Source organism: Streptomyces sp. NPDC033165 (assembly GCF_055577965.1).
In genome coordinates, this window is sequence record NZ_JBVIPK010000011.1 from 73315 (window position 1) to 130985 (window position 57671).

At 70.9% G+C, this 57671-nt stretch carries 45 protein-coding genes and 2 tRNA genes (1 of these 47 running past the window's edge); 9 read left to right on the forward strand and 38 right to left on the reverse strand.

The window, feature by feature from the left end:
• Positions 1-113: 113 nt before the first annotated feature.
• The 10 genes from ACZ5WC_RS24235 to ACZ5WC_RS24280 form a co-directional block, all read right to left on the reverse strand.
• Positions 114-186: transfer RNA gene (locus tag ACZ5WC_RS24235), tRNA-Ala, on the reverse strand.
• Between the two features lie 191 nt (positions 187-377).
• On the reverse strand, positions 378-611 hold the full coding sequence (locus ACZ5WC_RS24240; RefSeq protein ID WP_096623355.1) for a hypothetical protein: 234 nt from the start codon (positions 609-611) through the stop codon (positions 378-380).
• 3 nt (positions 612-614) lie between these two features.
• The gene (locus ACZ5WC_RS24245; RefSeq protein ID WP_096623357.1) at positions 615-803 is read right to left on the reverse strand and encodes a hypothetical protein; all 189 of its coding nucleotides are present in this window, start codon (positions 801-803) and stop codon (positions 615-617) included.
• A 132-nt stretch (positions 804-935) separates the two neighbouring features.
• Positions 936-1008 (reverse strand) — tRNA-Ala (locus ACZ5WC_RS24250).
• 147 nt (positions 1009-1155) lie between these two features.
• On the reverse strand, positions 1156-1809 hold the full coding sequence (locus ACZ5WC_RS24255) for a histidine phosphatase family protein (RefSeq protein WP_468542881.1): 654 nt from the start codon (positions 1807-1809) through the stop codon (positions 1156-1158).
• Entirely contained in the window at positions 1806-2237 is a 432-nt protein-coding gene (rsfS, locus tag ACZ5WC_RS24260; protein ID WP_010062919.1) for a ribosome silencing factor, read from the reverse strand. The genes ACZ5WC_RS24255 and rsfS overlap by 4 nt, the downstream gene beginning before the upstream one ends.
• A 149-nt stretch (positions 2238-2386) precedes the next feature.
• Positions 2387-4177, reverse strand: coding sequence for an LCP family protein (locus ACZ5WC_RS24265; RefSeq protein WP_468542770.1), 1791 nt, complete (start codon positions 4175-4177; stop codon positions 2387-2389).
• A gap of 19 nt (positions 4178-4196) precedes the next feature.
• A complete protein-coding gene (gene nadD / locus ACZ5WC_RS24270; RefSeq protein WP_047176562.1) occupies positions 4197-4814 on the reverse strand; it encodes a nicotinate-nucleotide adenylyltransferase in 618 nt (205 codons plus the stop codon).
• Between the two features lie 53 nt (positions 4815-4867).
• Positions 4868-5032 (reverse strand): hypothetical protein, encoded by a 165-nt coding sequence (locus ACZ5WC_RS24275; RefSeq protein ID WP_179499922.1) that lies wholly within the window; start codon positions 5030-5032, stop codon positions 4868-4870.
• 84 nt (positions 5033-5116) lie between these two features.
• The gene (locus tag ACZ5WC_RS24280) at positions 5117-5269 is read right to left on the reverse strand and encodes a hypothetical protein (protein ID WP_468542771.1); all 153 of its coding nucleotides are present in this window, start codon (positions 5267-5269) and stop codon (positions 5117-5119) included.
• A 111-nt stretch (positions 5270-5380) separates the two neighbouring features.
• Between ACZ5WC_RS24280 and ACZ5WC_RS24285 the strand changes: the two genes are divergently transcribed.
• Positions 5381-6499, forward strand: a complete 1119-nt coding sequence (locus tag ACZ5WC_RS24285) for a M48 family metallopeptidase (protein WP_468542772.1) — start codon at positions 5381-5383, stop codon at positions 6497-6499.
• 22 nt (positions 6500-6521) lie between these two features.
• Here ACZ5WC_RS24285 and ACZ5WC_RS24290 read toward each other — a convergent pair whose 3' ends face one another.
• The 12 genes from ACZ5WC_RS24290 to rplU form a co-directional block, all read right to left on the reverse strand.
• A complete protein-coding gene (locus tag ACZ5WC_RS24290) occupies positions 6522-7673 on the reverse strand; it encodes an SCO2583 family membrane protein (protein WP_468542773.1) in 1152 nt (383 codons plus the stop codon).
• A 338-nt stretch (positions 7674-8011) separates the two neighbouring features.
• Positions 8012-8611: an SCO2584 family spore wall biosynthesis protein gene (locus ACZ5WC_RS24295; protein WP_468542774.1), complete on the reverse strand. Its 600-nt coding sequence runs from the start codon at positions 8609-8611 to the stop codon at positions 8012-8014.
• Between the two features lie 156 nt (positions 8612-8767).
• The gene (locus ACZ5WC_RS24300) at positions 8768-10051 is read right to left on the reverse strand and encodes a glutamate-5-semialdehyde dehydrogenase (protein WP_468542775.1); all 1284 of its coding nucleotides are present in this window, start codon (positions 10049-10051) and stop codon (positions 8768-8770) included.
• Between the two features lie 99 nt (positions 10052-10150).
• Complete coding sequence (locus ACZ5WC_RS24305) at positions 10151-10642, reverse strand: hypothetical protein (protein ID WP_468542776.1); 492 nt, start codon at positions 10640-10642, stop codon at positions 10151-10153.
• Positions 10643-10770: 128 nt separating this feature from the next.
• Positions 10771-11889: a glutamate 5-kinase gene (gene proB / locus ACZ5WC_RS24310; RefSeq protein ID WP_468542882.1), complete on the reverse strand. Its 1119-nt coding sequence runs from the start codon at positions 11887-11889 to the stop codon at positions 10771-10773.
• A 235-nt stretch (positions 11890-12124) separates the two neighbouring features.
• Positions 12125-14893 carry a CDP-glycerol glycerophosphotransferase family protein gene (locus ACZ5WC_RS24315; RefSeq protein WP_468542777.1) on the reverse strand — a complete coding sequence of 923 codons (2769 nt, stop codon included), beginning with the start codon at positions 14891-14893 and terminating at the stop codon, positions 12125-12127.
• 185 nt (positions 14894-15078) lie between these two features.
• Positions 15079-16311, reverse strand: a complete 1233-nt coding sequence (locus ACZ5WC_RS24320; protein WP_468542778.1) for a glycosyltransferase family 2 protein — start codon at positions 16309-16311, stop codon at positions 15079-15081.
• A gap of 181 nt (positions 16312-16492) precedes the next feature.
• Positions 16493-18610 carry a hypothetical protein gene (locus ACZ5WC_RS24325; RefSeq protein WP_468542779.1) on the reverse strand — a complete coding sequence of 706 codons (2118 nt, stop codon included), beginning with the start codon at positions 18608-18610 and terminating at the stop codon, positions 16493-16495.
• A gap of 225 nt (positions 18611-18835) precedes the next feature.
• Positions 18836-20335 carry an SDR family NAD(P)-dependent oxidoreductase gene (locus ACZ5WC_RS24330; RefSeq protein WP_468542780.1) on the reverse strand — a complete coding sequence of 500 codons (1500 nt, stop codon included), beginning with the start codon at positions 20333-20335 and terminating at the stop codon, positions 18836-18838.
• A 532-nt stretch (positions 20336-20867) separates the two neighbouring features.
• Positions 20868-22304 (reverse strand): GTPase ObgE, encoded by a 1437-nt coding sequence (gene obgE / locus ACZ5WC_RS24335; RefSeq protein WP_096623383.1) that lies wholly within the window; start codon positions 22302-22304, stop codon positions 20868-20870.
• Between the two features lie 145 nt (positions 22305-22449).
• Positions 22450-22707 (reverse strand): 50S ribosomal protein L27, encoded by a 258-nt coding sequence (gene rpmA, locus ACZ5WC_RS24340; RefSeq protein WP_006124388.1) that lies wholly within the window; start codon positions 22705-22707, stop codon positions 22450-22452.
• A 14-nt stretch (positions 22708-22721) separates the two neighbouring features.
• Positions 22722-23042: a 50S ribosomal protein L21 gene (gene rplU / locus ACZ5WC_RS24345; RefSeq protein WP_008738952.1), complete on the reverse strand. Its 321-nt coding sequence runs from the start codon at positions 23040-23042 to the stop codon at positions 22722-22724.
• Between the two features lie 598 nt (positions 23043-23640).
• Between rplU and ACZ5WC_RS24350 the strand changes: the two genes are divergently transcribed.
• The 8 genes from ACZ5WC_RS24350 (at position 23641) to ACZ5WC_RS24385 (ending at position 33089) form a co-directional block, all read left to right on the forward strand.
• Positions 23641-23802: a peptidase inhibitor family I36 protein gene (locus ACZ5WC_RS24350; protein WP_468542883.1), complete on the forward strand. Its 162-nt coding sequence runs from the start codon at positions 23641-23643 to the stop codon at positions 23800-23802.
• Positions 23803-24167: 365 nt separating this feature from the next.
• Positions 24168-25211, forward strand: coding sequence for a hypothetical protein (locus tag ACZ5WC_RS24355; protein ID WP_468542781.1), 1044 nt, complete (start codon positions 24168-24170; stop codon positions 25209-25211).
• 261 nt (positions 25212-25472) lie between these two features.
• Positions 25473-28841: an ALF repeat-containing protein gene (locus ACZ5WC_RS24360; protein ID WP_468542782.1), complete on the forward strand. Its 3369-nt coding sequence runs from the start codon at positions 25473-25475 to the stop codon at positions 28839-28841.
• A gap of 15 nt (positions 28842-28856) precedes the next feature.
• Positions 28857-29234 (forward strand): hypothetical protein, encoded by a 378-nt coding sequence (locus tag ACZ5WC_RS24365; RefSeq protein WP_468542783.1) that lies wholly within the window; start codon positions 28857-28859, stop codon positions 29232-29234.
• A gap of 88 nt (positions 29235-29322) precedes the next feature.
• Positions 29323-29802, forward strand: coding sequence for a hypothetical protein (locus ACZ5WC_RS24370; protein ID WP_468542784.1), 480 nt, complete (start codon positions 29323-29325; stop codon positions 29800-29802).
• A 119-nt stretch (positions 29803-29921) separates the two neighbouring features.
• Positions 29922-30425 carry a hypothetical protein gene (locus ACZ5WC_RS24375; protein ID WP_468542785.1) on the forward strand — a complete coding sequence of 168 codons (504 nt, stop codon included), beginning with the start codon at positions 29922-29924 and terminating at the stop codon, positions 30423-30425.
• 134 nt (positions 30426-30559) lie between these two features.
• Positions 30560-32413: an FG-GAP-like repeat-containing protein gene (locus tag ACZ5WC_RS24380; protein ID WP_468542786.1), complete on the forward strand. Its 1854-nt coding sequence runs from the start codon at positions 30560-30562 to the stop codon at positions 32411-32413.
• A gap of 79 nt (positions 32414-32492) precedes the next feature.
• Positions 32493-33089, forward strand: a complete 597-nt coding sequence (locus tag ACZ5WC_RS24385) for an acyltransferase (protein WP_468542787.1) — start codon at positions 32493-32495, stop codon at positions 33087-33089.
• A gap of 114 nt (positions 33090-33203) precedes the next feature.
• Here ACZ5WC_RS24385 and ACZ5WC_RS24390 read toward each other — a convergent pair whose 3' ends face one another.
• The 16 genes from ACZ5WC_RS24390 to mreC form a co-directional block, all read right to left on the reverse strand.
• Positions 33204-35318, reverse strand: a complete 2115-nt coding sequence (locus ACZ5WC_RS24390) for a glycosyltransferase (RefSeq protein WP_468542788.1) — start codon at positions 35316-35318, stop codon at positions 33204-33206.
• Positions 35315-36694 carry a glycosyltransferase gene (locus ACZ5WC_RS24395; protein ID WP_468542789.1) on the reverse strand — a complete coding sequence of 460 codons (1380 nt, stop codon included), beginning with the start codon at positions 36692-36694 and terminating at the stop codon, positions 35315-35317. The genes ACZ5WC_RS24390 and ACZ5WC_RS24395 overlap by 4 nt, the downstream gene beginning before the upstream one ends.
• 73 nt (positions 36695-36767) lie before the next feature.
• Complete coding sequence (gene galE / locus ACZ5WC_RS24400) at positions 36768-37748, reverse strand: UDP-glucose 4-epimerase GalE (protein WP_468542790.1); 981 nt, start codon at positions 37746-37748, stop codon at positions 36768-36770.
• A 2-nt stretch (positions 37749-37750) separates the two neighbouring features.
• Entirely contained in the window at positions 37751-39034 is a 1284-nt protein-coding gene (locus tag ACZ5WC_RS24405) for a nucleotide sugar dehydrogenase (RefSeq protein ID WP_468542791.1), read from the reverse strand.
• 4 nt (positions 39035-39038) lie between these two features.
• A complete protein-coding gene (locus ACZ5WC_RS24410; protein WP_468542792.1) occupies positions 39039-40691 on the reverse strand; it encodes a glycosyltransferase family 2 protein in 1653 nt (550 codons plus the stop codon).
• Complete coding sequence (locus tag ACZ5WC_RS24415; protein ID WP_468542793.1) at positions 40692-41711, reverse strand: Gfo/Idh/MocA family protein; 1020 nt, start codon at positions 41709-41711, stop codon at positions 40692-40694. It abuts the gene before it with no gap.
• Entirely contained in the window at positions 41708-42826 is a 1119-nt protein-coding gene (locus ACZ5WC_RS24420) for a DegT/DnrJ/EryC1/StrS family aminotransferase (protein ID WP_468542794.1), read from the reverse strand. Before ACZ5WC_RS24420 ends, ACZ5WC_RS24415 begins: the two co-directional genes overlap by 4 nt.
• Before the next feature lie 334 nt (positions 42827-43160).
• A complete protein-coding gene (locus ACZ5WC_RS24425) occupies positions 43161-47405 on the reverse strand; it encodes an Rne/Rng family ribonuclease (protein ID WP_468542795.1) in 4245 nt (1414 codons plus the stop codon).
• 228 nt (positions 47406-47633) lie between these two features.
• Positions 47634-48416 carry a TIGR03936 family radical SAM-associated protein gene (locus ACZ5WC_RS24430; protein WP_311119512.1) on the reverse strand — a complete coding sequence of 261 codons (783 nt, stop codon included), beginning with the start codon at positions 48414-48416 and terminating at the stop codon, positions 47634-47636.
• Between the two features lie 125 nt (positions 48417-48541).
• Positions 48542-49702: a hypothetical protein gene (locus ACZ5WC_RS24435; RefSeq protein WP_468542796.1), complete on the reverse strand. Its 1161-nt coding sequence runs from the start codon at positions 49700-49702 to the stop codon at positions 48542-48544.
• A 68-nt stretch (positions 49703-49770) separates the two neighbouring features.
• Positions 49771-51699 carry a TIGR03960 family B12-binding radical SAM protein gene (locus tag ACZ5WC_RS24440; protein ID WP_096631755.1) on the reverse strand — a complete coding sequence of 643 codons (1929 nt, stop codon included), beginning with the start codon at positions 51697-51699 and terminating at the stop codon, positions 49771-49773.
• Positions 51700-51748: 49 nt separating this feature from the next.
• A complete protein-coding gene (locus ACZ5WC_RS24445) occupies positions 51749-53278 on the reverse strand; it encodes a CYTH and CHAD domain-containing protein (RefSeq protein WP_468542797.1) in 1530 nt (509 codons plus the stop codon).
• A 30-nt stretch (positions 53279-53308) separates the two neighbouring features.
• A complete protein-coding gene (rodA, locus tag ACZ5WC_RS24450; protein ID WP_096631752.1) occupies positions 53309-54502 on the reverse strand; it encodes a rod shape-determining protein RodA in 1194 nt (397 codons plus the stop codon).
• Positions 54502-56724 (reverse strand): penicillin-binding protein 2, encoded by a 2223-nt coding sequence (mrdA, locus tag ACZ5WC_RS24455; protein WP_468542798.1) that lies wholly within the window; start codon positions 56722-56724, stop codon positions 54502-54504. Before mrdA ends, rodA begins: the two co-directional genes overlap by 1 nt.
• Before the next feature lie 100 nt (positions 56725-56824).
• Positions 56825-57490: a rod shape-determining protein MreD gene (gene mreD, locus ACZ5WC_RS24460; protein WP_468542799.1), complete on the reverse strand. Its 666-nt coding sequence runs from the start codon at positions 57488-57490 to the stop codon at positions 56825-56827.
• 11 nt (positions 57491-57501) lie between these two features.
• A protein-coding gene (gene mreC / locus ACZ5WC_RS24465) for a rod shape-determining protein MreC (protein WP_468542800.1) crosses the window boundary here: on the reverse strand, positions 57502-57671 show its 3' end. 865 nt of this gene lie beyond the right edge of the window; the window shows 170 of its 1035 coding nt (coding positions 866-1035); its start codon lies off the right edge, out of view; the stop codon is at positions 57502-57504.

Here is a 57671-nt window from a genome sequence, read left to right on the forward strand (position 1 = left end):
AGGGGGGGGGGGAGAGGGGGGGGGAGAAAAGGAAAGAGAAAAGAGGGGGAGAAAAAAAAAAAAAAAAAAAACCCCCCCCCCCCCCCCCCCCCCCCCCCCCCGCTACTTCACTGTGGAGCTAAGGAGAATTGAACTCCTGACCTCCTGCATGCCATGCAGGCGCTCTACCAACTGAGCTATAGCCCCTTGCTGTTTGCCGCCCGGTTTCCCTTGGCGACATCGAGAACATTACACGCTCCCCCCGGTGCTTCACCAAATCGTTTCCGGTCCGTACCGAAATGACCGATTCATCCCAGGTGAGTGATCGACCGACCGCAGGTCAGACGGTCGCGGTCAGGCGCTCAGGCAGTCCCGGTCAGGCAGGCGGGCGGTCACGGTCAGGCAGTCGCGAACGAGTAGAAGCGCTTGAGGGTGCAGTGCTCCTCCAGGAGCCGCCCGTAGATCGGCTCCCCCTCCAGCTCCCGATAGGTCTCGATGGGGTCGCCTTTTATGATCAGCGCCCGCGCGCATTCCTCGCACCAGTACTGGTACTCCGCGTTGACCGGGTCCATGTCCCTGACAATGGGCGTACCGCTGTCGCACCAGTCGCACTTACGCCTGTGTGCACCCATCAGTCAGCTCCAGCTGTGGCCGCAGGCCGTGCACACGTAGGAGACCCCTCCGTTGTCACCCAGAACCTGGGCGACATGGGACGAACCGCAGGACGGACAGCCGAGCCGGGATCGATCTTCGGACGTTGGAGAGCCGGAGCGCAGAGCGGCGACAAGCGGCAGGTCGGGGACGTGTTCGCGAGTCGCAGGCATCGCGCTCCCTCCCGATCGGTCCGTCGCCCCCTCCGGCGTTCCGATTCTGCCATGACCCCGCAAGAGGGTCAGCCCGCCGGGCGTCCTCCACGCAGAAGATCCCGCCCCCTGGTGGGGACGGGATCCTGATTGTGGAGCTAAGGAGAATTGAACTCCTGACCTCCTGCATGCCATGCAGGCGCTCTACCAACTGAGCTATAGCCCCGCTGTTCGCTGTGTTTCCCTGCGTTTCCGCGCTGCGAACAAGAAGAACTTTAGCCTGTGACCTGCCGGAAAGTGAAATCCGGCCCGGTGCCGCCCGTGGACGGCCGGGAACGGCACCCGGTCCGCGGCCCGATCCGAACGACAGGTCCTAGTCGTCGTCGCCGAGCACCGGCTCGGGCAGCGTTCCGGCGTTGTGCTCCAGCAGCCGCCAGCCACGCGCTCCCTCACCGAGAACGGACCAGCAGCAGTTGGACAGCCCGCCGAGCCCTTCCCAGTGATGCGACTCCAGGCCCAGCAGGCGGCCGATCGTCGTCCTGATCGTGCCGCCGTGGCTGACCACGACGAGCGTGCCGTTGGCGGGGAGCTTCTCGGCGTGCTCCAGGACGACCGGAGCGGCCCGGTCGGCGACCTCGGTCTCCAGCTCGCCGCCGCCCCGGCGCACGGGCTCGCCGCGCTTCCACGCGGCGTACTGCTCCCCGTAGCGCTCGACGATCTCGTGGTGCGTCAGCCCCTGCCAGGCGCCTGCGTACGTCTCGCGAAGAGCCGCGTCATGAGCGACGGTCAGGCCGCTGACGGCGGCCAGCTCGGCGGCCGTGGCCGCCGCCCGCCGGAGGTCGGACGCCACGATGGCGTCCGGCCTCAGCGAGGCGAGCAGCCGGGCGGCCCGGCGGGCCTGCCCGAGGCCGGCCTCGGTGAGCTCGATGTCCGTGGAGCCCTGGAAGCGACGCTCCAGGTTCCATGCCGTCTGGCCGTGCCGCCAGAGGACGATCCTGCGGCCTCTGCCGCTGCTGCTGCCGTTCAGCTCTGGTCACCTTCCGTGCCGCCGTTGAGCTGCGCGTGCTCCTCGGCCTTACCACGGGTTTTGATCGCGTCCTCGGGGAGGGCGATCTCCGGGCAGTCCTTCCACAGGCGCTCCAGCGCGTAGAAAACGCGCTCCTCGCTGTGCTGGACGTGGATGACGATGTCGACGTAGTCGAGGAGGATCCAGCGGGCGTCGCGGTCGCCCTCGCGGCGCACCGGCTTGGCGCCGAGCTCCTTCTGAAGCCGCTCCTCGATCTCGTCGACGATCGACTTGACCTGGCGGTCGTTGGGGGCCGAGGCCAGCAGGAAGGCGTCGGTGATCGACAGCACATCGCTGACGTCGTAGGCGATGATGTCGTGCGCGAGCCGGTCGGCGGCCGCCTGAGCGGCGGCGTTGATGAGCTCGATGGAGCGGTCCGTGGCGGTCACATGCAGGCTTTCGTCGGCGGTCGGATGCAACCTCTAGGGTCTCACGGACCGCCGACAGAGCTTCACTGCGTTTCACCCGGAGCTTGGCTGCGTCTCACCGGCCGACGTCCGAGGCCTCGGAGGAACGTCGGCCGGTGAACCCGTAGCGGCTACTTGATCTTGTAGTCCTGGCCGAGGACGGCGGACACATCGGCGTTCGCGGCCGGCTCGCCCTTCTTCACGTCGTCGTCGGACAGCCCCAGGGTCTTGGCCACCTCGACGGCCTTCTCCTTGTCCTCGGCGGACCGGTAGAACACGACGGAAGAGGACTCGGCCTCGTCCTTGCCGCTGTCCACGAAGGCGTAGCCGCCGTTGACCAGCTGGACCCGGGCCGCCTCTGCGGCCTTGTCGTCACCCGTGGCGTTGCGCACGGCGACCCGGAGGGGCGCACCCTCTTCGGGGGCCTTCACCGCACCGCCGAGGATGTCCTTGACGACGCTGCGGGTGGCCTCCTCGGTGAGCGTGCCGTCCTCCTGGACCGGCAGGAGGGCCGTCTTGTAGTCGCCGACCTTGGCATGCGCGGCGAGCTTGGCGAGCGAGGCCCCGAGGTCCTTCTCGGGCAGCGACGGGTCGAGCACCTGGAGCAGCGTCTCGATGGTGATGGTCGCGGCCTTGGGATCCTCGGAGATCTTGCGCAGCGTGGCCCGCATGACCTCGCCGAACCGCATCAGCTGCTTGGCCTCGGGCTCGCCCGGTGCGCGGTACGTGGCGTACGCGACGGCCATCGGGCCGCTGAGCGTCTGCGCCTCGCCCTTGTTCACCAGGGGCGAGGCGCCCTTCTTGGTGTCGGGCACCTCGGTGTCGGTGTCGACCTCGATGTTGCCGACCAGCTCGACGAGGTTCTCCAGGTAGGGGGTGTCCAGCCGCCAGGTGCCGGTGATCCGGGTGCCCAGGAGGGTGTCGATCGCCTCCCGGGTGCCGGTCCTGCCGTCGTCGTCGACGGACTTGCCGAGCGTGGTGGTGGTCCCGTCATCGCCCGCGACGGCGAGGGAGTTGGGCAGCAGAACGGTGGTGCCCTGCTTGGTGGTGGTGTTGTCGACAAGGAGCGCCGTGGAGGTGGCGCCCTTCTTGGTGTCGTGCAGGTGCACCACGATCATGTCGCGCTGCTGGGCTCCGGCGGCGACGGCCTTCTTGTCGTCCGGACCGGAGAGGCCGGGGATCATGTCGGCGGACCAGAGGTATCCGACTCCGCCGACGACCACGAGAACGGCGACGACGATCAGGGCGACCATCCGGTTGCGGCCCTTGCGGCGCGCTTCCTCGCGCCGCTCGCTGCGGCTCTCGGTGAACTTCAGCCAGTCGATGACGTCTTCGGAGTCCTCGTCGGGTTCCTCGATGAACGAGAACTGCTCGGTTCGGTAGTCGGGGGCGGGCTTGCGCTGCCCCGGAACGGCCGCGTCGGCTTCCGCTTCGGCTTCCGCGGCTTCCGCCGTGTGCGCCTGCGGGGCCTGTTCCGGCGCGGGGGCGGAACCCTGCTGCGGGACGCTCCAGTGCTGACCGGTGTCGACCGCGGCGGGCTGCTGCCCGGTGGCGTAGCCGTAGTCGGTGTAGGAGCCGTACCCGTAACCCTGGTCGGCGCCCTGGCCCTGCTGAGTCTGGCCCTGGTACGTCTGCCCCGGAGGCTGGCCCTGGTACTGGCCTGCGTAGGGGTCGTGCGGGGGCTGCGGCTGCTGCTGGGGGTTGCCGTACGCGTCGTAGCCGTACCCCGCCTCGGGGGCCTGGTGCGCGTGCCCCTGCCCCTGGCCCTGGCCCTGGTGCGCGGCGTAGGGGTCGTACTGCTGCCCCTGCTGGTCGTACGGCTGCTGCGCCTGCTGCTGGTACACCGGCTGCCCGTAAGCGTCGTAGCCGATGACCTGCGGCTCCTGGTAATACGGGTCGTACGGGTTCTGTCGGTCGTTCACCGGTGCCCCTCTCCGTGGCTCATTCGCCGCGGTACAGCTGGCGCTTGTCGATGTAGCGGACCACGCCGTCCGGCACCAGGTACCAGACCGGTTCCCCCTGCGCGACCCTCTCACGGCAGTCCGTGGACGAAATCGCCAGCGCGGGTACCTCCACGAGGGAGACACCGCCCTCGGGCAGCCCGTCGTCCGTGAGCACGTGACCCGGGCGGGTCACACCGATGAAGTGCGAGAGCGAGAACAGCTCCTCCGCGTCGCGCCAGGTCAGGATCTGGGAGAGCGCGTCGGCGCCGGTGATGAAGAAGAGGTCCGCGTCGCCGTGGACCTCGCGCAGGTCCCGCAGCGTATCGATGGTGTACGTCGGTCCGCCACGGTCGATGTCACTGCGGCTGACGGAGAACTGCGGGTTGGACGCGGTGGCGATGACCGTCATCAGATAGCGGTCCTCGGCCGGGGAGACCTTCTTGTGGCTCTTCTGCCACGGCTGCCCGGTCGGAACGAAGACGACCTCGTCCAGATGGAACTGGGCGGCCACTTCACTGGCCGCCACCAGGTGTCCATGATGGATCGGGTCGAATGTCCCGCCCATGACGCCGAGCCGGCGCTTGCCGGGGCCGGTAGGCACTTCCTGCTCTCCCATGCGTGCAGAGCCTACTGGCACAGCTGTACGCCTCTGACTCAGCGGTTTCTGGCTCAGCGGTCGCGGTTGAAGCGGGTGGTGACCCACAGCAGGAACATCAGCGCGAGGAAGGCGCCGGCGCCGATGAGGTAGGGGTTGAGGCTTTCGTGGTTGCCGCCGCCCTCGCCGCCCCCGGAGGCGATGGTGACCAGCTGGTGTGCGGTGCTCGTGAGGCTCATCTTCGGCAGGACCTATCGATCGTGAATCGGAAGGAAGACGTCGGGCACATCGTATGCGGGGCCCCCGGGCACGCTCACGCCGACTCAGTCGTTGTTGTCATCGTTGCGGTATCCGCGCAGCAGGAACCAGGCCAGCAGCACCGCTCCGAGGATCGCGGCGAGCAGCACGATCCTCAGGGTGCTGCCCGGTCCCTGCTCCTCGGACGCGGCGGCGAGCAGTACGGCGGTGTGCGGCATTTCGGGCGCTCCTCAAAGTTATCCACAGCCCCCCGCACACCGTAGCGCCAGCGCATAGGCTGGTTTTTGTCCGGGGGACGAGCAACGTCTCGTACGAACAGGGGGCCATCCATGACCGACAACAGTCACGAGAACGTGCCGAGCAGGCAGCGCAGGCGGTTCGCCGGGATCTCCTCCCGGGCCTACGAGCACCCCGCCGACCGCTCGGCCCTGGTGGCCCTGCGCAAGCTGACCGGGTTCGACACCGTGTTCAAGGCGCTCAGCGGGCTGCTCCCGGAGCGCAGCCTGCGGCTGCTGTTCCTCTCCGACTCCGTCCGGGTGAGCGAAGCGCAGTTCACCCACCTCAACGACATGCTGCGGGACGCCTGTTACATCCTGGACCTGGAGAAGGTCCCGCCGATGTACGTCAAGCAGGACCCTCAGCCCAACGCCATGTGTATCGGTCTTGACGAACCGATCATCGTGGTCACCACCGGCCTGGTCGAGCTGCTCGACGAGGAGGAGATGCGGGCGGTGGTGGGCCACGAGGTGGGCCACGCGCTCTCCGGTCACTCGGTGTACCGGACGATACTGCTCTTCCTCACCAACCTGGCCGTGAAGGTCGCCTGGATCCCGCTGGGCAATGTCGCGATCATGGCGATAGTGACGGCGCTGCGCGAGTGGTTCCGCAAGTCGGAGCTGTCCGCGGACCGGGCCGGGCTCCTGGTGGGCCAGGACACCAAGGCATCGATGCGCGGCCTGATGAAGATCGCCGGCGGCAATCACCTCCACGAGATGAACGTGGACGCCTTCCTCGCCCAGGCCGACGAGTACGAGAAGGCCGGAGACCTGCGCGACTCCGTCCTCAAGATCCTCAATGTGCTGCCCCGGACGCACCCGTTCACCGCGGTACGGGCCGCCGAGCTGAAGAAGTGGTCGGAGAGCCGCGACTTCCAGCGGATCATGGACGGCCACTACCCGCGCCGCGAGGAGGACAAGGACGCCTCGGTGACGGACTCGTTCCGGGAGTCCGCCTCGCACTACGCCGACACGGTGCGCACCAGCAAGGACCCGCTGATGAAGCTGGTCGGCGACATCGCCGGAGGCGCCGGGGACCTGGGCGGCAAGCTGCGCGACAAGTTCACCGGCGCCGCGGGCGGGGGCACCAAGGGCGGGGCGCAGGGCCCGGCCGGGGGCTCCGCCACGGGCGAGAAGGGCACATCCGGCCGGCCTCAGGACCCGGAGGACTGAGGGCCTGAGGGCCAGGGCCTGACTACTGCGAGGGGCTGCTCGGGGAGCTCCGGCCGGCCGCCGAGTCCGTCGGGGTCGTCGTGGCTGCCGCCGAGGCCGTCGGGGAGCTGACGGCCGCCAGGGTCCCGCACAGCGCCGCCGTGGGTCTGCCCGTGGCGTACGGGTCGGTGGCGGCGGGCCCGCGGTCGTCCGCCCGCTCCCCGGCGAGAAGCGGGCGGAGCCTCCCTGCCGCATCGGCCGAGCACGAGTGCGGCCCGGCCTGGACGTAGGCGGTGCGCAGCTCCAGCCGGTGCAGCCGCAAGTCCTCCCGGTCGAAGCGGAAGTGCAGCTCGCGCCGCACGGTGAACAGGGAGGCGCCGCCCTTCCCGTGGGGTCCGTCGGCCGGGCGCACGGCGTAGGTGAACGTGTGGTCCGAGACGACCCCCAGGGTGCCCGCTCCCTCCTCCTCGTAGCGGAGCGTGCCCTGGACCCGGACGTGCGGGTCCGCGAGTTCCACGTGGGCCGGGTCGAAGCGCACCAGCCAGCCGGTGGCGGCGTGCCGCCCGTCGTCCGCCGGGGTGCTCAGGCTCTGTTCGAACTGGGCCCGCTGGTCGGGGTCGAGGAGGTGCTCGACGGGCCTGCGGACATCGCCGGTGAGGACGTCGGGGTTCAGCGAGGACTCCACCAGGTAGTCCTTGACCGTGGCGAGAGCGGCGGTGATCTGGCTGTCGGAGAAGTTCTGCGTACGTCGCACGGCGGGGAAGTTGATCCCTTCCGCGCCGGTGGGGAGACCGGCGACCGGCCCGGACTCGTACAGCCGCTCGGGGGAGCCGCCGGGGACGGTCCCCGGCGGGGCGAGGGGGACGACGGTGGTCCTCAGGGGTTCAGCCCGTCGGGTGGGGGGCTGGGGGTAGGGGCTGCGGAAGCCTATGTAGACGGCGAGGGCGAAGGCCAGGGCGATCAGGACGATCAGCGCTATGGCGGTCCGGGAGCCGCCTCCGCTGCGGAGGGCGGCCGGTGGCTCGGGCAGGGCGCGTACCGCGCGGGCGTGCTCGCCCATCCGCTCCTGGGCCGAGAACTCCTGCATCCGGGCAGCCTGGACGAACGATTCGTCGAAGACGAGGGAGCGGTATTCGTCCTCGCCGCCCGCGGGGTTCTCGGGCGGGCCGTCCGGCGGTTCTGAGCGGCCTGTCATGACTTCTCTCCCGATCTCCACACCGGTCGGTTCGGTGCGCAACGGTCGGCTTCGGACGAGCGGTGTCCGGCAGCGAGAAGCCCCCCTGGGAACGAGGGGTCACATCTTGAGGGTAGGTCGATTGCCGCGTGCGTAAACGCGGAGAGCGGGGGGAGCTGCCGGTGCGGGCACCGGCGAACGGGTGACGGAAGGGTCGGGCGAGGATCTGGAGCGGGGCCGTGGCACACGGGGGAAGGAGGGACGAAGTGGACAGCTGCCGATACCGGCGTACGGGGGTTACGACAGCCGGGCGAACGGCTGCCGGAACGCTCCGGCGCGAGGGCCCGGCTCCCGGGCGGTCAGGGGAGGCCTGGTTCGGCCGAGACCGCTGGCCGGGAGTGGCCGGCGGAGGCCGAGGGGGCGGCTCCGGGCTTGTCGACGCCGCTGGTGACGGGGGGCGGCACCTGGTCCTGGCGATTGGCCGACGCGCCCCGGTAGACGGCGCTGAAGGCGAGGGCGACCATGCCGATGCCCATCATCAGCGCCAGCAGCCAGGCGACGGGGCGGTGCCAGCGGGCGGAGTTGCGGTAGGGGCGCAGGGAGCCGCCGTGGCGGCCGTAGGGGCCCGGGGCGGTGGCGTCGTGCCCGTCGCCGTGGTCCGGGTCGTAGTCGAGGTCCTGCGGGTCGTGGTAGCCGCGGGGGCGGCCGTAAGGGCCGTGCTCGTCGTAACGGCCGTCGTCGTCGGGGCGGCGGCTGCGGCGGGCGCGGGCCGCATCGGCCTCGGCGCGGGCCTCGGCGGCGGCGAGCAGGCGCTCCACGGCGGTGGGCTCGTGGACGGCCGCGGCCCGGACGAAGTCCTCGTCGAACACCACGGTGGCGAAATCCTCGTCCGCGCCCCCGCGGTCGTCGTCAGGCTCCCAGCCGTCCGGGAACGGCTTGCCCCCCACGTCGTCCGGCACGGATTCAGCGTAGCCCTGTCGGGACCTTTTCGGCAGGGACCCCGCAAACTCCCCCGGCCGGGGGGAGGGGAACGTGCGGCCGGGCTCAGCATCCGCGCCCTCTCCGGTCGGAGCGGGAGGGGCGCCCGCGAGCCCGGCATGGTCCGACGACAGGACCTAGCGGACGTGGCCGTCGCCGGTGACGATGTACTTGGTCGAGGTCAGCTCCGGCAGGCCCATCGGGCCCCGGGCGTGCAGCTTCTGCGTGGAGATGCCGATCTCTGCGCCGAAGCCGAACTGCCCGCCGTCCGTGAAGCGCGTGGAGGCGTTCACCGCGACCGTCGTCGAATCGACCAGTCGGGTGAACCGGCGGGCGGCCGCCTGAGAGGTCGTGACGATCGCCTCGGTGTGGCCGGAGGACCAGAGGCGGATGTGCGCGACCGCCGCGTCCAGGGAGTCGACGACCGCCGCCGCGATGTCGTAGGAGAGGTATTCGGTCTCCCAGTCCTCCGTCGTCGCCGCGACCACGGTGGCCTTGGTGCCCTCCGCCCGGGCGAGGACGTGCTCGTCGCCGTGGACGGTGACCCCGGCCTCGGCCAGCGCGTCCAGGGCGAGCGGCAGGAAGGTGTCGGCGATGTCCTTGTGGACGAGCAGGGTCTCGGCCGCGTTGCAGACGCTGGGGCGCTGCGCCTTGGAGTTGATCAGGATGTCGACGGCCATGGCGAGGTCCGTCTGCGCGTCGACGTAGACGTGGCAGTTGCCGGTTCCGGTCTCGATGACGGGGACGGTGGACTCCTCGACGACCGTGCGGATCAGCGAGGCGCCGCCGCGCGGGATGAGGACGTCGACCAGACCGCGGGCCCGCATCAGTTCGCGTACGGAGTCACGGCTCTCGCCCGGGACGAGCTGGACCGCGTCGGCGGGGAGGCCCGAGCCGCCCACCGCGTCGCGCAGGACCCGGACGAGGGCGGTGTTGGAGGCGTAGGCGGAGGAGGAGCCGCGCAGCAGGACCGCGTTGCCGGACTTCAGGCAGAGGGCGGCGGCGTCGACGGTGACGTTGGGACGGGCCTCGTAGATGATGCCGACCACGCCGAGCGGGACCCGCACCTGGCGCAGGTCGATGCCGTTGGGCAGGGTCGAGCCGCGCACCACTTCGCCGACCGGGTCGGGCAGGGCCGCAACGTCCCGGACGTCCGCGGCGATGGCGCGGATGCGTTCCGGGGTGAGGGTGAGGCGGTCGATGATGCCTTCGCTCGTCCCGGCCTCGCGGGCGCGTTCGACGTCCTTCGCGTTGGCCTCGACGATCTCGCTCGTCCGCACTTCGAGGGCGTCGGCGATGGCCAGCAGGGCGTCGTCCTTGGCCGCACGCGGCAGTGGCGCGATGTCGGCGGCGGCCGCGCGGGCCCGGTAGGCGGTCTGCGCGACCGGGGAGAGGTTGTCGTAGGGCGAGAGCGTGGTCATGCCCGCAGAGTAATGCGCGCTCTGCGGGCATCCACCACGTATCCCGTGATGCGAGACGGCCGACCCGAGGGGCGGACGCCCCCTGGAGCACCCCGGGGGTCAGTACGGGTGCACGCCCACCGGAGCGGCGGGCGGCGGGCCGTAGCCCTCGGCGATGCGCAGGTGGTAGGTCTCGCGGTCGATCACTTCGAGGCCGACGATCTCCCAGGGCGGGAGCTGGGCGCTGGAGCGGTGCTCCCCCCACAGCCGCAGGGCGACCGCGGCCGCGTCGTGCAGATCGCGGGCCTCTTCCCAGTAGCGGATCTCCGCGTGGTCGTTGGCATAGCGGCTGGTCAGCAGGAAGGGATGGTCGTGCGCGAGCTGTTCCAGGCCGCGTCTGACCTCTCCCAGCGGAGTCTCGGTGCCCGAGACGCTGAGGGTGATGTGCCAGAGCTTCGACTGCGGGGACTCCTCCTTCGCCGTCGTGACCGGCTCCTGCGCGGCGGTGTCGGCCGGGAGTGGATTCCGGTCGAGATCCGCCCCCGTTCCGACACTCGTCAGGGCGCGGCTGGCCGTGCCTCGGGGCGGCGCCCCCGGGCGCGCTCGTCTCACCGGCGGCCTCCTGTGATGTGTTGCTGTGCGATACCCCTGTTTCCCCGCTACAAAGTGGACCAGTCCACAGCCGCGAGTGGGGCCGTTTTGGTAAAGGTCACTGCTGGAGGGCGGGACTTTCAGCCGTTTCAGGGGGTGAGGCGAGGCGTGAGAATGACCAGATCGTCCCTGTGTACGATCTCGCGCTCGTAGGCGGGCCCCAGCTCACGGGCCAGATCCCGGGTGGAGCGGCCGAGCAGCTGGGGGATCTCCTTCGCGTCGAAGTTGACGAGCCCGCGGGCGACGGGGGCGCCGCGCAGATCGCGCAGTTCCACCGGGTCGCCGGCGCTGAACTCGCCCTCGACGGCGGAGATTCCGGCGGGCAGCAGCGAGGTGCGCCGCTCCACCACGGCCCGTACGGCGCCGTCGTCGAGGGTGAGCGCGCCCTGCGGGGTGGAGGCGTGGGCCAGCCACAGGAGGCGGTCGGCGGAGCGGCGGCCGGTCCGGTGGAAGTACGTGCCGGTGTCGCGGCCCGCGAGCGCGTCGGCGGCCCGGCTGGCGGAGGTGAGGACGACGGGGACTCCGGCGGCGGTGGCGATACGGGCGGCCTCGACCTTGGTGACCATGCCGCCGGTGCCCACGCCCGCCTTTCCGGCGCTGCCGATGGTGACGCCGGTCAGGTCGTCGGGGCCGGTGACCTCGGCGATGCGGGAGGCGCCGGGGGTGCCGGGCGGGCCGTCGTAGAGGCCGTCGACATCGGAGAGCAGGACGAGGAGGTCGGCGTGGACGAGATGGGCGACGAGGGCGGCGAGCCGGTCGTTGTCGCCGAAGCGGATCTCGTCCGTGGCGACGGTGTCGTTCTCGTTGACGACGGGGACGGCGCCCATCTCCAGGAGCTTGTCCAGGGTGCTGTAGGCGTTGCGGTAGTGGCCGCGGCGGCTGGTGTCGTCGGCGGTGAGGAGCACCTGGCCGACGCGGACGCCGTAACGGGCGAACGAGGCGGTGTAGCGGGCCACCAGGAGACCCTGGCCGACGCTGGCGGCGGCCTGCTGGCGGGCCAGGTCCTTGGGCCTGCGGACCAGGCCGAGCGGGGCGAGTCCGGCGGCGATGGCCCCGCTGGAGACGAGGACGACCTCGCGTTCGCCGCCGTCCCTGACCTTGGCCAGGACGTCGACGAGGGCGTCGACCCGGTCGGCGTCGAGGCCGCCGGAGGCCGTGGTGAGCGAGGAGGAGCCGACCTTGACGACGATCCGCCGGGCGCCGGTCACTCCGGTGCGGCGCTCCGACGGCCCGCGCTCCGACGGCCTGTGCTCCGACGGCCTGTGCTCTGACACGTGCTTCCTCGCTCTGCTTCGCCCCGGTGGTTCGGTGGGGGACGTGGAGCCGCACCCACTGCCGTCGCGACCGCCCCCGGCACGTCACAGTACGCGAGCGGCCGCCCCCGCCGCCCGCCCTTTCCGTCCGGTGGACAGTCCGGGCGAGCGGTTCGGCGTACCGGTGTGCTCAGCCCTGCTGCTCGTCCTTGATCGCGAGCATCCGGTCCACGACCCGGGCGGCGGCGCGGCCGTCGGACGGTTCGCAGAAGTCGACCCGGAACTGGGCGTACTTCTCCTTGTACTCCTCGCTCACCGCGTCGATGTTCCGGATCGCGGCGACCAGGTCCTCGGAGGTCTTGATCAGCGGGCCGGGGGCGCGGGAGGTGAAGTCGAAGTAGAAGCCGCGCAGGGTGTCGCGGTAGTGCTCCAGGTCGTACGTGAAGAAGAGCATCGGCCGGCCGGAGTGGGCGAAGTCGAACAGCACCGAGGAGTAGTCCGTGATCAGCACGTCGGCGATCAGGTAGAGGTCGGCGATGTCCGGGTAGTACGTGACGTCGTAGACGAAGCCCTGGCCGGCGCCGGGGATGGAGTCGAGGACCTTGTGGTGCTTGCGGTAGAGCAGCACGTGGTCCTCGCCGAGCTCGCGCTGGGCGGCCTCGACGTCGATCTGGTTGTCCAGCTTGAACCGGCGGCCGCCGTAGCGCTGGTCGTCGCGCCAGGTGGGGGCGTACAGCACGACCTTCTTGCCCGCGGGGATGCCGAGCTTCTCGCGTACGGCCGCGGCGCGCTTGACGCGGTCGGGGGCGTGGAAGACGTCGTTGCGCGGGTAGCCCGCCTCCAGGACCTCGCACTGGAGGCGGAAGGAGTTGGTCATGATCGGGGTGGTGAAGGCGTTCGGCGTGATGAACAGGCTGTACTGGCGCGAGCGCTGCGGGAGGCTCGCGATGTAGGCCAGGTTCGCCTTGGGGGTGCCGAGGAGGTCGGCGCCGATGCGCTTGAGCGGGGTGCCGTGCCAGGTCTGGACGACGACCTGGCCCTCGCGGCGGACGAACCACTCGCGGATGCCGCCGTTGGTCACGACGTACCGGCTGCGGGCCAGTGCCTCGTACCACTCCTTGCTGCCCCACTCGACGCCCCGGACGCCGGGCGGCAGCACGACCTGCTGGTCGTGGACCATCGCGATGTGCTCGACCTCGGTGCCGCGCCGCTTGAGCTCCTCGTAGACCGCGCGGGGCGAGTCGGAGAACTGCTTGCCGCCGAAGCTGTTGTAGAGCACGGCCTCGCGCAGCGGCAGCTCGCGCTGCTCGGGGGTGTAGACGTCACGCATGAGGCGCTGGCGGTAGGCGCCGCGCAGCTCCGGGTCGAGGACCGGGCCCGACTCCACGAAGATCCGGTCGAAGTCGACCCGCTCGACGGTGTACGTGCGGTGCTCGCCGCGGTGGACCAGCGGGAGTGTGCCGACGAGGTCGGGGCGGATGGTGACGGGGAGGTCGCGGGTGTGGTCCCACTCGGTGCGCAGGCGCAGCCGGGGCATCCAGCGCCCGGCGCGCAGCGGCACGGTGCCCTCGTAGGTGGGCATGGTGTCCGGGCGCAGGCGGGCGGTGAAGCGGCCGTCGGCGAACTCGACGGGCAGCGGGCGGTCCTCGTTGCGGCCGGTGTGGCGCAGGACCATCTTCATCTGCTCGGCCGGGCCGGTGTAGGCGCCGGACAGCACCAGTTCGCCGTCGGCGCTCCACTCGGCGCTGTCGACGACCGGCTGGACCGTGCGGACCTGCGGGGTGAAGTTCCCGGCGCCGTCGGTGAGGATCGCGAACTCGCGTCCGCCGGGCAGCGGGTGGACGCCGGTGACGGGCCCGGTGCCGTTGGTGGCGCGGCGGGTGGTGCCATCGGCGAAGACGATCAGTGCGCGGTACTTGACGGCCTTGCCGGGCTGTACGTCGTCGACGGGCAGGTCGGCGAAGTCGAGGCGGGCGGTGTGGCGGAGCCAGCCGTCGGGGCCGGTCTCGCCCTGCTGGAGGGGGAGGTCGGTGGCGAAGCCGCTGGGCTCGTGGTCGATGCGCAGGGCGGTGGGGTGCTTGCCCGCGGGGGTGGTGGCGCGGGAGCGCAGGGTGACGGTGAGGGTGTCGCCGTCGGCTTCCTGGGCGATGATCTCGGCGGGGACGACGTCCACGGAGAGCTTGAGCCGGTTGCGGTCGAAGCCGGCGACGAGGCGGACGCCGTCGTCCAGGACGCGGGTGCAGCTGTGTCCGGCCGCGCCCGCGTTGTTCTTGGTGATGCTGCCCACCGACATGCCGCCGGGGCGCGGGATGCCGATGCCGAGCCGCCAGGTGCCGGGCTGCCACTGGCCGCGTACGCGGAGCCGGGACGGGTCGATGCCGATCTCGAAGCCGGACCAGTCGTAGTTGTGCAGGGCGCCCTTGGCCTCGGCGGTGGCGAGGGGTTCCAGGACCGTGCGCAGCCGCAGCGGGAGGGTGGAGCGGCTGCCCTGGCGGCGGAGCACGGCGACGCGCAGCGAGCGCTTGCCGGTGGCCGAGGGAACGTTGGGGATGTAGGCGTAGCCCTTGACGAGGAGCTTGCCGTCCTCCCAGGCGAGGTCGAGGAGCTTGCCGCGTACGGGCAGCTCGCTGCGGTTGAAGTTGCGCACCGAGGAGGGGAGGGAGGAGCTCTCGACGCCGGGCAGCTCGATGCGGGCGCGCCGCAGGCCACGGACGGAGAAGGCTCCCGGGTTCTCGCGCTCGTAGTGCAGCAGGTCCACCAGCTCGTCGCCGCGTCCGCTGGCCGCCAGGTGCCACTTGACCCGGGCCATCGGGGAGAACTTGCGGACGAGCTTGGGGGCGGCCCGGTCCAGGAAGTCCTTGGCCGCGCTGTGGAAGGCGGGGCGCTCCTCGACCGGAGTCTCCGGGAAGTACTTCATGAGCCGGCTGAGCTCGTCGGGAATCGCTTCGAGGGACGCCACGGGTGAGGGCCTTTCCGGGGGGACGTGCAGATGGTGAACCCCAGGAGGACGGGGCGTTAATGAGACCTCTCCAACGGTCTCACGGTTGCCCAACAGTATGACGCGACACCGCCCACGGGAACGACCCGCCCCGGTCGCTGTCCGGGGCGGGTGTGTGCGGCTGCCGGGCTTCCCGGCCTGGGCTGTCAGACCCGGTGGGCCTTGGGGGTACGCAGGGCGCTGAGCACCGTACGGCGGGCCTTGCGGACCAGGCGCCGGGCGAAGGAGGCCCGGGGTTTCGCCCTCGGCACCTCGATCCGCCGGCCGCCGATCCACTCGGTGACGGTCACCTCGAAGGCCCGGTCGGGGAGCGCGGAGCTCTCGCCGAAGTGCGGGTAGGCCAGCATGAGGCGGTCGCCCCGGCGGACGACTGCGGGCTCCTTCTTGTCGCGCAGGAAGGCCGCGATGTCCAGGAGCAGGTCGAGCCGCCCCTCGGCGAGGCACATCAGCCGCAGCCGTTCGTTGACCTTGAGGTTGCGGCCGACCTCCGGGGTCCAGTAGGCCTTCATCAGGGGGGCGGCGAGCGCCGCCTTCCGCTCGCGGACCTCGGCCTTCTGCTTCACCAGTCCGGGGCCGAACTGCGGCAGCAGCGTGATGACGAAGGGGCGCACCATCAGGAAGTCGCGCCGGGGCCCCGGGGGGACGTGCTCGGCGATGAGCCCCATGAGGGCGCGGGCCGAGTCGAAGCGGCGCGTGTAGCTGCCCTTCTTGGTCATCTGGTTGCGGTCCTCGCGGCCCACCAGGTAGTAGCAGGTGTAGTCGGCGACGACGGAGATTCCGCTGCCGCGCAGGTACGCCTCCATGGTGAACAGGGCGTCCTCGCCGGTCTTCAGCTTCTCGTCGAAGCTCATGCCGAGGCGTACGAGAAGGTCGCGCCGGAACAGTTTCTGTGCGCTGAGGGTGAATTTGATGTTGGAGGAATACAGGTCGGCGCGTTCGACGGTCTCTTTCCACATCGACTTCGCGGCACCGCGATTGACGCCGACGATCTTTCCGAGCACCACGTCCGTGCCCGCCCGGTCCCCCATGGCTACCATGCGCTCCAGGGCTTCCTCGCCGAAATAGTCGTCGGCGTCGAGAAAGAAGACGTACCGGCCGCGGGCGAGACCGAGTCCGCGATTGCGCGGGCCGCTGGGTCCGCCGGAATTCTCCTGCCGGACGACCCTCATGGGAACGGCGGTCCGGGCGGCGAACTTCTCCAGATACTCGCCGGTGCCGTCGGTGGAACCGTCGTCGATCGCGACGATCTCCATGCGGTCCGCGCCGATGGTCTGCGCCTCGACGGACTCCAGGCAACGGACCAGGTAGGGCATGGCGTCATAAGCGCCGATGATCACACTGACATCGGGCTCGTGGTTCTTCCTGGGCATGTCGGCCATGTGCACCTGTCGATTGGATCACGAAAGAGGGCAGATTGCCCGACTCTGCACCCTTTGTGCATCGACATGCCGAACGACCCGTACGTCCCTCCCGAGGGGGAGACGTACGGGTCGCCATCAGGGTTGCCTGATTTTCGGCCATTTCGATCAGCTGTACGTCGGCCAGCCGGATGTGCGCCGGTCAGCGCACGGACGAGGTCCCCTCGGTGACGGCGGCCTCCGCCTGGACCTCCGCCTCGGCGCCGGGCACGGCCGGAGCGTCCGGGTCCGCGGCGGCGTCGGCCTCGGCGGCCGCCTGCGGGTCCTCGGCGCCGGCGCCGCTGGTCGCGGCCTCCGCGTCCGGGACCGCCACGGCCTGCCCACCGACCCGCTGGGCGACGCCCTGGTTACGGGCCTCGGCCTTGGCGGCCAGAGCCCGTACGGCAGCGTTGAACTGCTCCATGGACGTCGGCTCGTCCGGCCCCAGGAGGTAGGTCTTCAGCTCACGGCGGGCCTGGGCATGCGTGTCCGCCGCCGGGTCGGCCACCGCGGCCAGCAGCTCGTCGAGCTCCTCGGCACTGTTGGACAGGATGACCGCGGCCCGTACGGCGGTGTTCTGCCGCTTGAACTCCTCGGGGCCGAGGGCGGCGGAGTCGGTGACCGCGTACGGCTTGCCGCTCGCGATGAAGTCGGAGACCACGCTGGAAATGTCCGAAACCATGGCGTCGGACTCGTTGAAACAGTCGTACAGCCTGGGCTGCGGCCCCGTCACCGTACGGTGCTCCCACCAGCCGAAGGAGCGCCAGTAGGCGTCGTTCCACTCGGCCCGCAGCCGCGCGGTCTCCGCCTCGCGGGCGGGGTCGGCGAGCGAGACCCGCGACTCCTCCGCCTCGTCGCCGCCGGAGCGGCCGGTGGCCGCCAGCTCCGCGAGCCGTGCCTCGATCCGGGCCAGCTCGGCCTTGGCCGCGCTCTGCTCGGCGGCGGCCGACGCGGCCTCCTTCGCCCAGCGGGGCTCGGCGGCGCGCTCGGCGGCCGCCTTGTCCAGCATCGCCCGGATCCGGGCGTTGACGGCCTTGGCCTTGGCGCTGCGGATGCCGGTGAAGGGGTGCGGCTTGTAGATGATCCGGACCGGGTCGGAGGCGTTCAGCAGCCGCCGCACGATGTTCTCGCCCGCCAGCAGCAGCGAGGTGTTGCCCGGGTTGTCGTCCCAGCCCTCCCAGGTGGGCGCGTACAGCACGGTCGGGATGGGGTTCTTGACGGTGCCCGTCCAGCTCTTGATGGGCTCCAGCTGCGGACGCCCGACCTCGACGATGTCCTCGTCGCGGACGCCCACGTCGGCCAGCGCGTAGCGGTCCCGCCCGGCCCGGCCCGCGGTCCACACCTCGTCGTAGACCTTGGAGTACGGGTTGACGCTGGCGAGCTTGTCGCTGTCGCCGTGGCCGATGAAGACGTGCTTCATGGTCGGGACGCGCAGGCTGTGGATGTTCTTGCCGACGTTGGCCGGATACAGACAGACCCGGACGGTGGAGAGGTCCAGGTTCATCAGGTGGGTGCCCGCGGGCACGCAGATGACCGGGACGGACGTCTCGGCCAGCTGCGGAACGAGGCCGCGCTCGCGCATGATGATCAGCGGCCGTCCGTCGACCCGGGCCATGGTCTCCAGCCACATGTTGCCCTGGTAGGCCGACTCGTTGGAGCCGGAGAAGTAGAGCACCACCGTCGGCTGGTACTCGCGCAGCCAGTTGTCGACGGCCTTGAGCACGGCGGAGGCCGGGGGCGCCAGACGGCTGCGGCGCACGTACGGGAGGAGCACCCCGATGGAGAGCAGGGCGAGCAGCAGCGTGAGGGCGGCGCCCGCGTAGCCGATGGCGTCCACGCCGGTCTCGGCGGCGATCAGGATGCCGGCCACCGCCGGGATGTCCAGGTGCAGCATCTTCTCGGCCGAGCGCCGCAGCAGCACGCCCGGCGGGGCGTCGGGGATGCGGACGGCGTGCAGGTCCACGTTGCGGGTGACGACCGGCATGGTGCGGCGGATCCGGATCAGGGTCACCAGGGCGCCGTGCGGTGCCTGGAGGCCGTAGAAGAGCAGGAAGCAGGCGGCCGCCGTGTAGAAGAGCGGCTCCTCCGCGAGGTCCAGCCGGGCCAGCAGCAGGATGAGCATCAGCTGGCGCAGCAGGAAGCGGATCGGCAGCCCGGCCCGCACCTTGCTGAGCCGGTTGATCAGATAGCTCCCCCGCTGGTGCAGATACCAGTCCGCGACATACGTGACAGCGGCGGCCGCCGCGAAGAACCAGATGTGGGGAACGAGCGCGGCGATCATGACGCAGGGATATCCCAGCCCCATCAACAACGCTGCCGCCAGTTCCGACCTGCTGCCCACACGGGCCAGGCGAATGGCTGTCGAGATCACGAAGAACCTGCTCCAGGGGGTGCCGGTTAATTCACCTATTGGGGGAAATGTGAAGGTGCGGCTTCACGTATTCGGGCCCCTGTGCTCGCTCTTAGCGATAACAGAGGCCCGAATAAGCACTTTTGTCAAGAATTATTACACATCTTCCTGACGGTCCAGCACCGAGGCCAGCGCCTGCTCGAACCCGGAGGACTCGGAGGCACCCGCGGTCGGGTCCTGCTGCCGTACGTCGATGACGTGACCGGTCAGCGCGGAGAGCAGGACGTCCAGCGAGGTGCGCGCCACGGCCTCCGAGGAGAGCAGCGACCCCTCGGGCTCCTGGCCGAACGCCTTGGTGCGCATGGGGGTCGCGGTGCGCTCCGGGTTCACGCAGTTGACCCGGATGCCCTCGCCCGCCCACTCGTCGGCGAGCGCCTGGGTGAGGTTGACCATGGCGGCCTTGGTCGAGGAGTACAGGCTGTACTCGGCGCGGCCGCGGGTGTAGCTGCTGGAGGTGTAGAGCAGCAACTGGCCCTGGGTCTCGGCCAGATACTTGTACGAGGCGCGGGCGATCTGGACGGGCGCCAGGTAGTTGACGTTCAGCGCCTCCTGGATCGTCGTGTTGTCGGTCTCGGCCAGCCTGCCGATCCGCAGCACGCCCGCGGTGTTGATGACGTAGTCGATACGTCCGGTCTCGCCGTACGCCTTGGAGAGCGCGTCGTCCACGTGCTCCGGGTTCTCCACGTGCGTACCGGTGGTGGAACGGCCCAGGGCGTAGACCTTCGCGCCGTAGCTCTCGGCCAGGGCCGCGATGTCGGCGCCGATGCCGTACGAGCCGCCGAAGACGACGAGGGTCTTGCCGGTGAGGAGCTCCCGGTAGGCGGCCTCGTCGGCCTGGCGCGGGGCGGCGGTGGAGGCCAGCTGGAAGAGCTTGTCCGTGATGAAGACGTCGACCGGCTGGGTCACCTTCATGTTGTACTCGTCGCCCGCGACCACGTAGATCGGCACGTCGGGAAGGTATTTGAGGACCACCGAGCAGTCATCGGTGGCCTGGAAGTTGGGGTCCCCCGCCGCAACCTCGTACGCCTTGCGGATGGTCGAGAGCTTGAAGGCCTGCGGCGTCTGGCCGCGGCGCAGCCGGGAGCGGTCGGGCACGTCGGTGATGAACTCGCCGTCCTCACCGTGCGTACGGGTCACGATGATCGTGTCCGCGGACGGGATGGCGACGTCGACGGCCTGGTAGCGCTCCAGCGCGTCGACGCAGTCCTTGATCACACGCTGTGACAGCAGGGGGCGAACCGCGTCATGGAAGAGGACGTTGCGGTCCTCGCCCTCGACGAGGCCCTCGCCGAGGGCCGCGATGGCGCGCTCGGTGGTCTCGTTGCGAGTCGTGCCGCCCTCGATGATCCGGGTGACCTTGGACAGTCCGGCCTTGGCGACGATCTTCTCGACGTCGGACACGAATCCGGGCGCCATCAGCACGATGACGTCGTCGATGTCCTCGGCGTTCTCGAAGATCGTCAGCGTGTGCTCGATGACGGCCTTGCCGGCGATCTTCAGCAGCTGCTTGGGGATCGACAGGCCCACGCGCTGTCCGGTACCACCGGCGAGCACGACCGCTGTGGTCCGGGGCTTGGCTTCGTGCGGCACAGACACAGACGACCTACCTTGCTATGACGGGGGAACAGTGTGATGTTCGCACTCTCCGTGACCGTCTCGCAAGGTGGACGTCGTCCGCCGCTCGGCCTGCGGAAACCCGCAGTTCACCATCTGGCCAGGGATGTTGGGCGCCGCCGGGTCGGCACGCGGGGTGACCGAATCCACAGACTTGTTGCGTAATCCGCACATCTGCAGCACGTACACCCGGCGTGACCGGCGGGAACCGTCCGGCACCCGGGCCCGAGGCTACCGGACGGCCCGCCTCCGCAAGGACGGGTCGCCTCCGCAACGACACCGTGGGGTGGTGCTGCCGACGGGGGCGGGTCCGGGAGCCGGGGAGCCGGGGGCTGGGGAACCGGGGGCCGGGGAACCGGGATGCTTTACGGCAGAGGGCTCTTCGGCGGGCGGGCCCGGAACGCCCTCCGGCCGGAGGGCCGGGAAGGCCCTCCGGCCAGCAAGCCCGGAAGGTCTTCCCCGGGTGGGCCCTCAAGGCCCTCCGGAAGGCCCTCCGGCGCGCGGGCCTACGGGCTTAGAAGGGGTCGAACTCGTCGTATTCCTTCTGCGCGTCGTCGCGCTCGGCCTCCCGGTCCCGGCGGCGCTGCGCCGCCGGGCGCGGGGCCTCCAGCCGGTGGTCCTCGCCGCGGCGGCCCAGCATCTCGGCACCGGCCATCACCGTCGGCTCCCAGTCGAAGACGACCGCGTTCTCCTCGGGGCCGATGGCGACGCCGTCGCCCGCCCGGGCGCCCGCCTTCATCAGGGCCTCCTCGACCCCGAGGCGGTTGAGCCGGTCCGCGAGGTAGCCGACGGCCTCGTCGTTGTTGAAGTCGGTCTGCCGCACCCAGCGCTCGGGCTTCTCACCGCGCACCCGGTAGAGGTCCTGGTCCTCCGCGGTGACCGTGAAGCCGGTGTCGTCGACGGCCTTGGGCCGGATGACGATGCGGGTCGCCTCCTCCTTCGGCTTGGCGGCACGCGCCTCGGCGATGATCCCGGCGAGCGCGTAGCTGAGCTCGTTGAGGCCCTTGTGCGCGATGGCGGAGACCTCGAAGACGCGGTAGCCGCGGGCCTCCAGGTCGGGGCGGATCATGTCGGCGAGGTCCTGGCCGTCGGGGATGTCGACCTTGTTGAGGGCGACGATGCGGGGCCGGTTCTCCAGGCCGCCGTACAGCCGCAGCTCCTCCTCGATCATGTCGAGGTCGGAGACGGGGTCGCGGTCGGACTCCAGGGTCGCGGTGTCCAGGACGTGCACGAGCACCGAGCAGCGCTCGACGTGGCGCAGGAACTCCAGGCCGAGGCCCTTGCCCTGGCTGGCGCCGGGGATGAGCCCGGGGACGTCGGCGATGGTGTAGACGGTCGAGCCCGCGGTGACGACACCGAGGTTCGGTACGAGGGTGGTGAAGGGGTAGTCCGCGATCTTCGGCTTGGCCGCGGAGAGCACCGAGATCAGCGAGGACTTGCCCGCGCTCGGGTAGCCGACGAGGGCCACGTCGGCGACGGTCTTGAGCTCCAGGACGATATCCCGGCTCTCCCCGGGCTCACCGAGCAGCGCGAAGCCGGGGGCCTTGCGGCGGGCGGAGGCCAGCGCCGCGTTGCCGAGGCCGCCGCGGCCGCCCTGACCGGCGACGAAGGTGGTGCCCTGGCCGACGAGGTCGGCGAGCACGTTCCCGGCCTTGTCGAGAACCACGGTGCCGTCGGGCACGGGCAGGACGAGGTCCTGGCCGTCCTTGCCGGAACGGTTGTCGCCGGCGCCGGGCTGGCCGTTGGTGGCCTTGCGGTGGGGGCTGTGGTGGTAGTCCAGCAGCGTGGTCACGGACTGCTCGACGACGAGGATCACATCGCCGCCGCGTCCGCCGTTGCCCCCGTCGGGGCCGCCCAGCGGCTTGAACTTCTCACGGTGTACGGAGGCGCAGCCGTGGCCTCCGTTACCCGCGGCGGCATGCAGCTCGACGCGGTCCACGAAGGTGGTCATGGTTGGTGCCTCCAGGTACAGCAGGAAAATACGGAATTGTCTCTGTCGTAACACGCCGAGGGCGGACCCGCTTCCCCGTTTGCCGGGAAAGCTGAGATCCGCCCTCGGAAGGTGCTGTGTGTCGTTCTGCGCGCGTCGAGAGAACTCAGACGGCGAGCGGAACGATGTTCACGACCTTGCGGCCACGGTGCGTGCCGAACTCCACCGCACCGGCGGTCAGCGCGAACAGCGTGTCGTCGCCGCCACGGCCGACGCCCGCGCCGGGGTGGAAGTGGGTGCCGCGCTGGCGGACCAGGATCTCACCGGCGTTGACGGCCTGACCGCCGAAGCGCTTCACGCCGAGCCGCTGAGCATTGGAATCGCGCCCGTTCCGAGTGGACGATGCGCCCTTCTTGTGTGCCATGTGTTCTCAGTCCCTTACTTCGCAGCCGCGGGGATACCGGTGACCTTGATCGCCGTGTACTGCTGGCGGTGACCCTGGCGACGGCGGTAGCCGGTCTTGTTCTTGTAGCGAAGGATGTCGATCTTCGCGCCCTTGTGGTGGTCCACGATCTCGGCCTGGACCTTGATCCCGGCCAGCACCCACGGGTCGCTGGTCACGGCGTCGCCGTCGACAACGAGCAGGGTCGAGAGCTCGACCGTGTCGCCAACCTTGGCAGTGGAAATCTTGTCAACCTCAACGATGTCGCCGACAGCAACCTTGTGCTGGCGACCACCGCTGCGCACGATGGCGTACACGCGGATCTCTCTCTCGCTCGGAACGGATCCCCTGATGCCAGCCGCTCGCACGGGCCGGGGCCCGCGTCGATCCGGAAGGATGAGCGGCCTCTCCTGGCGGACGGCGCGAACACCGACCATTACCGGGAGGGATGTGCTCAGGGGTAGGTGCGTACGGAAACACACCGAGGGTCAAGGTTACGGGGCGGGGTGACGGGGGTCAAACCGAGGCGGAGCCGCCGGGTGGGGTGACGCGCCCATCGCCCGATCCCTGCGGACGGAAAGACGGCTCCCACAGAAGCACATTCTCCGTCGGCAACCTTCAAACCGAAGAAGCAGGCTGATTCTCATCATGCCTGGCTTGTTCCACCCCTACTTCTCCTGCAATGCAACAAAGTGAGGGATGCAGAAGCCTCACACCCAAGGGAAATATCGCCGCCGGGACGAACGCACCACACAGCCCCAGGAAGTTCATTGAGGTCAGCCAGAGATTCAGGCCAGAGTTCATAGAGCTGACCAGAATCACTCGCTCCCACATCACGAGCGGTCCCACATGACCTGGAAGAAGAAATCCGCAACTGTTCTTTCCGCTCTCGCCGTCGCGGGAAGCGGAATGATCATGCCGGCAACGCCCGCCTCAGCCGCAGGGGACTGCCCGACCGCCCGGCTGTGCGTATATGACGGCACCGGGTTCAGCGGGGACCGCATCACCAGCGCCAGTACCAACGCCTGCTTCACCCCCTGGAAAACTGTCCTTTCGGCAGCATCAGGTCGTACGTGAGCAATTCCCCCGTCACGGCAAAGGTCTGGCAGAAGAACAGCGGCAGCGGCTACACAGCAGTTCGCACCATGCCTGCAGGTGGCTTCAGCAGCGACATCGGAACGCCCGTAGGGGGAGGTCGCTACGACAAGGTTTGCCTGGGATCCGCAACCCCCTGAGTCGCGAGCCACCGACACGCCACGCATTCACCGAATTCCAGGATCGCGGCGAACAGATGATCAGTAGCGCGATCGTGTGAGAGCTTCAGTTCACCGTCCGGCCCCGAGCGCCTCGCCACTTCGGCCATCGGGGCCGGGTTCGCCTGCGCCCCTGTCGGCCCGACACGGCTGCGCCGACAGACAGGAAGCGATATCCGTATGCCTCTCATGGCACGGCTCGTCCGCACAGTGCTCATCAGCGTCCTTGCGGCGGCGCTGGTACCCCTCTGGCCCTCCCCGGCCGCAGCCGGCCCCGGCAGTGTCACCCGTCTCACACTGGCCACCGACACCGATATCCCCCGAGGCGTCACAGTCGACCTGCTGCGGCGGACCATGACCTTGGCCGCCGGGGAGAAGCGTCACCTGCGCGGTCGGCTGGAAGCCACGAGCACCACGACCGGCATCGTCGGCCTGACTCAGCGCATCCGGTGTGTGGACGCGTCCGGGGCCACGGTGCCCGTCGTCGCCGCTTCGGCCCGCAATCACGAGGGCAGCGACACTTCTACCTACGCGCTACCGGGCCACCTCCCGCTCTACGCAGATCTGCTCTTCACCGCACCCGCTTCGGGCGTCTACACCTGCCTACTCCAGGGCACCGCCTATTCAACGCTTCCTGGCAGCTACCACCTGACCGCCGTGGCGAACCGCACATGGCTGGAGGCAGACGGCGCGGACCAGCGCGGTGCGCACTGGTGGCAGAACGGCGCCTGCCAGAGTGCCGACACCGCGGGTGACTGCACCTATGTCGGCGACGGGGCCGCCGAGCGGGACGCATGGGTCTTCTACAGCGACGGAACGCCGGTCCATAAGTGGCAGGCTCATCCGGACGCGGTCACGGTGTCGGCCCAGGCCAATGTCGAACTGACGACGTGCTATCGAGGCACCGCGTCCTGTGCGAGCAGCATGCAGGCCTACCCTCGCGGCCTGAACGCGGTCGTGCACACACGCTTCGAGTTCGTCCAGCTCGATTCCACCGGTCACGCCTGCAGAACCCACCGGTTCTCCGTGGAACGGACCGTCACCGATGACGCACATCACGCTGTCGGCTACTCCAGGCTGTCCGATCTCCCCATCGACCCCGCCTGCGGCACCCGGACGTTCCTCCTGCGGGTCTACGTAAAACACGTGTCAGGCCAGACAGTCAAGGTCGACGGGGTCCAGAGCGGAATCACCTCTCTCACAAACGGGATCGCGTTCAATAACTTTCGCTGACATCCCCCTCCTTGTCCGTCATGCGAAGCCTGCACTCTCCGGGCCTCGGAGCCGCATCCCGGCGAACAGATCTCACTCCGCTCCTAACTCCCTTTGTGGAGGACGTTCTGATGAAGCGTGAACGATTGCGCTGAGGCAGGTAATGTTCCCGTGGAATCACAGGACACGCCGCGTTTCCCTTCAACACCACAAGTAGCAGGCGCAGTTGGGGGATGTACGCGTTTCTGTACCGACGTATCCCGAACGGGAAGGATGCACGTCTTGTCGCCTTCGTTGTGGAGCAGACGCCGGATACTCGCCACCGTCGCCGGAGCCGCGGCGGTCCCCGCCCTGCCATCGATCCTCACGCTCAGCGCCTCCCCCGCACACGCGGCTCCGACCGCGCCCGGTGACCCGGAGAACGGCCTCCCCGCCACCGATCAGGGCAAGGCCGTCTGGGCCTACAAGACCGGCGGGCGCGCTGTTCGTGAGGGGGCGGCGGCCGCGCTCGTCGGCACGCCGGCCGCGCTGACCGCGTTCCTCACCACCGAACTCCCCGCCGCTCGCGCGGAGGACAACCGCTTCGCCATCCTGGCCAGCCTCTCCGAGGCGGGCCGGTCCGTGACGGAGAGCGCGAACGCGGCACTGTCCGGCGGGGACGAGGCGATCGCCGAGTTCCTGAGCGACGGCTTCGCCGCACCGGTCAAGGAAGACCTGCGGGTCGCGGTGTTCTCCGCCCTCAACAACGGTGGCACCGCGGTGAAGCGCGAAGCCTCCAAGGCCCTGGACGCCAACACCGAGGAAGCGTTCGAGACCTTCCTGAGGACGACCCAGTACACGGCGCAGGAGGAGGACGACCGGGTAGCGGTCTTCACCATCCTCAGCACCGCGTCGCCCGAGGTGAAAAAGTACGCGCAGCGCGCCCTGGAGGACGGGTCTCCCGAGGCGATCCGCCTCTTCCTCTCCTCCGGCCAGCACATCGCCCGCGCCCGCGACGAGGAATCCGCGACGATCGAGCAGCTCGTCGCGATCGTGGAGCGCGAGGGCAAGCGTGCCAAGCGGACGACGGACAAAGCCGTCGCCTACTCCGAGCGCGCCAAGGAGGCCGCCGAGAAGGCCAAGACCGCCGCCCTGAAGGCGGCGGAGGAAGCCAAGGCCGCCCAGCAGGACGTCCGCAAGTCGGCCAGAGCCGCGAACAACGCCGCGAGCGCCGCGCGCGGGGCCGCGTCCGCCGCCAACACGGCCATCGCCGCCTCGCGTACGGCCCAGGCCGCCTCCAGCCGCGCCGCCCAGGCCGCGCAGGCCGCGGCCGCTGCCGCCGCCTCGGCCGGAAACGCCGCGGCCCGCGCCTACAACGCCGCGATCGCCGCGTCCAAGGACGCCTCGAAGGCCTCCGCGGCACGCTCGGCCGCCGTGGGCGCCCGGAACGCCGCCGCCCGTGCCCGTACCGCGGCCAAGGCCGCCGACCACGCCGCCACCGCCTCCAGCCAGGCGTCGGCCGCCGGATCGGCCGCCGCGAGCGCCGCCCGCAACGCCGCCGCGGCCGCCAACGCCTCGGCCGACGCCGCCGCTTCCGCGGGCGCCGCGCAGTCCCAGGCCGCCAAGGCGCGCCAGGCCGCGGCCGAGGCCAACGCCGCAGCCGCCCGGGCGACCCGCGCCGCGGGCACCGCCCAGGCCCTGGCGAACCGCGCCGCCGCAGCCGCCCGGGTGGCCCGCGACGCCGCCAACAGCGCCGCCGCCCACGCCGACAAGGCAGCAGCCGCGGCGGAGGAGGCTGCTGCCAACGCGGGCAAGGCGATCGAGTACGCCAAGCGCTCCACCGAGTACGCGAAGCAGGCGGTCGAGGCGGCCAACACCGCGGCCAACGCCGTGAAGGAAGCCCAGGAGGTGGAGGCGGCGGCCCGAAAGGCGGAGACCGACCGGATCGCCGAGGAGACCGAGCTCGGCATCCTGGAGGCCCGGGTGCGGGCGGAGGCCGAGATCGCGGACGCCGAACGGGTGGAGAAGCAGCTCACCCAGGCGGCCCAGACGTCGGACGAGATCAAGGGGCTCATCGCCACCGCCGAGGCGGCGCTGGCGGCCGGGAACACCGCGTCCGCCGTGACGGTCGGCCGCAAGGCCGCCGTACGGCTCCTCGACTCCAGCGGCACCTGGACCCGGGGGGCCGCCGAGTTCGCCCTGGCCGGTTCCGACCACGACGTGGCCAACTGGATCGACGCCGACCGCCTGCTCGCCCAGCAGCAGGACGACCGGGAGAACGTACTCGCGCTGGCGCAGGCCTCGACCGCCGGGGTCGCCGAGGGCGCCGAGCGGGCGCTGGCGGACAGCGACCCGAACGCGGCCACCGCCTTCCTGGAGACCGGGGCCATCGAGGCCGCGGCCGTGGAGAACCGGGTCATGGTGTTCAAGATCCTCGCCCAGGACCCGGGCCGGGCCGTCAAGGCGAAGGCCCAGGCGGCACTGGACGCCGGAACGCCCCAGGCGCTCCACCACTTCCTCACCGTCGAACTCACGGCGGCGACGAAGGAGGACGACCGGGTCGAGATATTCCGCCTCCTGGAGACCGGCGGCCCCTACATGCGTTCGGCCGCGCAGATCGTCCTGGAGGGCTCCGCGCGGATGCGGCGCGCCTTCGTCGTCCGCGACAAGTTCAACATCGCCCGCCTCGACCACGACCACGCCACCCATGTCTCCGCGATCCGGGCGACCCTCGCACATGCGGCGAAGGTCGCGGCGAAGGCCCTGGAGGACGCGGCCCGGGCCTCCAAGGCGGCCGCGGACGCCCGGAAGGCCGCCAAGGAGGCGGCCGAGTGGGCGGCCAAGGCCGACGACTACGCCAAGGACGCCGCGAGCTCCGCCACCCAGGCCAGGGCGAACGCGGATGCCGCCGACAAGTCCGCGGCATCCGCGGCCCAGTCGGCCAAGGACGCGAGCGCCGCCGCGCTGACCGCGCGGGGCGCGGCGCGTTCGGCGAACTACTCGATGCGCCGTGCCTCGGCCTCCGCCAAGCAGGCTGTGGCGTACGCGGTGGACGCCCAGGCCTCGGCCGCCCGGGCGGCGGCCTCCGCCCAGCAGGCGGGCCAGGACGCGCGGGCCGCCGCCGCGGCCGCCAGCCAGGCCCGCGCGATCGCCGCGCAGAAGCGGCGGACCGAGGCGGCAGCGGCGGCGAAGAAGGCCGCCGAGGAGGCGAAGAAGCACCAGGAGAACGGCACCAACCCCTCGGACAAGCCGGAGAACGACGACACCGGCGACACCAAGTGGCTCGGTCTGTGGCCCGAGGACATGAAGGACCCCAAGGACTGGGCAGCGGCCACCGGCCACTGGAGCACCGTCTTCGGCACGGCCTCGGTCGTGCTCGGCGTGGCGGCCTTGTTCCCGACGCCCGCCTCGCCGGTCCTCGGCGGGCTGGCCTTCGGGGCCGGTCTCATCTCCTGGGGCCTGCAGGGTGTCAGCGCGGGCCTGAGCGGCTGGGGCTACGGCTGGGACAGCAGCCAGTTCCACCAGGCCCTCGGGCTGTTCGTGGTCGGTGGCGTCTTCTTCGGCAAGGGACGGCTGTTCAGCAAGTTCGGTGTGGCGGAGGAGATCGGCGCGAAGGTCTCCGGCGTCGTGAGCGACGCGGCGACCACGGTCGTCGGCTGGCTCACCTGGTAGGCGACGGGAAGCCCCTTGCTCTCCTCGTCGTTCTCCACCACGCACTGGTGGATCGCCGCTGCCGTCTCCGGTATCGCCCTCGCCGTGGCGGCCCAGTTCCTGGCCGCCACGGCGAAGGGCCGCGTGCTCACCGCCCTGCTGCCGATGGCGGGAGCCGCGTCCGTGGTCGTGGACTCGGCCGTGCGCGACTACGAGGGGAACACCCCGCTGGCGCTGTACACGGCCACCATGCTGGGGCTGACCCTCTGCCGGATCATCTTCGCCGGCTATCTCCGGAGGCAGCGCGAAGTGGTGCGTTCGGGGCAGCAGATGGAACCCCTCACGGGGAAGCAGACCGCGCTCTTCTTCCTCACCTTCACGGCCGTCGTGGCGGCGATGGCGGTCGTGCTGTGAAAAGCCCCTGAGCATTCCCCGCCACCCATTCACGACCGACCATTCACCACCGACCATTCGTCGCTTCCCGCTTCCGAAAGGAGCTCTCGTGGCCCTCCCCCTGTGGGTGCTCGTGGCACTGATTCCCGAAGTCGTGCTCACCTGCTCGCTGCTGCGCTGGCTGCCGGTGAGGCGGGAGCGGTGGATGGCGGCCATGCCGCTTCCGGTGACCGTCGTACTGGCCCTGACGCTGCGGCTCCTCGCCGAGGCGTCGTGGCCGGCCGTCCTCGCCACCTGTGCGGGGTTCCTCTGGGGCACCGTGCTGGCGTTGGCGCCGTTCCGCGGGTGGGTGTCGTCCTGGACGCTCCCGGTGCGCGGTGAAGCGCGGCTGCGGTGGCCGGAGGCGGCGCTCGTGGTGGTGGGGGTGGTCACCCCCCTGTCGGGCAAGCGGACGGACGCGGCACTGGAGAAGGCGTTCGCGGTACGTCAGGTGGTACGGGCCCGGGGGCCGTTTCCGCCGGCCCTGGGAATGACACTGCTGGTGCTTCCCACGGCGGCCGCGGTGGTCGCCGAATGGGTCACACGATAGGCGTCGGGCTCGGACACCGTACGACAACTCGTGTTTGAATGCGCAGACTTGAGCCGAAAACTCGGCGAGAGAAAAAGAGAGACACCGCACACATATCCATGAACGGAAAGGAAATCATCATGAAGCTTGCGCGACGCGTGGTCGCCACGGGCGTGGCAACCGCCGCCTGCATCGCGGCGGTCGTCACCGTGGCCCACGCCGACGAGGCTCAGACCAGAACTGCGGCAGCCGCCGCGGACGAGCTTCCCCCGCACGCCGTCGAGAACTTCGCCTACCCGGGGGCGGACCGGATCGAGGCGGAGCTCGGCATCGTCCTCAAGCGCGGCAACGGCCACATCACCCTCGCGGACTGCGCCTCCGACGGCAGCTTCCTGGAGGTGTACTCGCGCACCAAGGGCCGGATCTGCTTCCGCGTGACGGGCACGACCGGCTACCTCAGCGTGGAGATACCCACGGTCTACGGCGTCAAGGGCGCTGCCTCGCACGAGGCCGACGTGAAGCTGACCGCCGAGGACGACGAGCAGAACATCTCCGTCGCCAAGAACGAGTGGAAGGGCGTCGGCGAGGCCGCGGACCCGGAGGGCCGCGACCACGTGTTGGTCGAGCTCTCCACCTCCGCGTAATTTGCTCTCGGCAGGCACCGTGCCCCGTACTTCACTTCCGCACACGCGCGAGGCGTACGGGGTGAGGGCCTGCCGACTCCGGCTTTCTCCATCAGCCTTTCTCCATCAGTCTTCTCCATCAGCAAGGAATCCACGTGCCCTTGAGACAGTCCCGCCGCGTGCGGGTCGTCGCCGTGCTCGCCGCCGCATCCGCGGCCGGCGCGCTCACCCTCTCCTCCCCGGCCCAGGCCGTGATCGGTGACGCGGTCGCCGACAACACGTACACGTTCACCGCGAAGCTCGACATAGGCGAGGGCGACGCGAAGCGCGCCTGCACCGGTTCCCTGGTCGACGCCCAGTGGATCCTGACCGCGAGCAGCTGCTTCGCGGCCGCCGGGCAGCCCGCGTACCCGGTACCCGCCGGCGCCCCGGCGCAGAAGACCACCGCGACCATCGGCCGGACGGACCTGACCGGCACCGGCGGCAAGGTCGTCGAGGTCACCGAGCTGGTCTCCCGCACCGACCGCGACCTGGTCATGGCCAAGCTCGCCCAGCCGGTCACCGACATCGCCCCGGTCCTCCTCGCGGACTCCGCCCCGGTGGCAGGGGAAAACCTGCGGGCCGTGGGCTACGGGCGTACCGCGACGTCCTGGGTCCCCGACCGACTGCACGCCGGTTCGTTCGCCGTGACCGCGACGGACACGACGACCGTGTCCGTCACCCGGGACGGCGGCGCCATCTGCAAGGGCGACGCGGGCGGCCCCGCCCTGCGCGAGCAGGACGGCAAGGTCCTGCTGGCGGCCGTCCACAGCGCCTCGTGGCAGGCGGGCTGCTTCGGCTCGGACGAGACCCGCCCCGGCGCCGTGGAGACCCGCACCGACGACCTCACCGACTGGGTCACCCAGGTCCGCGGGCTGCCGGAAGAGTCCCAGGTCGCTTCCGGCGACTTCAATGGCGACGGCCGCGAGGACATCGCCGCGTTCTACGACAACGGGCCCTCCCTGGAGGGCAAGAACAGGGTTTCGCTCTTCGCCTTCTACAGCAACGGCACCGGCTTCGCCGAGCCGAAGAAGGTGTGGAGCACGCCGGGCGGCTTCACCTGGAGCCAGAGTCAGCTGACGGCGGGCGACTTCACCGGGGACGGCAAGGACGACATCGCGGTCCTCTACGACTCCGGCTCGTCCGACACCGGCAACATCACCTCGCTCTACACCTTCACCAGCACGGGCACCGGCTTCAGCGCTCCGAAGAAGACCTGGACCACTCCCGGCGGCTTCACCTGGAGCAGGAGCAAGGTCACCTCCGGTGACTACAACGGTGACGGCAAGGACGACGTCGCCGTCTTCTACAACGGCGGCACCTCCGCCGACGGCAAGCAGATCTCCTCGCTCTACACCTTCACCAGCAACGGCACCGGGTTCAACAACCCGCGCAAGACCTGGACCACACCCGGCGGCTTCACCTGGTCGGCCAGCAAGGTCACCTCGGGCGACTACAACGGTGACGGCAAGGACGACGTCGCCGTCTTCTACAACAGCGGCAAGTCGGCCGACGGCAAGTTCGTCTCGTCGCTCTACACCTTCACCAGCAACGGAACCGCGTTCAACAACCCGCGCAAGACCTGGACGAGCAGCGGTTCCTTCAACTGGAACGCCTCCAAGCTGACCTCCGGCGACTACAGCGGGGACGGCCGGGACGACATCGCGGTCCTCTACAACCGGGGCACAACGGAGGCGGGCGTGCACCAGTCCGCGCTCTTCACCTTCGCGAGCAACGGCACGAACTTCGCCGCGCCCCGCGAGGTGTGGACCAGCACCGGATCGTTCAACTGGAACGTGAGCCAGCCGGTCTCCGGTGACTTCAACAAGGACGGCAAGTCCGACATCGGCGTCCTCTACCGCACCGGTACGTCCGAAGACGGCCGACGCATCGACAGCCTGTTCTCCTTCACCAGCACCGGAACCGGAGTCAAGGCGCCCGTGAAGCACTGGTCCGGCAGCGTCATCTGACCGACCCGTCCCGCACGAGGGGCGGTGGGCCGGACACCCTTATGCTTTTCGAGCGCATCAGCTCTCCGAAAGGCATGCCGTGAACTACAGGGTCCAGCCCACCGCCCAGGTCGACGAGACCGCCGAGATCGGGGCCGGCTCCAGTGTCTGGGAGCTGGCGCAGATCCGCGAGGGCGCCAGGCTCGGCGAAGGCTGCGTCGTCGGCCGCGGCGCGTACGTCGGCACCGGCGTCCGCATCGGCGACAACGTGAAGCTCCAGAACTACGCCCTCGTGTACGAGCCGGCCGAGCTCGGCGACGGCGTCTTCGTCGGCCCTGCCGTCGTCCTCACCAACGACCACAACCCCCGCTCGGTCGACCCCGACGGCAAGCAGAAGCGCGGCGGCGACTGGGAGGCCGTCGGCGTGAAGGTCGCCGAGGGCGCCTCGCTGGGCGCCCGCTCGGTCTGCGTCGCGCCGGTCCGTATCGGCCGGTGGGCGATGATCGCCGCCGGGGCCGTGGTCACCAAGGACGTCCCGGACTTCGCCCTGGTCGTCGGCGTACCCGCCCGGCAGATCGGCTGGGTCGGCCGCAGCGGGGTCCGGCTGGTCGCACGCGAAGGCGAGCCGGGGGTGTGGGAGTGCCCGCAGAGCGGGGCGCTGTACGAGGAGCAGGACGGAGTGCTCGTCGAGCGCTGAGCCAACCGTCTCTGCCGCTCGGCCTTTCGCTGCGGCTGGGCGGATACCGGTGAGGGCCGGGAACCGTAGGTGAAACGGTTCCCGGCCCTCGTGCGTCGCGGATGCCTGCGGTCGTCAGCGGTCGAGCAGCAGCCGGTCGAAGGCGAGCCGGACGACCGGCCAGTCCCACGTGGTCAGCGCGTGCTCGGTGGCCATCTTTCCGGCGTTGCGCCAGCTCTCGTCGGAAGCCGTGAGGGAGAGCACCCGCTCGACCGCGGCCTCGGGGGTCTCCACGACCCACTCAGCCGGATAGAGCGTCCCCGCACCGTGCTCGCCGCCTGCGAAGAACGGCCAGTCGCGGACCACCGGGACGGCACCGCTGGCCGCCCCTTCCATGAGGCCCACGTGGCAACCCTCGCGTACCGACGTACTGAGGATGACTCCGACGTCCTCCAGCGCGCCGGGAACGTCGTCGGTCGCACCGACCCGTACCACGGCGCCCTCCTCCACGAGCGGCTTGAGCGCCTTCTCCAGCTTCCGTGCGTACGCCTTGGCCGCACTGCTGGAGCGGGCCATGTCGCCGCCGATCAGGAACAGACGGTAGCGCTCGTCCCGTTCACGCAGCTGCTTGAGGACCTCCAGGGCCCAGAGCGGGTCCTTCGCCACCTGACCGACACCGACCAGCCCGAGGTTGAAGCGGGTGGACGGATCCTTCGTACGTCGGAAGTTGGCCAGATCCATACCGTTGTCGAGCACATGTGTCCGGGGTGCCTGTTCGCCGCCGAGGCCGGGAATGGCGGCCACCGACAAGTCGCGGATGTGATCCGCGACGAACACCATGTCGTCGACGCGTGAAAAGTCCATCATGTGGGGCCACCGTGTGAAGGCCTCGTAGCTGTGCAGCCGGACGATGATCCGGGTGTCACCCGGATCGACCACGGTGAACAGAGCGGCGGGAGCGGCGCACCAGTCCACGAACACGATGTCGGCCCAGTCCAGATAGGGCCGCAGTTGCTGCTCAGCGGCATGGGCGAACAGCGGGTCGCCCCCGAGGCGGTACTCGAAGTGCCGCTGCGCCGCGCCGTTGAGCCGCTTCATGCCCGGGTGCTCCGCCATGTCGAGGAAGCGCAGCTCGACGTCCGGGTTGTCCTCGTAGTGCGATCGGATCAGGTGCAGGAAGTTCACGTTGGCCGAGGTGGCGACGAGGAGCCTCAGTGGCCTGTCCTTCGGCGGGGCCGCAGCCGGGGTCAGCCGGCCCTGCGGCCGGACCACGGCGGATGCCGCCGTCGACTTCCTGAACGGAGCGATGAATCCGGCCGGATCCGCGGCCAGTGGACTGCTGACCTGATCCATGTGGACGACACGGTGGAAGGCCAGCTTCGTGGCATGCAGCAGGGCGTCGGCCGCTGCGGACAGATCACCGGACGCGTGCTTGGCGTCGGCAAGGTCCAGATAGGCGGTGACCGCTTCGGCGAGGTTGCCGGGCGTGCGGCCGTTCTTGATGACCTTGCTCGCCACATTGTCCAGCAGGCGGGCCCTTATGGCCGGGTCGGCAAGCTTCGCGGCAGCCGCGCGGGCCGTGACGAGCGCCCCGGACTGCCGCCCGGCCAGCCACATGCCCTCGATGACCTGTTCGGTCACCGTCGTGCGCAGCGTGTCCGGAACACCCGGCGCCGAGACTGCGGCGCGCCAGGCGCGTGCTCCGGCGCGGCTGCGCAGGGCAAGCGGTCCGGTGGCGTTGCGCAGGAGGTCGGCCGGCAAGGCCCGGACGCGGCGTCGCAGCCCGTCAGTGGCCGTGGTGAGGGCGCCCGGGACGTGCTCGGGCACCTGTTCGCCGCGCTGCTCCAGGCGCTGCTCCAGGGCGCGGAGACCTGCGGCGATCCCGTTGCAGACCTCGGGCTGACGCCGGAACTGCGCGATGCGCCAAGCGCTGTACACCGCGCGGTTGTCGAGCGCGACGACCAGTTCGGCGGCCCGCACGACCGCGCGGGCGGTCCGGTCGTGCTCCAGGTGGAACCAGAGCCGCTCGGGGGAGCTCATCGCGTCCATTTTGCGCTGCATGTGCTTGCTCGCCGGACCGCTCTCGGGCACCTTGCGCACGGTGGCCCAGCCCAGGTCGGCGTCGATGTCCGCGGCCTTGAAGTTGCCGAGGAGGTGGACCCGGGCGCCGAGCTGCTGGAACTTCTCCACTGCCGCGGCGATGACGGCCTGCTTGGGCGTCGAACCCGCGATCATCAGTACGTCGGTCATGATCCGGAACCTCCGGAAAGTACGGGCTTCTCGGCGAGTGCCTGGGCGGTCAGCCCCGCTACGGCGGTTGCCATCAGGGAATCACGGGCGTATTCGGTTCCGTGGTCACGGGCGGCCGTGCGTTGCTCGGGCGAGGCCTCCACGGCCATGCGGGCGGCCTCGCAGAACGCGTCGGCGAGGCGGTCCTCGTCCAGGCCACGGGGTCCGGTCCACAGCGGTCGGCCGTCCAGCAGGCGTGAGGCATCGTGGTCAGCCGCGTGCATGGAGACGATCGGCAGCCCTGTGGCCATGTACTCGTAGACCTTGCCGGAGGTCATGAACGGCCCGCCGATGATGACGAGCACCAGTGCGTCCCAGGCGCCGTACACATCGGCAACCTCGGCCTTCGGCACAGGGCCACCCACAGCCACGCCGTCGTCGGCCGCCGCGCGCAGCACCTCGATGTGCCGGTTGGCCTCGCGGTTGGAGCCCGCGCCGATATGCCCGCGCACCTCGAACCGGGCGTCGGCGAGCAGCGGCTCCCGTTCCCGGGCGGTACGCCAGGCGGAGAGGACGGACTCCAGCAGCGGGACGGAGAAGCTGACCGTGCCCAGGTGCCCGAAGACCAGGCTCCGCCCTGCCGAGGAGCGGGGCCGGACCTCAGGGACACTCGCGCGGTCGTAGCCGTTGCGCACGACGTAGATGCGCTCGGCGTGCTCGGGGTAGCGGGCCCGGTAAAAGTCGGCGATCTGGTCGTTGACCACCCAGAGCGACAGGGCGTTCTCCAGCAGATCCGCCTCCCACCGCCCGGCCTCGGAGTCCTTCGGGAACGCCTCGACGCCGTCGACGACGTCCAGGGACCAACCGTCGCGGAAGTCCACCGCGTACGGGGCGCGGTGCTCCTCCCAGAGCCTGCGGACAGCGGCGAGCTGAACGTACGGGGTGCAGCTGGCCAGGACGAGGTCGGCCGGCCGCTCGCGGTACAGATCGAGCGCGGCGGTCTCCAGGGCGCTCCGCCAGCCTCCGAAGACCGGCTCGGGAAAGCTCTTGAGCGCCTCGGTCCGGAAGCCGTTCAGCCACTTGACGGGGTTCAGCGCCCGCTCCTCGGAGTACAGACGGATGTCCGTCTCCATGTCGGCACGGGACAGCGGCAGCTCCACGATCCTGATCCGCTTGTCGACGGAGTCCGAGAGCGTGTGGTCCACGCCGGAGTCACGGACCCAGGACTCCTCCGCGATCGTGACGACGGTGACGTCCCAGCCCGCTGCGGCGAACTGGTTGGCGGTCTCCCGCATCCGGAAGGCGGAACTCTTCGCAGCGGGCGGGAACCCGATCGCGAAGTACAGCAGATGCGGACGCGGTCCGCTGCGCTCGTCCATGCCTGGCACTTCAGTCATTCCTGTTCTGCTGAGTTTCTGAGGCTTAGTTCTTCGTTGCGTCCGATGACCGGGTCGGTCCGGGCCGCATGCTTCATCTCGATGCCTGCGGCCCGTGCCGCAGCCGCCACCCCGCCCACGCCGACTCGATCATGGTGCGTATGCCGTGCCGGGCCGACCAGTCCAGTTCCCTGGCGATGGCGTCCACGGAGGCGACCACCCGGGCCGGGTCTCCGGGGCGGCGGGCCCCGGTGACCGGGGACAGGCCGGTGCGGCCGGTGACGTCGAGGATGATGTCGACCATCTCGGCGACGGAGGAGCCCTCGCCCCGGCCGATGTTCAGGACCAGTTCGGCGGACGGGTCCCGGGCCAGCCGGCGGGCCGCGGCGACGTGGGCGGAGGCGATGTCCTCCACGTGGACGTAGTCGCGGACGCAGGTGCCGTCCGGGGTCGGGTAGTCGTCGCCGAAGATCCGGGGCGACTCGTCGGCCTCCAGGCGTTCGAAGACCATGGGTACCAGGTTGAAGACCCCGTCGTCGCCCAGTTCGGCCGAGGCCGCACCCGCCACGTTGAAGTAGCGGAGCGAGGCCGTTGCCATGCCATGCGCGCGGCCGGCGGCTGCCACCAGCCACTCGCCCGCCAGCTTCGTCTCGCCGTACGGGCTGAGCGGCAGGCAGGGGGTCTTCTCGGTGACCAGGTCGACGTCGGGCATGCCGTAGACCGCCGCCGACGAGGAGAAGAGGAAGCGCCGGACCCCTGCCGCGGCCGCCGCCTCCAGCAGGGTGCGCAGTCCGTCGACGTTCTCGCGGTAGTAGTACAGCGGTCGTTCGACGGACTCCGCGACCTGCTTCTTGCCCGCGATGTGCACGATGCCGGTCACCGCGTGGTCGGCCAGCACCCGGTCGAGCAGGTCCCGGTCCAGGACCGAACCCACGACGAGCGGGACGCCTTCGGGAAGACGTTCCGCGCGTCCTGTGGTGAGGTCGTCGAGGACGACGAGGGACTCATCGCCCGCCATCTCCCGCACCACATGGGACCCGATGTAACCGGCCCCGCCGGTGATCAGCCAGGTCATCGTCAGCCGCCGATGACCACGCGGCGGACGCCCGCCCAGTTGGCCGGGTCCGTGGTGCGGCGGCCGTCGACGAGGACGCGGACGTCCGGGAGGTCGGCGGCGGACAGCTCGCGGTACTCGGCGTGGTCCGCCTGGAGGATCGCGGCGGTGACGGCCTGGCCCTCGTGCGGGATGAGGCCGAGGGCGGTCAGCTCCTCGGGGGTGTACATCGGGTCCGAGACGAACGGCACCGCGCCACGCGCCTTGAGGGACTCGACGACTCCGAAGACGCCGGAGAACGCGGTCTCCTTGACGCCGCCGCGGTAGGCCGCGCCCAGCACCAGGACTCCGACGCCGTCCAGGTCGCCGTAGACGGCGGCCAGCAGGTCGACGGCGTACCCGGGCATCGCGGCGTTGGCCTCGCGGGCCGAGCGTACGACGGTGGCCTCCGGGTCGTTCCACAGGTACATCCGCGGGTAGATCGGGATGCAGTGGCCGCCGACGGCGATGCCGGGCTGGTGGATGTGGCTGTAGGGCTGGCTGTTGCAGGCCTCGATGACCTTCTTGACGTCGATGTCGTTCCGGTCGGCGAACCGGGCGAACTGGTTGGCCAGGCCGATGTTGACGTCGCGGTAGGTTGTCTCGGCGAGCTTCGCCAGCTCGGAGGCCTCCGCCGTGCCGAGGTCCCAGACGCCGTTCGGGCGGGGCAGATCCTCACGCTCGTCGAAGTCGAGCACGGCCTCGTAGAAGGCGACGCCCGCCGCGGCGGACGCCTCGTCGATGCCGCCGACGAGCTTGGGGTAGCGGCGCAGGTCGGCGAAGACCCGGCCGGTGAGGACGCGCTCCGGCGAGAAGACGAGGTGGAAGTCCTCGCCCGGGGTGAGACCCGAGCCCTCGGCCAGCATCGGCGCCCAGCGGGTACGGGTCGTGCCGACCGGCAGCGTGGTCTCGTAGCTGACCAGCGTGCCGGGCTTGAGGCCCGCCGCGATGGCCTTGGTCGCGGCGTCCATCCAGCCGAAGTCGGGGGTGCCCTCGGCGTCCACGAAGAGGGGGACGACGACCACGACGGCGTCGGACGCGGCGACCGCGGCCGTGGTGTCCGTCGTGGCGGAGAGCAGACCGGCGCCGACCGTCTCCTTCAGCTTGACGTCCAGGTCGTGCTCACCGGGGAACGGCTCGGTGGCCGCGTTGACCAGTTCGACGACCTTCTCGTTGACGTCCGCGCCGATGACCTTGTGGCCCTTGGCGGCGAACTGCACGGCGAGCGGAAGTCCGATCTTGCCGAGCGCGACTACACAGATGTTCATCGGGTTACTTCCTCTTCGAGCTGGACAGTGTGCGGCGCAGCCGTGCGCTCACGCTCTTCGGCCTGGACAGCGTTCGGCGCAGCCGTGCGCCCACGCTGGGCTTCGGTTCCCACAGCGGGGCCGTCGTGATCACTAGACGGCCCTTCGGGTTGGTGTTCGCCGCCACCCGGTGGGGGTCGGTGCTCCCCCAACGGCGTGCCAGCGGCATCGGCTGCCCTTCGGTGCGGACCGGGATCTCGTACGTCGAGCCCGCCAGGTCCACGTAGAGGCGGACGCCCTTCTTGGCGCGCGCGGCGGCGAGCGGGATGCGGGCGGTCAGCAGGGTGCCGCCGTCCTCGGCGGTCCCGGCCGTGAGCGTGCCGGTGTTCTTCGGGCGCGGGGCGTCCTTGGGGAGCTTGCGTGCCCCGGCCTTGTCCGCGCTCTGCGGCATGGCCCCTTGCGCCAGGGCGACGACGGCGGAGGACGTGTCGCCGGTGACGCCGACGCGCAGCTTCACACTGAGCGCGAGCTCCTCGCCGTGCTGCTCCCAGTCGGCCGACTCCAGCCGCGTACCGGCGGAGAGGCGGCCGGAGACCGACTCCGCGACCTCGTACCACTGCTCGTCGAGGCCGACGTCCGCGTCCCGGAATCCTGGATAGACGGCGAAGGCCCGGTCGCCCTCCAGCAGGAAGGGCGGCGCTCCGTGCTCGGTCTCCTCCGCGATGGCGCGGGTGAGCTCCTCCACTGCGCCGCGCAGGGCCAGGCCGAAGCGCACGCGGCGCTTGACTCCCGTGCCGTCGCGCAGGCCGTCGGTGAAGTAGGTGTCCACCAGCGCGCCGACGCCCTCGCACACCTGGCGGCGGGTGTCCGGGTCGAGTGCGGGGAAGTCCTTCTGGAGAAGCTTGGAGAGCTCCCAGTCGAAGTGGCGCTTGAGCACCGCGTCACGCCGCGGACCCGCGGGGATCAGAGCGGCGGTGTGCTCCATGATCCTTGCGGTGCAGCGGAGCCGGGCCAGGTGGTTCGCCCGGTAGGTGATGTTGCTGGCATCGCCGCGCTTGACCGCGTAGTAGCAGGTGTAGTCGGAGATCACGGAGATCTTCCGGGCCCGGACGCACGCCTCGATGGTGAACGGCTGGTCGCTGCCGACCGGCAGGTCCTCGGGGAAGCGGAGGCCGTGCTTCTCCACCAGTTCACGGCGGAAGAGCTTGGTGTTGGCCAGCGTGAAGGGCAGCGCGGAGTCGTCGAGGGTGACGTCACGGTTGCCGGTGTACAGCTTCTGGTGGACGTAGCGCCCGTTCGTTCCGACCATCTTGCCGACGACGACGTCGGACTCGTTGGCGTCGGCACAGGCGACCATCCGCTCCAGCGCCTCTTCGCCGAGATAGTCGTCCGAGCCGATGAAGTACACGAAACGGCCGGTCGCCAGGTCGAGGGCGCGATTGCTCGGTGCCGCCGGACCGCCCGAGTTGGGCTGGTGGACCACCGTGAAGACGTCCGGGTACAGCTGCGCGAAGCGGTCGAGTTCCTTGCCGCTGTCGTCCGTCGAACCGTCGTCGACCGCCACGACTTGCAGCCGCTCAAGACCGATGCTCTGGCCCACCAGCGAATTGAGGCACTCGGTGAGGTACGGCATCGTGTTGTAGACGGCTACGACGACCGTGACATCGGGTGTGGTCACCTATTCGGCCCCTGCCTTTTCCCGGTCCGCCGAGAACCGCACCGTGGTGCTGTTCGTGGCGGACTCCAGCACGGCGGCAGCCACCTCCACCGTACGAAGCCCCTGGCGCAGCGTGCAGATGTCGGCGGGCTTGCCCTGTACAGCGTCGCGGAAGAGCTCGTGCTCGACAAGCAGCGGCTCGCGCTTGGGGATGGCGTAGCGGATCATGTCGCCCTCGGCGACCCCGCGGAACGCGCGCAGCGCCTCCCACTCGGTGGTGACGGCGGCGTTGGAGTGGAACGTGAGGTCGGCGGTGAGGGTGTCGGCGATGAAGCAGCCGCGCTCGCCGGTGACCGAGGTGAAGCGCTCCTTGAGCGGGCTCAGCCAGTTGACCAGGTGGTTGACCATCGTGCCGTCGGACAGCTGGCCGACCGCGGAGACCATGTCCTCGTGCGGGCGGCCGGACTTGGAGACGGTGTGGGCGGCGATCGAGGTGTACGCCTGGCCGGTGACCCAGCTGGTCAGGTCGATGTCGTGGGTGGCCAGGTCCTTGACCACGCCGACGTCCGCGATGCGGTGCGGGAAGGGGCCCTGGCGGCGGGTGACGACCTGGTAGACGTCGCCCAGCTCGCCGGCCTCCAGGCGGGCGCGGAGGGAGAGGAGGGCGGGGTTGCAGCGTTCGATGTGGCCGACGCCGGCGACCAGGTCGCGGGATTCGAAGGCCTCGACGAGGCGGCGGGAGCCTTCGACGGTGTCGGCGAGCGGCTTCTCGATCAGGGCGCAGACACCGGCGTCGGCGAGCTGGAGGCCGACCTCCTCGTGCAGGCCGGTGGGGCAGGCCACGACGGCGTAGTCGATGCCGAGGGCGATGAGCTCCTCGACGGTGGAGAGCACGGGGGCGCCCTGGGCCCAGCCGTTCTTGTCGCCCATCGGGTCGACGACGGCGACCAGCTCGACGCCCTCAAGGCTCGCGAGGACCCGGGCGTGGTGGCGGCCCATGGAGCCGAGGCCGATCAGCCCGGCCTTCAGTACGGCGCTCACAGGTTCTCCCCCAGGGAGTTCACGGCGGCGACGATCCGCTCCAGGTCGCCCTCGGTGAGGGAGGGGTGGACGGGCAGCGAGACGACCTCGGCGGCGGCCTTCTCAGTCTCCGGCAGGTCCCAGGTGCGGCCCGCCTTCTGGTCCGGCTCCCAGTAGGGCTTCAGGCGGTGGATCGGGGTCGGGTAGTAGACCGCGTTGCCGACGCCCACCTCGGTGAGCCTGGCCATCGCGGCGTCCCGGTCGCCCCGGATCCGCACGGTGTACTGGTGGTAGATGTGGCGCGCGCCCTCGGCCACCGGCGGGGTGGTGACGCTCGGGGCGGTGATGTTGGCGTCGAGGTAGGCGGCGTTGGCTCGGCGCTGCTCGGTCCAGCCCTCCAGCTTGCCGAGCTGTACGCGGCCGACGGCGGCGGACACGTCGGTCATCCGCATGTTGGCGCCGACGATCTCGTTGGCGTACCGCTGCTCCATGCCCTGGTTGCGCAGCAGGCGCAGGGTGCGGGCCAGTTCGGCGTCGGCCGTTGTGACCATGCCGCCTTCGAGGGAGTGCATGTTCTTGGTCGGGTAGAAGCTGAAGGTGCCGCCCGCGCCGAACGCGCCGACGGGGGTGCCGTTCAGGGCCGCCGCGTGCGCCTGGCAGGCGTCCTCGACCACGGCGAGCTTGTGCTTGTCGGCGATCGGCATGAGCTTGTCCATCGCCGCCGGGTGGCCGTAGAGGTGCACCGGCATGATCGCGGCGGTGCGCGGCGTGATCGCGGCTTCGACCGCGGCCGGGTCGAGGCCGAAGCTGCCCGGCTCGATGTCGGCGAACACCACGTCGGCGCCGACCAGGCGGACCGCGTTCGCGGAGGCCGCGAAGGAGAAGGACGGGACGATCACCTCGTCGCCGGGGCCGATGCCCAGGGCGAGCAGCAGCAGGTGCAGGGCCGAGGTGCCCGAGTTGACCGCGACGCAGTGCCGGTCGTCGACCAGCCGCGAGAAGCCTTCCTCGAAGGCCGCCACCTCCGGCCCCTGCACGACGCGACCGCTGCGCAGCACCCGTACGGCTGCCTCGATCTCGTCTTCCCCGATGACCGGACGGGCAGCAGGAATCGGCTGCTCGTTGATGCTCGTCATGGACGTCCTCCTTGAACACCGCAAGAGCTCGTTACCAGGCAGAGCTCTGAGGTGCGGGACGTCTCACGAGGTCGCGCGTAACCCCACCGGCGCGATGCCGACGCCCTGCCGAGGAATCTGGTCCGGTCGCTGTCGCCGCCGGGACCTGTCACCGCCTGTGGTTTTCGTGAAGAACGCTCACAGGCATGGCAACCGTCGTCACATTATCAGGGATTTCTGGCCCAATTTCAGGCTCGTTAACCGGCGCTCGCATCAGTTCCGAAACAAAGCAGGTGTCCCGCCCCGATGCGTTCGGGGCGGGACACCTGAAGGTGAACGACTGGTTACGAATTCATCAGCCGGCCGACGGCGCGCCCTCTGCGGAGGGCGCGGAGGCGGTCACGGAGGGCGACGACTGCTCGGCGGCGACGGTCTTCTTCGTCGCCTTCTTCGCGGCCGTCTTCGTGGCCGTCTTCGCCGTGGTCTTCTTCGCGGTCGTCTTCTTGGCGGCGGTCTTCTTGGCCGCCGTCTTCTTCGCCGGTGCCTTCTTGGCGGCGGCCTTGCGGGCCGTCTTCTTCGCCGGTGCCGGTTCCGTGGATTCCGGGGTCTCCGCGGACTCCGGGGCCTTCGCCTCGGGAGTCTCAGGAGCCTCGGGCGCCTCGGGAGTCGATACGACCACGACCACCGCTGCCTCGTCCGACCCCGTGGGCGAGCCCGCCGGAGCCGTGACCTTGCGGGTCACCCGGCGCCGGGCACGCGGCGGGGCGGCCACGGGGGCCTCGGCCTCGGGGGCCTTCTCCGCCGGGGCCTCGGGGGCCGGAGCCTCGGGGGCCTCGACGACCGGGTCCTCGACCGCGACCGGGTCCGTGGCGGGCTCGGCGGGCCGGACCGGCTCGGCGGCCTCGGCCTGCTTCGGCGAGCCCGCCGGGGCGGACGCCTTGCGGGTGGCCCGGCGGCGCGTACGGCCCTGGGGCGCGGCCTCGGCCGGAGCCTCGGGGGCCGGTGCGGGCTCGGCCGCTTCGGCCGCCTCGGCGACCGGGGCTTCCGCGACGGGGGTTTCGACCACCGGGGTCTCCGCGACCGGCCCGGGTGCGGCCTCGGCCACCGGAGCCTCGGCGGGGGCCTCCGTCCTCGGCGTGCCGGCCGGGGCCGACGCCTTGCGGGAGGACCGACGGCGGCCACGGCCGCGCGAGGCGGCCGCCTCGGCCTCGGCCGGGCTGCTGTAGAACTCCTCGTCCGCGGTGACCTCGGGCTCCACCGCCACCGGGGCGGCGACCTCGGCGGCCAGCTCGGCCTCGGTCTCCGTCTCGGTGTCGATGACCGCCTGGTCGTCGTGGCCGTGCTCGTGGTCCTGGCCGGAGCCGCCGCGGCCGCGCTTGCGGGACTTCTTGCCGCCGCCACCGCCGCCTACGGACGTCGGCTGCTCCATGTGGACGATGACACCGCGCCCGTTGCAGTGGACGCAGGTCTCGGAGAAGGACTCCAGCAGGCCCTGACCCACCCGCTTGCGGGTCATCTGGACCAGGCCCAGCGAAGTGACCTCGGCGACCTGGTGCTTGGTGCGGTCGCGGCCCAGGCACTCCAGCAGGCGCCGCAGCACCAGGTCCCGGTTGGACTCCAGGACCATGTCGATGAAGTCGACGACGACGATGCCGCCGAGGTCGCGCAGCCTCAGCTGACGCACGATCTCCTCGGCCGCCTCCAGGTTGTTCCTGGTGACGGTCTCCTCCAGGTTGCCGCCCTGGCCGGTGAACTTGCCGGTGTTGACGTCGACGACGACCATCGCCTCGGTCTTGTCGATCACCAGCGAACCGCCGCTGGGCAGGTAGACCTTGCGGTCCAGCGCCTTCATCAGCTGCTCGTCGATGCGGTACGTCGCGAAGACGTCGACCTCGGAGGTCCAGCGCGAGAGCCGCTCGGTGAGGTCGGGCGCCACGTGCGAGACGTAACCGTGGATGGTCTCCCAGGCGTCGTCACCGCTGACGATGACCTTGGAGAAGTCCTCGTTGAAGATGTCGCGGACGACCCGGACGGTCATGTCCGGCTCGCCGTAGAGCAGCGTCGGCGCGTTGGAGCCGCTGGTGCCCTTCGCCTTCTTCTGGATGTCCTCCCACTGCTGCTGGAGCCGCTCGACGTCACGGCGCAGCTCGTCCTCGCTCGCACCCTCGGCGGCTGTGCGCACGATGACGCCCGCGTCCTCGGGGACGATCTTCTTGAGGATGGACTTGAGGCGGGAGCGCTCGGTGTCGGGCAGCTTGCGGCTGATCCCGGTCATCGAGCCCTCGGGCACGTAGACGAGGTAGCGGCCGGGCAGCGAGACCTGGCTCGTCAGACGCGCGCCCTTGTGGCCGATCGGGTCCTTGGTGACCTGGACCAGGACCGACTGGCCGGACTTGAGCGCGGTCTCGATGCGGCGCGGCCCGTGGGCCATGCCGAGCGCCTCGAAGTTGACCTCACCGGCGTACAGGACGGCGTTGCGGCCCTTGCCGATGTCGACGAAGGCGGCCTCCATGGACGGCAGTACGTTCTGGACCTTGCCCAGGTAGACGTTGCCGACGTAGCTGGTGGCCTGCTCCTTGTTGACGTAGTGCTCGACGAGCACGTTGTCCTCAAGGACGCCGATCTGGGTGCGCTCGCCGTTCTGGCGGACGACCATCACGCGCTCGACGGCCTCGCGGCGTGCCAGGAACTCCGCCTCGGTGATGATCGGGACCCGGCGGCGGCCCTGCTCGCGGCCCTCGCGGCGGCGCTGCTTCTTGGCCTCCATACGGGTCGAGCCCTTGATGGACTGGACCTCGTCGAAGCCGGTGCCCGGCTCGCGCTCCTCCTTCTTGCGGGGCTCGCGGACCTTGACGACCGTACGCTCCGGGTCGTCGGCGGTGCCGTGGTCGGCCTCGGCGGCGTCACCGCTGCGGCGACGGCGACGGCGACGACGGCGGCTGCTGCTCGACCCGGAGGCCGAGGAGTCCTCGTCCTCGTCGGTCTCGTCGGCGTCCTGCACCGGGGCGGACTCGTCCTCGGCGGGGACCTCGCCGGAACGGGACGCGGCCCGCGCCTCGTCCCCGTTCTGCTCGGCCTCGTCCGTGTCACCGGCCTCGCCGCGGCGGCGGCGACGGCCCCCGCGACGACGGCGGCGCGAGGGACGGTCGCCGTACTCGTCGGTGTCCTCGCCCTCCTGCTCGGCGTCCGCCTCGGCCTCGGCGGCCTGCGGCTCGGCGGGCTCCTCCACCGGGGCCACCGGGGCGGCGGGCTCGGCGGCCTGCTCGGTCTCGACGGCCTCGCCACGGCGGCGGCGACGGCGACGCGAGCGGTCCTGCGGCGCGGCCTCGGCGGGCGCGGTGCTCTGCTCGGCCTCGGCGGTCTGCTGCTCCTCGGCCTCGTCGACCTCGTCGTACGGCGAGGTCGAACCGGCCGCCGCAGCGGCGGCGGCCGCCGTCTCGGGGGTCTGGAACATGGGCTCGGCGAAGACCGGGGCCTGGAAGACGGCGACCGCGGGGCGGGTCGCGCGGCGGCCCTTACGGGTGGGCTCATCGGTCTTGGCGGTGAACTCGGGGCGGCCCGCGGCGGAGGTGGCGCGGCGGCGCTGGCGTCCGCGCGGAGCCGCCTCCTCGACCTCGTCGGCCTCGGCGGCGAGCTCCTCGGCCACGGCGGCGGGCAGGCTCTCGCCGGTCTCGGCAGCCTCCTCCTCCGGGGCGGCGGTCTCGTCGCCGGCCTGGGGGGCTCCGGCGGGCGCGGTGGCCTTGCGGGACGCGCGACGGCGGGTGCGCGGGGAGGGCGTCTCCTCGGCCTCGGCGGCGGGGGCGGCGGCGACGGGCGCCGACTCGGCAGCCGTTTCGGCGGCAGGCGTGACGGGCGCGGCGGCCTGCGGCGCACCGGCGGGGGCCGAGGCACGGCGGCGGGTGCGGCCACGGGGGGCCTCGGCGACGGGCGCGGCGGCCTCGGCGGGCGCGGTCACGACGGCGGCCTCAGCGGGCTCGATCACGATGGCGGCCTCGGCGGACTGCGGGGTCCCTGCGGGGGCGGTGGCCTTGCGGGACGCGCGGCGGCGGCGGGGGGCCGGGGTCTCCTCGACGGTCTCCACGGCGGCCACGGTCTCGTCCTCGGGGTCGGCCTCCGGGGCCGGCTCGGCCGGGGTCTCGACGACCGGGGCGGCGGCCTCGGCGGGCTGCGGCGCACCGGCGGGCGCGGTCGCCTTGCGGACCGCACGGCGGCGGGTGCGCGGCGCGGGCGCGGCGGACTCCTCCTCCACGGCGGGCTCCGCGACGGACTCGGCGGCGGGGGCTGCGGTCTCGACGGCCTCGGTGCTCTGCACCGGCGCCGGGGCGCCGGCGGGGGCGGTGGCCTTGCGCACGGCGCGGCGGCGGGTTCGGGCGGGAGGGGCGGTCTCGGTGACCGTTTCCCCGGGTGTGTCGTCCGGGGCCGGGGCGGCGGACTCGGCGGCCGGTATGGCCGGCGTGACGTCCTCGACCGGCGTCACGGCGGCGCCGGGCGGGCCCGCCGGGCGGGAGGCGGCGCGGCGCCGGCGGCGCGGCGGCAGCTTGTCCCCGGGGGTGTTCTCGTCGTTGTTCCCGGTCGTGCCGGGTTCGTTCGGCTGAGGCATGCGGGCGGTTCTCCCGTCGTGCTCCCGGGCGCCGCGTCTGATTCCGGTCCGGCTCGGTCCGCAGTGGTGCGATACCGCCGTCCGGGGCGCGGGCGCCGCACGGGAGCTGATGTCTGGCTCGCCGGTTCCGTATGCGGTGTGCGTACGGCCTGGCGAAAGTCTTGTGGGTCAGTGCGCGGCCCGACCCAGGTGGCTCCCGAGTCGGAGGGCTGCGCTACAACGACCGCCTTACGCGGAACCTGCACCTTCCGGCGCCGTCGCGACGGCTGCCCCGGCGACCGCGGGATGTGCGGTCGGGGCGGCCTCGCGGTCGGGCGCGAGCGGGTCGGTCACCGTGCCGGACTCCTCGTCGAAGAGCCCCTGCGCCAGCCTCGTCACCGCAGCGGGGACAGGCGGCGCCAGGTCGGCCACAGCTCGGAGACCGGACAGGACGTCGTCGGGTCGCACGGCAGGTGTCACGTGCCGCACAACCAGGCGCAGTATCGCACAGGGCCGCTCGCCCGGCCTATCGGCCGGGGCGTCGACGACCCGCAGATCGGCGACGGCGGCGCGGGCGTCGAAGGTCCGGATGCCGTTCTTCGCCTTGCGCTGGACCTCGACGGTCTCGGCGTCGTTGAACGCGGCCACGGCTGTGCGGACGTCCTCGGGGTCGACGCCGTCCAGGCGCATCTCCCAGACGGACGCGGTGAGCCGTTCGGCGAGGCCCGAGGTGCGGGCCTCCACCGCGTCGACGATGTCGAGGCCGTCCGGCAGCGACTCGTCGAGCAGGGCGCGCAGGACGTCGGGGTCACGCGCCTCGGTGAGGGCGATCTCCAGGAACTCGGCCTCGCTGCCCGTGCCGGTGGGTGCGGCATTGGCGTAGCTGACCTTGGGGTGCGGGGTGAAGCCCGCCGAATACGCCATCGGCACCTCGGAGCGGCGCAGTGCCCGCTCGAAGGCCCGCTGGAAGTCGCGGTGGCTGGTGAACCGGAGGCGGCCGCGCTTGGTGTAGCGCAGGCGGATGCGCTGCACTGCCGGTGCGGGCGGCGGGCCTTCGGGCTGTCGCTTGCCCAGTGGTTCTTCTCCTCGGTGCGGGGCGGGCGCGGTGGAGCGCCGCCCACGAAATATACGGGTGGTCCCCGGGGTGCCGCTCCGGCTCACACCCGCTTGACGAGTTTCTCGCCGAGCGGGGCGCTCTCGGATGCCTGCGCCGCGCTGGGGACAGTCGTTGTACTACCCAGAGTACGCGCAGGGGCCTCCACCGGTTCCCCGGACCGTGCGCCGCTCGTGCCGCCGGCCAGTGCGCGCCAGGCGTCCCGGCGGGCCTGGCGCACGGTTTCCCGGGCCGTGGCGAGGGCCGAGCGGGCGGCGTGGCCCGCCTCGACGGCGGCGCGCCGCGCCGGGGCCCACACGGCGTCGCGCACGAAGTGGCCGACCGGGGTGCACACGGTGCGGTACGCCCAGGAGGCCGGGGCCCCGATCAGGTGCCGGGCGAGCCAGGCGAGGCCCCGGCCGACCGCGCGGGAGAGGTATCCGGCGATGCGCCAGGCGACCTCGGCGGCGTCCGCGATCTCCCGGCCGACGGGGGTGAGGACGCGGCGGTACGTCCAGGAGGCCGGGGCCACGATCAACGTCATGACCAGCCATACGGCGACGGCTCCCAGGCCCCGGGCGACCGCCGCGACCCCCTGCCACAGGAGCCCGGCGGCCCAGGCGGCGCCCCGCCCGATGGCTGCGAGGAACCAGGCCGCGCCGTGGCCGATCGGGGTGAGGACGTTGCCGTACAGCCAGACCAGCGGGACGACCACGCCGTACCGGGCCACCGGGACGAGTACGTACCGCCACAGGACGGCCGCGGGCAGGACGAGGAGCACGGCGAGCAGCCAGCCGGTGCCCTGGCCCGCCTTCGTGAGCAGCCAGACCAAGCCGGTCCCGATGCCGCGTGCCGCCGGGGCCAGCAGGGCGGTGCCGATCCAGCGCAGGCCGTGCCCGAGCGGGGTGAGGACCGAGGTGTACAGCCACCTCAGCGGCTTGAGCACCAACATGCCGATCAGCCACCCCAGGGCCCAGCCGATGGAGCCGAACAGCCACTCCAGGCCCCGCCCCAGGGCGCCGGCCGAGGCTTCGAGCGCCCGCCGGACCGGGGGCAGCACGGTCCGGTCGAGGGCGTGCCGGCCGGCGGCCAGCAGGTCCCAGGCCATGCGGACGGGCAGGACCACGACCAGCACCACGATGCGCACCGGAATCCTGATCAGCCGGGTCAGGGCGGTCTCGGGCGCGGACCGGTCTGGTGCCTGGTGGTGGCTGCTGTCGTCCATGCCGTGAATGACGCACAGGCCCGGTCGGCGGTTGCCGGACCGGGCCCGCTCCGGTGCTCGGGGACGCGTTACTTGTTGACCACGCTCAGCGGGAGCAGCTTCTTACCCGTCGGGCCGATCTGGATGTCCAGGTCGAGCTGCGGGCAGACGCCGCAGTCGAAGCAGGGGGTCCAGCGGCAGTCCTCGACCTCGGTCTCGTCGAGCGCGTCCTGCCAGTCCTCCCACAGCCAGTCCTTGTCCAGGCCGGAGTCGAGGTGGTCCCAGGGCAGGACCTCCTCGTAGGTGCGCTCGCGGGTGGTGTACCAGGCGACGTCGACGCCGTACTCGGGGAGCGTCTTCTCCGCGCAGTTCATCCAGAGGTCGTAGCTGAAGTGCTCGCGCCAGCCGTCGAAGCGGCCGCCGGACTCGTAGACCGCGCGGATGACGGAGCCGACCCGGCGGTCGCCGCGCGAGAGGAGTCCCTCGACGACGCCGGGCTTGCCGTCGTGGTAGCGGAAGCCGATGGAGCGGCCGTACTTCTTGTCCCCGCGGATCTTGTCCCGGAGCTTCTTCAGCCGGGCGTCGGTCTCCTCGGCGGAGAGCTGCGGGGCCCACTGGAAGGGCGTGTGCGGCTTGGGCACGAAGCCGCCGATGGAGACGGTGCAGCGGATGTCGTTCTGCCCGGAGACCTCGCGGCCCTTGGCGATGACGTTGACCGCCATGTCGCCGATCTGGAGGACGTCCTCGTCGGTCTCGGTGGGCAGGCCGCACATGAAGTACAGCTTCACCTGGCGCCAGCCGTTGCCGTACGCCGTGGAGACCGTGCGGATCAGGTCCTCCTCCGAGACCATCTTGTTGATGACCTTGCGCATGCGCTCGGAGCCGCCCTCGGGGGCGAAGGTGAGACCGGAGCGGCGGCCGTTGCGGGTCAGCTCGTTGGCCAGGTCCACGTTGAACGCGTCGACGCGGGTGGAGGGCAGCGAGAGGCCGACCTTGTCCTCGGTGTAGCGGTCGGCGAGGCCCTTGGCGATGTCGCCGATCTCACTGTGGTCCGCGGAGGAGAGGGAGAGCAGGCCGACCTCTTCGAAGCCGGTGGCCTTGAGGCCCTTGTCGACCATCTCGCCGATGCCGGTGATGCTTCGCTCCCGCACGGGGCGCGTGATCATGCCGGCCTGGCAGAAACGGCAGCCGCGGGTGCAGCCGCGGAAGATCTCCACGGACATCCGCTCGTGCACGGTCTCCGCGAGCGGGACGAGGGGCTGCTTGGGGTAGGGCCACTCGTCGAGGTCCATCACCGTGTGCTTGGAGACCCGCCACGGCACGCCGGACCGGTTGGGCACGACGCGGCCGATGCGGCCGTCGGGGAGGTACTCGACGTCGTAGAAGCGCGGGACGTAGACGCCGCCGGTCTTCGACAGCCGGAAGAGCACCTCGTCGCGGCCGCCGGGGCGGCCCTCGGCCTTCCAGGCGCGGATGATCTCGGTGATCTCCAGGACGGCCTGCTCGCCGTCGCCGATGACCGCGCAGTCGATGAAGTCCGCGATCGGCTCGGGGTTGAACGCGGCGTGGCCGCCCGCGAGGACGATCGGGTGGTCCACGTCGCGGTCCTTGGACTCCAGCGGGATGCCCGCGAGGTCCAGGGCGGTGAGCATGTTGGTGTAGCCGAGCTCGGTGGAGAAGCTCAGCCCGAAGACGTCGAACGCGCCGACGGGGCGGTGGCTGTCCACGGTGAACTGCGGCACGCCGTGCTCGCGCATCAGCGCTTCGAGGTCCGGCCAGACGCTGTACGTGCGCTCGGCGAGGACGCCCTCGCGTTCGTTCAGTACCTCGTAGAGGATCATGACGCCCTGGTTGGGGAGTCCGACCTCGTAGGCGTCGGGGTACATGAGGGTCCAGCGGACGTCGCAGCTGTCCCACTCCTTGACGGTGGAGTTCAGCTCACCGCCGACGTACTGGATGGGCTTCTGCACATGCGGGAGCAGAGCTTCGAGCTGTGGGAAGACCGATGCGGCAGACATCTCGCGAACCTTCGTGAGCCGGCAGGGGTGACCATCCAGCGTACCCCGGTCAGCGGTGCCCCAGATCCGCCCGCAGTGCCGGGGCCGAGGCCCGGGCCCATACCTCGGGCAGCTCGCGCTCCCGGGCGTCGGCGGCCGCCTCCTCCTGGCCGTACAGGAGGCCCCAGGTGAAAGCGGACTCCCCCGCCGCGTGCGCCTGGATGCCGAGGGTGCGCAGGGCCTCGCGGGCGACGACGCTGTCCTGGTGGTCGCCGAGGACGGTCTGCACGGCCTTCATCCGTTTGGCGAAGCGCTTGGCGGGCCCGCCGAGCGCGGGCCTGGCCGCCTCCCCCGCGTACCGGGCGCGTTTGGCGGCCTTGCGGGCCTCGTGCATCGCGGTGTCCCGCTCGGGCCCCGGCGGCTGGTCGAGGGCGTGGCCGATGCGGGTGGCGAGGCGGCCGTAGTCCTTGAGCAGGGCGCGGGGCAGGGCCTTGTCGGGATCGCGGGACGCGGCGGGGCGCAGGGGCGGGTCGGCGGCGAGCGCGTCGAGGGTGTCCAGGAGCGCCAGATACCGCTTCCCGTCCAGTACGGCGATGATCCTGCGGCGCGATCCGGTGCGGCGGGCGGCCGACCAGGCGCGGAGCCGGCCGCGCACCGGGCCGAGGGTCAGGGGGGCGGGCAGGGCCTCGATCCGGCTGCTGAGCCGGTCGTCCAGGACCTCCTGGTCGCGGTCGACGCCGAGTTCGGCGGCCAGCCACTTGAGCTCGGCGCCGACGGGGTCGGTGACCTCGCGGTCGAGGATCTTCCCGTACGTCTTGAAGGCGCTGCGAAGCCGCCGGGTGGCGACGCGCATCCGGTGCACGGAGTCGGGCAGGTCGCGGCGGACGGCGGGGTCGAGGTCGACGATCGCGCGGATCTGTTTCCGTACGTAGCCGAGGACGTGGTCGCCCGTGGTCCGGGGCTCGTCCCGCTCCGGCCGCTTCCCCTGGCGTACGGGGGCCGTCTCGGCGAGGGCGCGGGCCAGTTTGGAGGCGGATTCCGCGGGGCGCACCCCGGCCTTGCGGAGCCGTTTCTCGACGGCGTCCAGGAAGGCGGGGTCACCGTCGTCGGCCAGCTCGACCTCGATCTCGGTCCAGGTGGCCGTGGTGCCGCTCCCCTCCCCCGCGAGGCGTTCGGCGAGCACCGTGTCGACGCTGACCTCGGCGAGGAGCGTGCCGTCGGCGGCCAGCAGGTGCTGGACGTCACGGGAGGACAGCAGCCGGACGACGGGGGCGAGCCCGGCGTGGCGGACCCGGGAGCGGAGCAGGGCGGCCAGCGGGCGGGGCAGGGTGTCGGCGAGGGGTTCGTGGATCTCGTCCCGGATGCCGGTGGCGACGGGGAACTTCAGGTGCCAGCCCGCGTCGGACCCGCCGGTCCTGCGGCGCAGGGTGAGGGAGTCGGCGGCGAGGCGGAGGTCGGCGGTGTCGTAGTAGACGGCGTCCAGCTCGGTCCGGCCGCGCGGGACCACCCGGCCGACTCCGGCCGCCCGGCCGAGGTCGGGCAGCCGGGTGGCGTCGGTGGCCTCGTACTTCCGCTCGATCTCGCGCTTGGTGTCCGCCATATACCGGCTCCTACCCCTTGCGGGGCCGGTTCAGGCGGACATCGGCCGTTGCACCCTGATCGACTGGAGGAGTCCGATCGCGATCCAGACGGCGAACATCGAGGACCCTCCGTAGGAGACGAAGGGCAGCGGCAGTCCGGCGACCGGCATGATGCCGAGCGTCATGCCGATGTTCTCGAAGGCCTGGAAGGCGAACCAGGCGATGATCCCGGCGGCGACGACCGTGCCGTACAGCTCGGTCGTCTCGCGGGCGATCCGGCAGGCGCGCCACAGGACGACGCCCAGGAGCAGGATGATCAGCCCGGCGCCGAGAAAGCCCAGCTCCTCACCGGCGACGGTGAAGACGAAGTCGGTCTGCTGCTCGGGGACGAACTGGCCGGTGGTCTGGGTGCCCTGGAAGAGCCCCGTGCCGGTGAGTCCGCCGGAGCCGATCGCGATCCGGGCCTGGTTGGTGTTGTAGCCGACGCCCGCCGGGTCGAGCGCCGGGTTGGCGAAGGCGGCGAAGCGGGCGATCTGGTAGTCGTCGAGCAGCCCTAGCTGCCAGACGGCGACTGCCCCGCCCGCGCCCGCGCCGAGGAGGCCGAAGACCCAGCGGTTGGAGGCGCCGGAGGCCAGCAGCACACCGAGGACGATGACGGCCATGACCATCACCGAGCCGAGGTCCGGCATCAGCATGACGACGGCCATGGGGATCGCCGCGAGGCCGAGCGCCTTGGCGACGGTGCGGTGGTCGGGGTGGGCCTGGTCGCCCGCGTCGACGCGGGCGGCCAGCAGCATCGCCATCACCAGGATGATGGTGATCTTGGTGAACTCGGAGGGCTGGATCGAGAAGCCGGCCGGGAGCTTGATCCACGCGTGCGCGCCGTTGATCGTGGTGCCGAGCGGGGTGAGGACGGCCATGACCAGCAGCACGGAGGCGCCGTAGAGGACCGGGACGGCGCCGCGCAGGGTGCGGTGGCCGAGCCAGATCGTGGCGGTCATCAGGATGAGGCCGATGCCGGTGTTCAGGGCGTGCCGGAGGAGGAAGAAGTACGGGTCGCCCTGGGTGAGGTGGTCGCGGTTGCGGGTCGCGGACCAGACCAGCAGCGCGCCGAGGAAGGAGAGCGCGAGCGATGCCCCGAGCAGCGGCCAGTCCAGCCGCCGTGCGAGGGAGTCGCGGGCGGTCAGCTTGGCCCAGGAGCCCTCGTCGGGGCCGTAGCGGGAGACGGAGAATCCACCTGCCATCAGGGCTGCCTCCCCGTGGTCGCCGGTGATCCGGTGAGTCCCGGCTGGCCCGTGGGCTGCACGGGCAGTTGTTCTTCCGGCTCCACCGGCTGTCCTTCCGGCTCGACCGGGGCGGGGTCGTAGGGCTCGACCTTCGGTGCGTGGATCGAGCCGTCCGGCTGGATCTTCGGCAGCGCTTTCTGGGGCTTCGGCAGCAGGGCCCTCTTCAGGTCCTGGTTGCCCTCGGCGTCGAGGCCGTAGAGCGCGTCGTAGATCTTGCGGACGGCGGGCCCGGAGGCGCCGGAGCCGGTGCCGGCCTGGGAGATCGTCATGACGATCGTGTAGTCGTCGGTGTAGGTCGCGAACCACGAGGTGGTCTGCTTGCCGTACACCTGGGCGGTGCCGGTCTTGGCCCGCATCGGGATCTTGTCCTGCGGCCAGCCGCCGAACCGCCAGGCGGCGGTGCCGCCGGGCTCGACCACCGAGCGCAGGCCCTTGTCGAGGTCCTTGATGGTCTGGGCGTCGACCGGCAGCTTCCCGGTGGCCTTGGGCTTGATCTCCTGGACGTTCTTGCCGTCGGGGCTGATCACGGCTTTGCCCACGGTGGGGGCGTGGAGGGTGCCGCCGTTGCTGATGGCGGCGTAGGCGGTGGCCATCTGGATGGGGGTGACGAGGACGTCCCCCTGCCCGATCGCGTAGTTGATGCTGTCGTAGGCCTTGAGCTGGTTGCCTTCGAGGCAGTTCTCGTAGGCGATCTGCTGGACGTAGGTGCCGCCCTTCTTGCCCTGCTTGCACCAGGCGTCCTTGTTCGCCTTCCAGAAGTCCTGCTTCCACTGGCGGTCGGGGATGCGCCCCTTGACCTCGTTGGGCAGGTCGATGCCGGTCTCGGAGCCGAGCCCGAAGTCACGGGCGGTGCGGTAGAACCAGTCCTTGGCGTCCTTCTTCGGCTTTATGCCGCCGTCCCGCGCCCACTCCTCGTGGCCGAGGCGGTAGAAGACGGTGTTGCAGGAGTACTTGAGCGCGTCGCCGAGAGTGATGGGGCCGTGCCCCTTGGACTCGAAGTTGGCGAAGGTCTGGCTGCCGAGGCTGTAGGAGCTGCTGCAGTTGTAGCGGTCGTTGAAGTCGTGCCCGGCCCGCACGGCGGCGCTCGCCGAGACCACCTTGAAGATCGATCCGGCGGGCGCCTGGCCCTGGATGCCCCGGTTGAGCAGCGGGTAGTTGGACTTCTCGCTGGTGAGCTTGGCGTACTCCTTGCCGGAGATGCCGCCGACCCAGGCGTTGGGGTCGTAGTCGGGCTGGGAGGCCATCGACACGATGCGGCCGGTCTTCGACTCCATGACGACGACGGCGCCGGAGTCGGCCTCGTACTTCCGGCCGGTGATCTTGTCGGTCTCGCCGCGCATCTTCTTCATGGCGGCGGCGAGCTCGTACTCGGCCACCGCCTGAACGCGGGCGTCGATGCTCGTGACGAGGCTGGAGCCGGACACCGCCGGGTCGTTCTCCGCCTCGCCCAGGACGCGGCCGAGGTTGTCGACCTCGTAGCGGGTGACGCCCGCCTTGCCGCGCAGCTCCTTGTCGTACGTGCGCTCCAGGCCGGAGCGGCCGACCTGGTCGGAGCGGAGGTAGGGCGACGGGCCGTCCTGCGCCTCCTGGATCTCCTCGTCGGTGACGGGCGACAGATAGCCGAGGACCTGTGCGGTCCTCGCCTTGCCGGGTGCGGTGTAGCGGCGTACGGCGGTGGGTTCGGCGGTGATGCCGGGGAAGTCCTCGGCCCGCTCGCGGATCTGGAGTGCCTGCTGGGTGGTGGCCTCGTCGGTGACCGGGATCGGCTGGTAGGGCGAGCCGTTCCAGCAGGGCTGGGGGGTCTTGGAGTCGCAGAGGCGGATCTTGTCCTGGACGTCCTTCGGCTTCATGTTCAGGACGTCGGCGAGCCGGGTGAGGACCTCGACACCGTCGTCCTTCATCTTCAGCAGCTCGGTACGGCTGGCGGAGACGACGAGCCGGGTCTCGTTGTCGGCGAGCGGTACGCCGCGGGCGTCGAGGATCGAGCCGCGTACGGCGGGCTGGACGACCTGCTGCACCCCGTTGCCCGCGGCTTCGGCGGTGTACTCGTCGCCGTTGCGGATCTGGAGGTACCAGAGGCGGCCGCCGAGGGTGAGCAGCAGGGAGAAGACGAGGACCTGGATGACCATGAGCCGGATCTGGACCCGCTGGGTCCGCCCGGTCTCGGGGATGTTGCTCACAGGGCGCCCCCGGTCGTGGTTCGGCTGGGGGTACGGGGGGCGTCCCCCGGGGAGCACAGCCTCACGCGGCGCCCCCGGTGCCCTCCGGTCGCGTACGGCTTCACAGTCGCTTGACCCCCTTGATGCGGCCCGCGCGGGAGGCCCGGTTGCGGGCGGCCTTGACGCGCAGCCCGCCTCGCTGGTTGCCGATCCGCAGCCCGGTTCCGGAGGAGAGCCAGCCCGCGGCGACGTCGTTGCTGCCGCCGGAGGCCTCGGAGACCGGGTCGTTCTCGGTACGTCTGGCCAGCGCCATGATCAGCGGCACGGTGAAGGGCGCCAGCAGCAGATCGTAGACGGCGGCGGTGAACAGCAGGCCGCCCAGGCCCACATGGCGGGCGGACGTGTCGCCGACGAGCGCGCCGACGCCCGCGTAGAGCAGGGTCGAGCCGATCGCGGCCGCGACGACCACCGCCATCGGGGCGAAGGCCGACTTGAGCTGCCCGCTCTCCGGCCGGGCCAGGCCCACGAGGTAGCCGATGACGCAGAGCACCAGGGCGTAGCGTCCGGCGGCGTGGTCGGCGGGCGGGGCCAGGTCGGCGAGCAGGCCTGCGCCGAAGCCGATGAGCGCGCCGCTGACGTGCCCGTACACGAAGGCGAGTCCGAGGACGGTGAGGAGCAGCAGGTCGGGGACGGCGCCGGGGAGCTGGAGGCGGGCGAGGACGGACACCTGGAGGACCAGGGCGACGACGACCAGGGCGGTGGAGAGCAGAGTCCGGTTGAGGCGCATGGGGATCAGCTCTATTCCTCGTTGTCCGCGGTGCCGGGCTGGTTGTCGCCCGCCTGGTCTCCGGCGGCGTCACCGCCCTGCTGCTCGTTGATGTTGCCGACGACCTTGCCCGAGCCGTCGACGAGGTCGCCGTTGGGCTGGACGGTGACGGTGACGGTGGGGGTCGGCTTCGGCTTCGGCT

Excerpts from the sequence above, each read along its gene's own strand:
- ACZ5WC_RS24240 (WP_096623355.1), bottom strand. The coding sequence starts at position 611 with ATGGGTGCACACAGGCGTAAGTGCGACTGGTGCGACAGCGGTACGCCC.
- ACZ5WC_RS24245 (WP_096623357.1), bottom strand. The coding sequence starts at position 803 with ATGCCTGCGACTCGCGAACACGTCCCCGACCTGCCGCTTGTCGCCGCT.
- nadD (WP_047176562.1), bottom strand. The coding sequence starts at position 4,814 with ATGGGAGAGCAGGAAGTGCCTACCGGCCCCGGCAAGCGCCGGCTCGGC.
- ACZ5WC_RS24275 (WP_179499922.1), bottom strand. The coding sequence starts at position 5,032 with ATGAGCCTCACGAGCACCGCACACCAGCTGGTCACCATCGCCTCCGGG.
- ACZ5WC_RS24280 (WP_468542771.1), bottom strand. The coding sequence starts at position 5,269 with ATGCCGCACACCGCCGTACTGCTCGCCGCCGCGTCCGAGGAGCAGGGA.
- ACZ5WC_RS24285 (WP_468542772.1), top strand. The coding sequence starts at position 5,381 with ATGACCGACAACAGTCACGAGAACGTGCCGAGCAGGCAGCGCAGGCGG.
- ACZ5WC_RS24290 (WP_468542773.1), bottom strand. The coding sequence starts at position 7,673 with ATGACAGGCCGCTCAGAACCGCCGGACGGCCCGCCCGAGAACCCCGCG.
- ACZ5WC_RS24300 (WP_468542775.1), bottom strand. The coding sequence starts at position 10,051 with ATGACCACGCTCTCGCCCTACGACAACCTCTCCCCGGTCGCGCAGACC.
- ACZ5WC_RS24320 (WP_468542778.1), bottom strand. The coding sequence starts at position 16,311 with ATGGCCGACATGCCCAGGAAGAACCACGAGCCCGATGTCAGTGTGATC.
- ACZ5WC_RS24325 (WP_468542779.1), bottom strand. The coding sequence starts at position 18,610 with ATGATCGCCGCGCTCGTTCCCCACATCTGGTTCTTCGCGGCGGCCGCC.
- obgE (WP_096623383.1), bottom strand. The coding sequence starts at position 22,304 with ATGACCACCTTCGTGGACCGCGTCGAGCTGCATGCCGCCGCGGGTAAC.
- rpmA (WP_006124388.1), bottom strand. The coding sequence starts at position 22,707 with ATGGCACACAAGAAGGGCGCATCGTCCACTCGGAACGGGCGCGATTCC.
- ACZ5WC_RS24350 (WP_468542883.1), top strand. The coding sequence starts at position 23,641 with ATGCCGGCAACGCCCGCCTCAGCCGCAGGGGACTGCCCGACCGCCCGG.
- ACZ5WC_RS24355 (WP_468542781.1), top strand. The coding sequence starts at position 24,168 with ATGGCACGGCTCGTCCGCACAGTGCTCATCAGCGTCCTTGCGGCGGCG.
- ACZ5WC_RS24375 (WP_468542785.1), top strand. The coding sequence starts at position 29,922 with ATGAAGCTTGCGCGACGCGTGGTCGCCACGGGCGTGGCAACCGCCGCC.
- ACZ5WC_RS24390 (WP_468542788.1), bottom strand. The coding sequence starts at position 35,318 with ATGACCGACGTACTGATGATCGCGGGTTCGACGCCCAAGCAGGCCGTC.
- ACZ5WC_RS24395 (WP_468542789.1), bottom strand. The coding sequence starts at position 36,694 with ATGACTGAAGTGCCAGGCATGGACGAGCGCAGCGGACCGCGTCCGCAT.
- galE (WP_468542790.1), bottom strand. The coding sequence starts at position 37,748 with ATGACCTGGCTGATCACCGGCGGGGCCGGTTACATCGGGTCCCATGTG.
- ACZ5WC_RS24405 (WP_468542791.1), bottom strand. The coding sequence starts at position 39,034 with ATGAACATCTGTGTAGTCGCGCTCGGCAAGATCGGACTTCCGCTCGCC.
- ACZ5WC_RS24420 (WP_468542794.1), bottom strand. The coding sequence starts at position 42,826 with ATGACGAGCATCAACGAGCAGCCGATTCCTGCTGCCCGTCCGGTCATC.
- ACZ5WC_RS24425 (WP_468542795.1), bottom strand. The coding sequence starts at position 47,405 with ATGCCTCAGCCGAACGAACCCGGCACGACCGGGAACAACGACGAGAAC.
- ACZ5WC_RS24435 (WP_468542796.1), bottom strand. The coding sequence starts at position 49,702 with ATGGACGACAGCAGCCACCACCAGGCACCAGACCGGTCCGCGCCCGAG.
- ACZ5WC_RS24440 (WP_096631755.1), bottom strand. The coding sequence starts at position 51,699 with ATGTCTGCCGCATCGGTCTTCCCACAGCTCGAAGCTCTGCTCCCGCAT.
- ACZ5WC_RS24445 (WP_468542797.1), bottom strand. The coding sequence starts at position 53,278 with ATGGCGGACACCAAGCGCGAGATCGAGCGGAAGTACGAGGCCACCGAC.
- rodA (WP_096631752.1), bottom strand. The coding sequence starts at position 54,502 with ATGGCAGGTGGATTCTCCGTCTCCCGCTACGGCCCCGACGAGGGCTCC.
- mreD (WP_468542799.1), bottom strand. The coding sequence starts at position 57,490 with ATGCGCCTCAACCGGACTCTGCTCTCCACCGCCCTGGTCGTCGTCGCC.